The organism is Pseudomonas idahonensis (assembly GCF_037903935.1).
Lineage (GTDB): Bacteria > Pseudomonadota > Gammaproteobacteria > Pseudomonadales > Pseudomonadaceae > Aquipseudomonas > Aquipseudomonas danubii.
The window spans coordinates 3553096-3608081 of record NZ_CP149586.1 but is presented as its reverse complement, the minus strand read 5'-3'; the positions used below and the strand labels follow the sequence as shown (position 1 = coordinate 3608081).

General features: G+C 62.9%; 55 protein-coding genes (2 of these 55 only partly in view). 20 read left to right on the top strand and 35 right to left on the bottom strand.

The features are described 5' to 3' along the window. Positions 1 to 322, top strand: partial view of a LysR family transcriptional regulator gene (locus WIN67_RS16285; protein ID WP_339069271.1) — the end only. The gene continues 593 nt to the left of window position 1, outside the view; only the last 322 of its 915 coding nucleotides appear in the window; its start codon lies beyond the left edge, outside the window; the stop codon is at positions 320 to 322. Between the two features lie 93 nt (positions 323 to 415). Here WIN67_RS16285 and WIN67_RS16280 read toward each other — a convergent pair whose 3' ends face one another. Beyond that, the gene (locus WIN67_RS16280) at positions 416 to 544 is read right to left on the bottom strand and encodes a hypothetical protein (RefSeq protein WP_256596732.1); all 129 of its coding nucleotides are present in this window, start codon (positions 542 to 544) and stop codon (positions 416 to 418) included. 171 nt (positions 545 to 715) lie between these two features. Between WIN67_RS16280 and WIN67_RS16275 the strand changes: the two genes are divergently transcribed. After that, positions 716 to 904 (top strand): hypothetical protein, encoded by a 189-nt coding sequence (locus tag WIN67_RS16275; protein ID WP_042941707.1) that lies wholly within the window; start codon positions 716 to 718, stop codon positions 902 to 904. A 17-nt stretch (positions 905 to 921) separates the two neighbouring features. Here WIN67_RS16275 and WIN67_RS16270 read toward each other — a convergent pair whose 3' ends face one another. Then, entirely contained in the window at positions 922 to 1302 is a 381-nt protein-coding gene (locus tag WIN67_RS16270) for a fe2+ zn2+ uptake regulation protein (protein WP_102863463.1), read from the bottom strand. 300 nt (positions 1303 to 1602) lie between these two features. On the opposite strand from WIN67_RS16270, the gene WIN67_RS16265 reads away from it, so the two are divergent. Beyond that, on the top strand, positions 1603 to 3936 hold the full coding sequence (locus WIN67_RS16265) for an acylase (RefSeq protein ID WP_339069267.1): 2334 nt from the start codon (positions 1603 to 1605) through the stop codon (positions 3934 to 3936). A 52-nt stretch (positions 3937 to 3988) separates the two neighbouring features. Here WIN67_RS16265 and WIN67_RS16260 read toward each other — a convergent pair whose 3' ends face one another. Further along, positions 3989 to 4990, bottom strand: coding sequence for a FecR family protein (locus WIN67_RS16260; RefSeq protein WP_102863465.1), 1002 nt, complete (start codon positions 4988 to 4990; stop codon positions 3989 to 3991). Between the two features lie 290 nt (positions 4991 to 5280). On the opposite strand from WIN67_RS16260, the gene WIN67_RS16255 reads away from it, so the two are divergent. Continuing rightward, positions 5281 to 6318, top strand: a complete 1038-nt coding sequence (locus tag WIN67_RS16255) for an Ldh family oxidoreductase (RefSeq protein WP_123390681.1) — start codon at positions 5281 to 5283, stop codon at positions 6316 to 6318. A 56-nt stretch (positions 6319 to 6374) separates the two neighbouring features. Here the strand turns inward: WIN67_RS16255 and WIN67_RS16250 are convergent, their stop codons facing one another. Further along, positions 6375 to 6695 carry a DUF883 family protein gene (locus WIN67_RS16250; protein ID WP_102863467.1) on the bottom strand — a complete coding sequence of 107 codons (321 nt, stop codon included), beginning with the start codon at positions 6693 to 6695 and terminating at the stop codon, positions 6375 to 6377. Between the two features lie 234 nt (positions 6696 to 6929). On the opposite strand from WIN67_RS16250, the gene WIN67_RS16245 reads away from it, so the two are divergent. Continuing rightward, positions 6930 to 7184: a hypothetical protein gene (locus tag WIN67_RS16245; RefSeq protein ID WP_011061196.1), complete on the top strand. Its 255-nt coding sequence runs from the start codon at positions 6930 to 6932 to the stop codon at positions 7182 to 7184. On the opposite strand, the gene WIN67_RS16240 is transcribed toward WIN67_RS16245, so the two are convergent. After that, the gene (locus WIN67_RS16240) at positions 7156 to 8091 is read right to left on the bottom strand and encodes a LysR family transcriptional regulator (protein WP_339069263.1); all 936 of its coding nucleotides are present in this window, start codon (positions 8089 to 8091) and stop codon (positions 7156 to 7158) included. The two genes, WIN67_RS16245 and WIN67_RS16240, sit on opposite strands and share 29 nt — an antisense overlap. Positions 8092 to 8175: 84 nt before the next feature. Here WIN67_RS16240 and WIN67_RS16235 point away from each other — a divergent pair, with 84 nt between their 5' ends. Next, positions 8176 to 9096 (top strand): carbon-nitrogen hydrolase family protein, encoded by a 921-nt coding sequence (locus WIN67_RS16235; RefSeq protein WP_339069261.1) that lies wholly within the window; start codon positions 8176 to 8178, stop codon positions 9094 to 9096. A gap of 14 nt (positions 9097 to 9110) precedes the next feature. On the opposite strand, the gene WIN67_RS16230 is transcribed toward WIN67_RS16235, so the two are convergent. The 3 genes from WIN67_RS16230 to WIN67_RS16220 form a co-directional block, all read right to left on the bottom strand. Further along, a complete protein-coding gene (locus WIN67_RS16230) occupies positions 9111 to 9659 on the bottom strand; it encodes a GNAT family N-acetyltransferase (protein ID WP_422394616.1) in 549 nt (182 codons plus the stop codon). Next, the gene (locus WIN67_RS16225) at positions 9656 to 9916 is read right to left on the bottom strand and encodes a LysR substrate-binding domain-containing protein (protein ID WP_339069259.1); all 261 of its coding nucleotides are present in this window, start codon (positions 9914 to 9916) and stop codon (positions 9656 to 9658) included. Before WIN67_RS16225 ends, WIN67_RS16230 begins: the two co-directional genes overlap by 4 nt. A 68-nt stretch (positions 9917 to 9984) precedes the next feature. Further along, entirely contained in the window at positions 9985 to 11238 is a 1254-nt protein-coding gene (locus tag WIN67_RS16220) for a ferredoxin reductase family protein (RefSeq protein ID WP_339069257.1), read from the bottom strand. 503 nt (positions 11239 to 11741) lie between these two features. On the opposite strand from WIN67_RS16220, the gene glsB reads away from it, so the two are divergent. After that, positions 11742 to 12650: a glutaminase B gene (gene glsB, locus WIN67_RS16215; RefSeq protein ID WP_102863474.1), complete on the top strand. Its 909-nt coding sequence runs from the start codon at positions 11742 to 11744 to the stop codon at positions 12648 to 12650. A 3-nt stretch (positions 12651 to 12653) separates the two neighbouring features. Here the strand turns inward: glsB and WIN67_RS16210 are convergent, their stop codons facing one another. The 3 genes from WIN67_RS16210 to WIN67_RS16200 all read right to left on the bottom strand — a co-directional run bounded on the left by WIN67_RS16210 (position 12654) and on the right by WIN67_RS16200 (position 15867). Further along, the gene (locus WIN67_RS16210) at positions 12654 to 13115 is read right to left on the bottom strand and encodes an LEA type 2 family protein (RefSeq protein ID WP_102879221.1); all 462 of its coding nucleotides are present in this window, start codon (positions 13113 to 13115) and stop codon (positions 12654 to 12656) included. 167 nt (positions 13116 to 13282) lie between these two features. Then, positions 13283 to 14722, bottom strand: a complete 1440-nt coding sequence (locus WIN67_RS16205) for a nucleobase:cation symporter-2 family protein (RefSeq protein WP_102879222.1) — start codon at positions 14720 to 14722, stop codon at positions 13283 to 13285. 251 nt (positions 14723 to 14973) lie between these two features. Then, the gene (locus tag WIN67_RS16200) at positions 14974 to 15867 is read right to left on the bottom strand and encodes a LysR family transcriptional regulator (RefSeq protein WP_339069254.1); all 894 of its coding nucleotides are present in this window, start codon (positions 15865 to 15867) and stop codon (positions 14974 to 14976) included. A gap of 100 nt (positions 15868 to 15967) precedes the next feature. On the opposite strand from WIN67_RS16200, the gene WIN67_RS16195 reads away from it, so the two are divergent. From WIN67_RS16195 to WIN67_RS16170, 6 genes are all read left to right on the top strand, one after another. Next, positions 15968 to 17068 carry a polyamine ABC transporter substrate-binding protein gene (locus WIN67_RS16195; protein ID WP_339069252.1) on the top strand — a complete coding sequence of 367 codons (1101 nt, stop codon included), beginning with the start codon at positions 15968 to 15970 and terminating at the stop codon, positions 17066 to 17068. A 10-nt stretch (positions 17069 to 17078) separates the two neighbouring features. Beyond that, complete coding sequence (speB, locus tag WIN67_RS16190; RefSeq protein ID WP_306399598.1) at positions 17079 to 18038, top strand: agmatinase; 960 nt, start codon at positions 17079 to 17081, stop codon at positions 18036 to 18038. Between the two features lie 95 nt (positions 18039 to 18133). Next, complete coding sequence (locus WIN67_RS16185; protein WP_102863480.1) at positions 18134 to 18853, top strand: helix-turn-helix transcriptional regulator; 720 nt, start codon at positions 18134 to 18136, stop codon at positions 18851 to 18853. A 52-nt stretch (positions 18854 to 18905) separates the two neighbouring features. Then, positions 18906 to 19244: a nuclear transport factor 2 family protein gene (locus tag WIN67_RS16180; RefSeq protein WP_273905948.1), complete on the top strand. Its 339-nt coding sequence runs from the start codon at positions 18906 to 18908 to the stop codon at positions 19242 to 19244. 104 nt (positions 19245 to 19348) lie between these two features. Then, positions 19349 to 20476, top strand: coding sequence for a cell division protein ZapE (gene zapE / locus WIN67_RS16175; protein WP_102879227.1), 1128 nt, complete (start codon positions 19349 to 19351; stop codon positions 20474 to 20476). A gap of 158 nt (positions 20477 to 20634) precedes the next feature. Further along, a complete protein-coding gene (locus WIN67_RS16170; protein ID WP_102863585.1) occupies positions 20635 to 21126 on the top strand; it encodes a GNAT family N-acetyltransferase in 492 nt (163 codons plus the stop codon). A gap of 65 nt (positions 21127 to 21191) precedes the next feature. Here the strand turns inward: WIN67_RS16170 and WIN67_RS16165 are convergent, their stop codons facing one another. The 5 genes from WIN67_RS16165 to WIN67_RS16145 all read right to left on the bottom strand — a co-directional run bounded on the left by WIN67_RS16165 (position 21192) and on the right by WIN67_RS16145 (position 26286). Then, positions 21192 to 22619 (bottom strand): heavy metal sensor histidine kinase, encoded by a 1428-nt coding sequence (locus WIN67_RS16165; RefSeq protein WP_267268251.1) that lies wholly within the window; start codon positions 22617 to 22619, stop codon positions 21192 to 21194. After that, complete coding sequence (locus tag WIN67_RS16160) at positions 22616 to 23290, bottom strand: heavy metal response regulator transcription factor (RefSeq protein ID WP_339069242.1); 675 nt, start codon at positions 23288 to 23290, stop codon at positions 22616 to 22618. The genes WIN67_RS16165 and WIN67_RS16160 overlap by 4 nt, the downstream gene beginning before the upstream one ends. A gap of 321 nt (positions 23291 to 23611) precedes the next feature. Then, positions 23612 to 23836, bottom strand: a complete 225-nt coding sequence (locus tag WIN67_RS16155; protein ID WP_102879229.1) for a hypothetical protein — start codon at positions 23834 to 23836, stop codon at positions 23612 to 23614. Between the two features lie 275 nt (positions 23837 to 24111). Continuing rightward, a complete protein-coding gene (locus WIN67_RS16150) occupies positions 24112 to 25854 on the bottom strand; it encodes a phosphoethanolamine transferase CptA (protein WP_339069240.1) in 1743 nt (580 codons plus the stop codon). Positions 25855 to 26112: 258 nt separating this feature from the next. After that, positions 26113 to 26286, bottom strand: a complete 174-nt coding sequence (locus tag WIN67_RS16145) for a DUF6026 family protein (protein WP_162884050.1) — start codon at positions 26284 to 26286, stop codon at positions 26113 to 26115. Between the two features lie 481 nt (positions 26287 to 26767). On the opposite strand from WIN67_RS16145, the gene gnd reads away from it, so the two are divergent. Continuing rightward, the gene (gene gnd, locus WIN67_RS16140; protein ID WP_102879231.1) at positions 26768 to 27748 is read left to right on the top strand and encodes a phosphogluconate dehydrogenase (NAD(+)-dependent, decarboxylating); all 981 of its coding nucleotides are present in this window, start codon (positions 26768 to 26770) and stop codon (positions 27746 to 27748) included. Then, on the top strand, positions 27745 to 29262 hold the full coding sequence (zwf, locus tag WIN67_RS16135) for a glucose-6-phosphate dehydrogenase (protein ID WP_102879232.1): 1518 nt from the start codon (positions 27745 to 27747) through the stop codon (positions 29260 to 29262). The genes gnd and zwf overlap by 4 nt, the downstream gene beginning before the upstream one ends. Positions 29263 to 29362: 100 nt before the next feature. On the opposite strand, the gene nhaB is transcribed toward zwf, so the two are convergent. From nhaB to paaG, 11 genes are all read right to left on the bottom strand, one after another. Next, positions 29363 to 30865: a sodium/proton antiporter NhaB gene (nhaB, locus tag WIN67_RS16130; RefSeq protein WP_102863489.1), complete on the bottom strand. Its 1503-nt coding sequence runs from the start codon at positions 30863 to 30865 to the stop codon at positions 29363 to 29365. Positions 30866 to 31177: 312 nt separating this feature from the next. Continuing rightward, complete coding sequence (gene paaZ / locus WIN67_RS16125; RefSeq protein ID WP_339069234.1) at positions 31178 to 33232, bottom strand: phenylacetic acid degradation bifunctional protein PaaZ; 2055 nt, start codon at positions 33230 to 33232, stop codon at positions 31178 to 31180. A gap of 63 nt (positions 33233 to 33295) precedes the next feature. Next, positions 33296 to 34948 (bottom strand): cation acetate symporter, encoded by a 1653-nt coding sequence (locus tag WIN67_RS16120; RefSeq protein ID WP_339069232.1) that lies wholly within the window; start codon positions 34946 to 34948, stop codon positions 33296 to 33298. Next, the gene (locus WIN67_RS16115; RefSeq protein ID WP_102879236.1) at positions 34945 to 35253 is read right to left on the bottom strand and encodes a DUF485 domain-containing protein; all 309 of its coding nucleotides are present in this window, start codon (positions 35251 to 35253) and stop codon (positions 34945 to 34947) included. Before WIN67_RS16115 ends, WIN67_RS16120 begins: the two co-directional genes overlap by 4 nt. Positions 35254 to 35302: 49 nt before the next feature. Beyond that, positions 35303 to 36379 carry a 1,2-phenylacetyl-CoA epoxidase subunit PaaE gene (gene paaE, locus WIN67_RS16110; protein ID WP_339069230.1) on the bottom strand — a complete coding sequence of 359 codons (1077 nt, stop codon included), beginning with the start codon at positions 36377 to 36379 and terminating at the stop codon, positions 35303 to 35305. Positions 36380 to 36408: 29 nt separating this feature from the next. Continuing rightward, positions 36409 to 36939, bottom strand: coding sequence for a 1,2-phenylacetyl-CoA epoxidase subunit PaaD (gene paaD, locus WIN67_RS16105; protein ID WP_102879238.1), 531 nt, complete (start codon positions 36937 to 36939; stop codon positions 36409 to 36411). Continuing rightward, complete coding sequence (paaC, locus tag WIN67_RS16100; RefSeq protein ID WP_110653204.1) at positions 36926 to 37687, bottom strand: 1,2-phenylacetyl-CoA epoxidase subunit PaaC; 762 nt, start codon at positions 37685 to 37687, stop codon at positions 36926 to 36928. The genes paaD and paaC overlap by 14 nt, the downstream gene beginning before the upstream one ends. 8 nt (positions 37688 to 37695) lie before the next feature. Beyond that, on the bottom strand, positions 37696 to 37977 hold the full coding sequence (gene paaB / locus WIN67_RS16095; RefSeq protein ID WP_110597045.1) for a 1,2-phenylacetyl-CoA epoxidase subunit PaaB: 282 nt from the start codon (positions 37975 to 37977) through the stop codon (positions 37696 to 37698). A gap of 30 nt (positions 37978 to 38007) precedes the next feature. Beyond that, positions 38008 to 39009, bottom strand: coding sequence for a 1,2-phenylacetyl-CoA epoxidase subunit PaaA (paaA, locus tag WIN67_RS16090; RefSeq protein WP_102879241.1), 1002 nt, complete (start codon positions 39007 to 39009; stop codon positions 38008 to 38010). A gap of 178 nt (positions 39010 to 39187) precedes the next feature. Next, a complete protein-coding gene (gene paaK / locus WIN67_RS16085) occupies positions 39188 to 40507 on the bottom strand; it encodes a phenylacetate--CoA ligase PaaK (protein WP_102879242.1) in 1320 nt (439 codons plus the stop codon). 188 nt (positions 40508 to 40695) lie between these two features. Then, a complete protein-coding gene (gene paaG / locus WIN67_RS16080) occupies positions 40696 to 41487 on the bottom strand; it encodes a 2-(1,2-epoxy-1,2-dihydrophenyl)acetyl-CoA isomerase PaaG (protein WP_102863586.1) in 792 nt (263 codons plus the stop codon). Between the two features lie 448 nt (positions 41488 to 41935). Between paaG and paaY the strand changes: the two genes are divergently transcribed. The 4 genes from paaY to WIN67_RS16060 all read left to right on the top strand — a co-directional run bounded on the left by paaY (position 41936) and on the right by WIN67_RS16060 (position 47103). Continuing rightward, positions 41936 to 42529, top strand: coding sequence for a phenylacetic acid degradation protein PaaY (paaY, locus tag WIN67_RS16075; RefSeq protein WP_102879244.1), 594 nt, complete (start codon positions 41936 to 41938; stop codon positions 42527 to 42529). Between the two features lie 64 nt (positions 42530 to 42593). Continuing rightward, positions 42594 to 43517, top strand: a complete 924-nt coding sequence (paaX, locus tag WIN67_RS16070; RefSeq protein ID WP_102863499.1) for a phenylacetic acid degradation operon negative regulatory protein PaaX — start codon at positions 42594 to 42596, stop codon at positions 43515 to 43517. A 186-nt stretch (positions 43518 to 43703) separates the two neighbouring features. Next, entirely contained in the window at positions 43704 to 44714 is a 1011-nt protein-coding gene (locus WIN67_RS16065) for an adenylate cyclase (RefSeq protein WP_339069223.1), read from the top strand. A gap of 241 nt (positions 44715 to 44955) precedes the next feature. Continuing rightward, positions 44956 to 47103, top strand: coding sequence for a phosphocholine-specific phospholipase C (locus tag WIN67_RS16060; RefSeq protein WP_339069221.1), 2148 nt, complete (start codon positions 44956 to 44958; stop codon positions 47101 to 47103). Positions 47104 to 47286: 183 nt separating this feature from the next. Here WIN67_RS16060 and WIN67_RS16055 read toward each other — a convergent pair whose 3' ends face one another. Continuing rightward, complete coding sequence (locus tag WIN67_RS16055; protein ID WP_102863502.1) at positions 47287 to 47553, bottom strand: hypothetical protein; 267 nt, start codon at positions 47551 to 47553, stop codon at positions 47287 to 47289. A gap of 353 nt (positions 47554 to 47906) precedes the next feature. Here WIN67_RS16055 and WIN67_RS16050 point away from each other — a divergent pair, with 353 nt between their 5' ends. Then, on the top strand, positions 47907 to 49232 hold the full coding sequence (locus tag WIN67_RS16050) for a sigma-54 dependent transcriptional regulator (RefSeq protein WP_170002816.1): 1326 nt from the start codon (positions 47907 to 47909) through the stop codon (positions 49230 to 49232). A 69-nt stretch (positions 49233 to 49301) separates the two neighbouring features. On the opposite strand, the gene WIN67_RS16045 is transcribed toward WIN67_RS16050, so the two are convergent. The 7 genes from WIN67_RS16045 to WIN67_RS16015 form a co-directional block, all read right to left on the bottom strand. After that, entirely contained in the window at positions 49302 to 50597 is a 1296-nt protein-coding gene (locus tag WIN67_RS16045) for a hypothetical protein (protein ID WP_123390718.1), read from the bottom strand. Between the two features lie 54 nt (positions 50598 to 50651). Continuing rightward, positions 50652 to 51386: a hypothetical protein gene (locus tag WIN67_RS16040; RefSeq protein WP_102879249.1), complete on the bottom strand. Its 735-nt coding sequence runs from the start codon at positions 51384 to 51386 to the stop codon at positions 50652 to 50654. Positions 51387 to 51435: 49 nt separating this feature from the next. Continuing rightward, positions 51436 to 52116, bottom strand: coding sequence for a C39 family peptidase (locus WIN67_RS16035; RefSeq protein WP_213666421.1), 681 nt, complete (start codon positions 52114 to 52116; stop codon positions 51436 to 51438). A 64-nt stretch (positions 52117 to 52180) separates the two neighbouring features. Beyond that, entirely contained in the window at positions 52181 to 53176 is a 996-nt protein-coding gene (locus WIN67_RS16030) for a heme utilization protein (protein WP_339069215.1), read from the bottom strand. 63 nt (positions 53177 to 53239) lie between these two features. After that, positions 53240 to 53818 (bottom strand): adhesin, encoded by a 579-nt coding sequence (locus WIN67_RS16025; protein WP_110597041.1) that lies wholly within the window; start codon positions 53816 to 53818, stop codon positions 53240 to 53242. Position 53819: 1 nt separating this feature from the next. Continuing rightward, positions 53820 to 54272: a hypothetical protein gene (locus WIN67_RS16020; protein WP_102879253.1), complete on the bottom strand. Its 453-nt coding sequence runs from the start codon at positions 54270 to 54272 to the stop codon at positions 53820 to 53822. A gap of 332 nt (positions 54273 to 54604) precedes the next feature. Continuing rightward, on the bottom strand, positions 54605 to 54986 hold the 3' portion of the coding sequence (locus WIN67_RS16015; RefSeq protein WP_339069212.1) for an AAA family ATPase. It continues 143 nt past the right edge of the window; 382 of the gene's 525 nt are visible here — the last part of the coding sequence; its start codon lies beyond the right edge, outside the window; it ends in the stop codon at positions 54605 to 54607.

Below are 54986 nucleotides of genomic sequence, written 5' to 3'. Positions count from 1 at the left end.
CAAGCGTTATGGCCTGGAGTTCTACATCGATGGCCAGTTGCGCCCGATGGAGTTGCCCAAGCAGGTGGCGGTCAACAGCGCCGACGGCTACCTGGCGGCCTGCGAAGCCGGTTACGGACTGGTGCAGACGCCGTATTACAACGTTGCCCGACAGTTGCGGGCCGGGGTCTTGCGCGAGGTCCTGGAGGATTTTCCGGTGCCGTCGCTGCCGCTGACCGCGATGTATCCGCCTCAGCGTCATCTGTCCACCCGGGTGCGGGTCTTCGTCGACTGGTTGCTGGAACTGTTCGCCCGCCCTGGCAATGGCACCTCGCGACCCTGAAGGTTTGTCACAAAGAGCAGAACGCCCGCAGCGGGGCGGGCGTTGGTTGGGGGAGTGGCAGATTCAGCGGGGCCGATGGACTGGCCGAATGACTCAGCGGTGGTAGTAGCCCGGGCCGCCGTCGTAGTAACGGTGATGCCCGCCATCGCGGGGCATGATGATGCAGCCTGACAGGGTCAGGATCGCCAGCAGGGGAATCAGCAGTGTGATTCGACGGAACATTTCTCAATCCTCAAAGGGCACAGGGAACTCGACAGGACGATGAAGGAGAAAAATCTCTTTCGCGCCTGTACCATGTGACCCCGATTTCCCCGGCGCATCCCCGAATCCGGGTAGGTGCTTGGCATCGTTCTTGATACACGGCGGATACATTTTCAGCTTCAGGACCCCGCAATGACCCAGTCACAACGCTTGAAATACTCGATCCTGATTTCCCTGGTGGTACTGGGGATCATGCTTGGCCTTTCCTACCTGCAGAACCACGGCGTCATCAGTGAAAAACTGTTCCAGTACATCGCCATTGGCGTGGCGGTGGTCGTGGTGGTGATCAATGGCGTGATGCGCCGCAAGGTCAAGCCCTGAGCCGTGGCTCGACCGTCTCAGGAGAGACCGTCGAGCACTGCCGCAGCCTGCTGATGCAGGCTGTAGCTCTTGTCGGCGTTGAGGGTCAGCACGCCCTCGCTGCACAGGCGCTTCAAGACTTCCCGCACGCTTAAGAACGACAGTGGAATATCCAGCTCCAGCAGTTGACTGTGGACCCCCCGCACACCCAGGGAGCGCTCGCTCTGGGCTGCCGTGAGCAGGGCGTCGATGACTTTCAGGCGAATCAGGCTGGTGCGCAGGCCAAAGCTTTTCAGCAGCTGCTTGATCCGTTCGTTACTGTTGCGCTCGGCGTTCTTGCCGAAGACACCGGCGCCGGCATTCAGGGAAGGCGTGTTGTTCACGGTGATGCCGTCCATTGGCAGTTGCGGGTTGTACATGCAAAAACTCCTTAGCAGAGCCTTATCAGGAAAAGAATGATGGGTGCTCTAGTAACTAGACGAACGAGCACGGCAAATCATGAAGCCCGGGATGTAGAAAAATTGTCGGTATCAAGTCGCTGACCTGTCAGCGCCAGGTCGGTGTTGACCTCCGGGGGGTAATTTTTTCGGCGGCCATTCGTCCATAGGGGCAGGCAGGCGTCGGTTGATCCGTGCGCGGCCGGATTCCCAGACTGGCGGCGTTGCCCAACCCTTCCTGCACACCAGTCCTGGTTCTGTATTTTTGCATCAGGAGTCGGCGTGATCATTTCCAGGCAGTTACCGCATTTTTGCCTTGCAGCCCTGTTTCTAAGTCTCAGTTGCGGTGCCCATGCACAGGCGCAGCCCGAACCGACCCGCGCCGAGATTCGCCGCACCAGCTTTGGTGTCCCGCATATCCGTGCCAGCGACGAGCGCGGCCTGGGTTATGGCATCGGTTACGCCTATGCCCAGGACAATCTGTGCCTGATGGCCAATGAAGTGCTGACGGTGAACGCCGAGCGGGCCCGGTACTTCGGTGCCGAAGGTCAGACTCTGGAGCAACGGGACAACCTGAGCAGCGACGTGTTTTTCAGTTGGCTGAATACGCCCCAGGCGGTGGCCGGCTTTTGGCAGGCGCAGCCGCCGGCGGTGCGTGAGCGCATGCAGGGTTATGTCGAGGGCTACAACCGCCAGTTGGCGGAGCGCCGGGTTCGGGGGCTGCCCGAGCAGTGCCAGGGCGACTGGGTACGGCCGCTGGCCACCTCGGACCTGGTGAAGCTGACCCGGCGCCTGCTGGTGGAAGGCGGCGCAGGGCAGTTCGCCGAGGCCCTGGCGGGAGCCACGCCGCCGGGCGTCACGGCCCAGGCGGCACTGAGCGAGGGGCACTGGCAACTGGCGGCAGCCCGCCAGCAAGGCTTCGCCCTGGACCGTGGCAGCAATGCGGTGGCCATCGGCCGCGAGCGTTCGTTCAACGGTCGCGGCCTGCTGCTGGCCAACCCGCATTTCCCCTGGATCGGCGCCATGCGTTTCTATCAGATGCACCTGACCATTCCCGGCCAGCTGGATGTGATGGGGGCCGCCTTGCCCGGCCTGCCGCTGATCAATATAGGTTTCAACCAGCACCTGGCCTGGACCCACACGGTGGATGCATCCAAGCATTTCACCCTGTACCGCCTGCAATTGGACCCCAAGGACCCGACCCGCTATTTGCTGGACGGCCGCTCGCAACCCCTGGAGCGCCAGAGTGTGACGGTGCAGGTCAAAGGCGCGGATGGTCAGTTGCATAGCGAGTCGCGGACCCTCTACAGCTCGGTCTTCGGCCCGGTGGTGCAGTGGCCGGGGGAGCTGGACTGGGACCGCGAACATGCCTACAGCCTGCGTGATGCCAACCTCGACAACACCCGGGTGCTGGCCCAGTGGTACGCGATGAACCAGGCCGACAGCGTGACGGGCCTGCAAGACAGCGTGCATCAGTTGCAGGGCATTCCCTGGGTCAACACCCTGGCGGCAGATGACCAGGGCCGTGCGCTGTACATGAACCAGTCGGTGGTGCCCAACGTCACCCAGGCCAAGCTCGCCCAATGCAGCGATCCACGGGTCGGCACCCAGGTCATCGTCCTTGATGGTTCCCGCAGCACCTGCGCCTGGGACATCGACCCGGCGGCGGCTCAGCCGGGGATCTTCGCCGCTGGCCAATTGCCGCAACTGGCGCGCAACGATTACCTGCAGCACTCCAACGACTCGGCCTGGATGGTCAATCCGGCGGCGCCGCTGCAGGGCTTTTCGCCGGTGATCAGCCAGCAGGACGTGCCGCTGAAGATGCGTGCGCGTTTCGCCCTGGATCGCTTGAGCCGGATGCCCAAGGCCCAGGTCAGCGATCTGCAGCATATGGTCACCGATGATCAGGTGTACCTGGCCGGTCAGGTGATGCCGGACCTGCTGCAATTCTGCGCGCAGGACCTGGGGCCCGACGCTCAGCGACTGGCCGCGCTGTGCGCCAGCCTCAAGTCCTGGGACCGCAGCGCCGGGTTGCAGACGGGCCTGGGCTTCGTGCATTTCCAGGGCATCATGCAGCCGCTGTTGCAGCGTCCGGATATCTGGCGTGTCGCCTTCGACCCCAAGGACCCGCAGCACACGCCACGGGGCCTGGCCATGAGCCGTCCAGCAGTGGCCCAGGCCCTGCGTGAGGCGATGCTGGCCTCGGCGCAGCAAGTGGCGCAGGCCGGGCTGGGCGCCGATGTGCGCTGGGGCGATATCCAGCAGGTGAGCCAGGGCGGGCGGCCGACCCCGGTGCCTGGCGGCCCGGAAAGCCTGGGGGTGTACAACGCTATCCAGAGCGTGCCGGGTGCCGACGGCAAGCGCGAGGTGGTGAGCGGCACCAGCTACCTGAATGTGGTCAGTTTCGATGAGCAGGGGCCGCGGGCCCTGGGCCTGCTGGCGTTTTCCCTGTCCAGCGATCCGGCGTCGCCGCACTTTCGCGACCAGACCGAGGCCTTTGCCCGGAATCAGTGGAGTGTGCTGCCCTTTACCGAGGCGCAGATCCGCGCCGATGGCCAGTATCAGTCGCAACTGATCCAGGAGCCGCGCCAGGATTCGCAGCCATTGGCCAAGTAGTGGGTGTCAGAGGTTGACAGGAATCGAGGCCGCCCCCGTAACGGGGCGGCCTTCAGCTTTTTGGCGGGGACTGGGGCAACGAATTGATCACCGGGTTGCCGTCGCGATTGCGCGTCAGGTAGACCGGCAGCACCTTGGGCAACGAAGTCAGCAGGCTCCTGATTTCCCGGGTGTTGTAGATGCCGCCCACGCGGATCTTGCCGGTCGAGCTGTCAGCCAGCTGCACCGGGGTGTCCAGGTAGCGATTGATCAGTGGCAGGGCATCGCTGAGGGCCAGGTTGTCCAGCACCAGTTTGCCGTTGCGCCAGGCCAGGGAACTGTCGTTGCTGTAGGTCTGGCTGATCTGCGGCGCGTAGTCGCCATCCTTGTAGTGGGCCTGCATGCCCGGTTCCAGGCGGAAACCTTCGCCGGGCAGCGCGGTATTGCTGGTGACCAGCACCGAGCCCTGAAGCAGGGTGACCCGTACCTGATCCTCATACATCCACACGTTGAACTGGGTGCCGGTGACCTTGATCTGGCCTTGGGCGGCCTTGACCACGAACGGATGGCTGCTGTCGTGGCTGACCTTGAAGAACGCCTCGCCCTTCTTCAGGGTGACCCGGCGCTGATCCTTGTAGTTGCTGTAGGTCAGGCTGCTGCCCAGGTTCAGTTCCACCTGGCTGCCGTCGGCCAGGGTCACGTTGCGCAGGCTGTCGCCGGCTTCGAAATGTTCGTAGGACGATGGCAGCCAGCCCAGTTCCCAACCGCTGTAGGCGGCCAGGGGCAGGGCGCACAGGGCGACGGCCGCGGCCGCACCGTAGTGCTGCCAGGTGCGCCGGGGGGCAGGCTTGACCGGAGCCGGCGCCAGAGTGGAGGGCGGCAGTTGATCGGCCACTTCCCATATCTCCCGCATCGCCTCGTATTCGAAAGCGTGCAGGGGGTCGGCATCATGCCATTGCTGAAAGGCCAGACGCTCCGCATCGCTGCAGTCGGCTTCATGCAAACGCATGCACCATTGCGCGGCAGCTTGGGTAATGGCGTCGTATTCGGCTTCTGAGAGGATCTGTTCGCTCATTGACTCTTCCTGATTTCCCGCATTCTACCCTCCGGCGCAAGGCTTGTAGAACAGCCGTCATGGCTAATGCGCATCAAAGTGAACTTATTTTCATCGGCCACGCCCTGAAAACCCGCTGTGTATCGAAAGTGTCTACAAATGGGCACGCCTTGCGGCCGTGTCTGTTGGCCTGCAACTCTGGCACCTTCCTTGCGAGCCATGGGATCGGGTTGACAGGGCCAACAGTCAGCGTTGTTTAATCGCCGGGTCACACGCTGTCGCCCCCTCCAATAATTACTCTGGAGCTTCAGATGTCTGCATCGTCCCTGGTTGTTGAAACGCCTTGCGAATACCTCTCTCTGCCGGCCCTGGTGCAGTTGCTGGAGACGATTTTCCTGCGTCATGGCTGCCGCGCCGAAGTGGCCCGTTGCCTGGCCGAGAACTGCGCCGCCGCTGAGCGCGACGGTGCCCAGAGTCATGGTGTGTTTCGTATCCCCGGCTATGTCTCGACCCTGGCCAGTGGCTGGGTCGATGGTCGGGCGGTGCCTGTGGTGGAAGACGTTGCGGCGGCCTTTGTCCGGGTCGACGCTGGCAACGGCTTTGCCCAACCGGCCCTGGCGGCCGCTCGCGAGCTGCTGGTCAGCAAGGCCCGCAACGCCGGGATCGCGGTGCTGGCGATCCGTAACTCGCACCATTTCGCCGCACTCTGGCCTGATGTCGAGCCCTTTGCCGAAGAGGGGCTGGTGGCCCTGAGCGTGGTCAACAGCATGACCTGTGTCGTGCCTCATGGCGCCGACCGGCCGTTGTTCGGCACCAATCCGATTGCCTTCGCCGCGCCCCAGGCCCAGGGCCAGCCGATTGTCTTCGACCTGGCCACCAGTGCCATCGCCCACGGCGATGTGCAGATCGCCGCGCGCAAGGGCGAGCGCTTGCCCCTTGGCATCGGCGTCGACAGCCTGGGGCAGCCGACCCAGGACCCCAAGGCGATTCTCGAAGGCGGCGCCTTGCTGCCGTTTGGCGGCCACAAAGGTTCGGCCCTGTCGATGATGGTGGAGTTGCTGGCCGCGGCCCTGACCGGAGGTCACTTCTCCTTCGAGTTCGACTGGTCCAACCATCCTGGGGCCAAGACGCCCTGGACCGGGCAGTTGCTGATCGTCATCGACCCGAGCAAGGCCGCCGGACAGAGCTTCGCCGAGCGCAGCCAGGAATTGGTGCGGCAGATGCACGCGGTGGGACTCAAGCGCCTACCGGGGGATCGTCGGCATCAGCAGCGCGAACGTTCGCTGCAAAAGGGAATCGCCATTGGCGTGGAGCAACTGCAGCAGCTGCGGGCGCTGGCGCAGGCCTGAAACGAAAAAAGGCCAGGCCGCCACTGGCGCACCTGGCCCTGGAGCGAGCGGGGCGGTTACGAGCGCCGGCCCAGCAGCAGGCCGACCACCAGGCCAACGCCGGCGGAGATGGCCACGGTCTGCCACGGGTGGCCACCGATGTATTGCTCGGTGGCATCCACCACCGGCTTGCTGCGCTCGCGCACGTTGTTCACCGAGTCCAGCGCCTGCTTGAGTTTGAGGCTCACTTGCTGGCGCAAGCTTTCACCTTCTTCGCCCACCAGGCTGGCGCTGCCCTTGAGCAGCTTTTCCGATTCTTCGATCAGCGCCTGCAGTTCGCTGAAGGCCTGGTCCTTGATTTGATCGTTTTCCGCTTGCGCGGCAGATTTGCGAGCCATGAAGTTTTTCCTTGGAAATGTGGTCGGTGGTGCAAGGGCACGCCTGCGGTATCAGGCGTATTGCCCAAGTCGCTAGCAGCCTGCGGCAGCGGCTGCAGTCATCGGGTACAAGCAATGGAGTCCGGCGCTGGGGCAAAAGTTGCAGCCATTTTGCACCTTGCTCGCCACCCTTGAGTAAAACCGTCAGCCCCTACAGTGTAAGATGGCGCCTATTTTACGCAGCAGGAATTTCCCATGAGTTTCAATCTGGCTAACAAGACCCTGGCCGAACGCGCCGCTATCGAGGACGAGAAGTCCCGTCTGTTCGACTTGTGGCAGAGCAACCTGGGCAAGGCCAAGGGCGAGGCGGCACGGTTGTTCGGCGAGCGCGGCAAGCGCAAGGGCAAGTGGGCCGAGTGGGTGCGCGCGGAACTGGACGGCATGTCGCCGCCGGAGTACTCCAACATGGTGCGCAGTGAAGTCAATCGGCTGATGGCGGCGAACAAGTAACCGCGAAACACTCGACAATCGCTTCACGTACCTTCACCAGCAGCGGGTCGATCTGCGGGCTGGTGCGCCAGCCCAGTTCGATCGGATAGCGCGGCAGCGCCAGGGGGCAGGGCAGCAGCTGCAGGCCGGTGAACTCGGCGATGCGCCGCGCGGCATGGGCAGGAATGGTCGCCACCGCCTGGCTGCCCTTGAGCAGAAAGGGCAGCGCGGCAAAATGCGTGGTCGAGGCGCAGACCTGGCGACTGAGTCCCAGATTCGCCAATCCTTCATCGGTGATGCCGATAAACCCTTGTGACGACACCAGCAGGTGTTCGCGCCGAACGAACTCCTCAAGGTCGATCTGTCGTTGCCCGGGCTCCAGGCTGGCCGGGTCCGCCAAACACAGGTAGTGGCCTTCCCCCAGCACCTGCCGACTGAGCAGGCGCTCGGCAAAGCCACCGGCACTGATCGCGAGGTCGACGCTGCGCTGCAACAGCGCCTCGGCGACGATCTGGCTGTGGGTCTGGCGGAAGATCAGCCGCAACTTGGGCGCACGGCGGGCCACGGCCTCGATCAGGAGCCGGCCGTAGGCAATCTCGAAATCATCCGACAGGCCGACCGTCACTGAGCGTCCCTGATAATCGGCGCTGTCCGGGGCAACCATGGCCAGGCTCTGGCGACATTTGTTCAGGGCCTCAGTGACCACCGGCTTCAATTGATTGGCCTTGAGGGTCGGCGCCAGGCCGCGGCCGGTGCGAACGAACAATTGATCGCCATACAACTCGCGCAAGCGGCGCAAGGCTGCACTCATGGCCGACTGGGTCACTCCCAGGCGCAGGGCTGCGCGGCTGGCGCTGGACTCGTCATGCAGGGCTTCAAAAGCCTTGAGCAGGTTGAGGTCGACGCTGGCGATATTCATCTGGTTCATATCATTAAGCACTGGGTTGGGGTTTATCGATGATCAGCGGCGGCAGGACAATGCGCAACACCTGATCGTTCGAGGAGTCATGTCATGCCCAAGTCCATCGTCGCCGCGCTGCAAATCGGTGCCTTGCCAGAAGGCAAGGCCGCCACCCTGGAGCAGATCCTCTCCTATGAGGGCGCCATCATCGAAGCGGGTGCGCAGTTGGTGGTGATGCCCGAAGCGCTGCTGGGGGGCTATCCCAAGGGCGAAGGCTTCGGTACCCAACTGGGTTACCGCCTGCCGGAGGGGCGCGAAGCCTTTGCCCGTTACTTTGCCAATGCCATCGATGCGCCGGGTGCGGAGACCGAGGCGCTGGCTGGGCTGTCGGCCCGTACCGGAGCCCATCTGGTGCTGGGGGTGATCGAGCGCAGTGGCAGCACCCTGTATTGCACGGCGCTGTTTTTCGATCCGCAGCAGGGGCTGGTGGCCAAGCATCGCAAGTTGATGCCCACCGGCACCGAGCGCCTGATCTGGGGCCAGGGCGACGGCTCGACCCTGCCGGTGCTGGACACCCAGGTGGGCCGGGTCGGCGCGGTGATCTGCTGGGAAAACATGATGCCGTTGCTGCGCACCGCGATGTACGCCCAGGGCATCGAAGTCTGGTGCGCGCCCACGGTGGACGAGCGCGAGATGTGGCAGGTGAGCATGCGTCACATCGCCCATGAAGGTCGTTGTTTCGTGGTCAGCGCCTGTCAGGTCCAGGCCTCGCCCCAGGAGCTGGGGCTGAAGATTGCCAATTGGCCGGCAGAGCGCCCGCTGATTGCCGGTGGCAGCGTCATCGTGGGGCCCATGGGCGATGTATTGGCCGGGCCGCTGGTGGGCAGCGCCGGGCTGATCAGCGCCGAGATCGACACGGCTGACCTGGTGAAGGCCCGCTATGACTACGACGTGGTCGGCCACTATGCGCGTCCGGATGTGTTTGAACTGAGCGTGGACCAGCGCCCCCGATCCGGGGTGCGTTTTATCTGAGTCGCTGGTGTTGCTCAGCGTCGGCGGCGCCACTGCTCGCGGGTGATTTCCCAGATGTCCAGGGGGAAATGCCCGCCGACGAAGTCGCCGCTCTCGGAGCGCACCAGGCGCATGCCGCCACGCTCGGAGATGCGCCGCGAGCCCTGGTTCGGCGCAGCCTTGGGCACCCGCATCAGCGGTCGTTGCAGCACTTCGAACCAGAACTCGTCGACCACGGTGCAGGCTTCGCTCATGTAACCCTGGCCTTGCCAGGGCGGGGCCAGCCAGAAACCGCGGTTGTTGTCGGCTTCGTCCATCAGGCTGATGCTGCCGATCATTTGCTTAGGCTCGCTGCGCAAACGGATTGTCCAGTGCCATTCTGTGCCCCGGGCCATGGCCGGCAGGGCCATGTCCCGCAGGTAGCTCAGGGCGCCGTCAGCCGGGTAGGGCCAGGGCACCACGGCATTGAGGTAGCGCACCACTTCCCACTGCGGAAAAAGCTGCTGGATGGCCTCGGCGTCCGCCAGTTCCAGGGGGCGCAGCAGCAGGCGTTCGGTGTGCAGGGTGGGAACAGGGTCGATCATGAGCGGGACTCCTTGTGGGCGTTGCCTAGCCTCAGTCGCTGGCTGAGAAAGTCGACGAAGACCCGCAATTTTGGCAGCAAGTGCCGGCTGCTGGGCCAGAGAATGGAGAACTTGCCGCGCTCTTGCTGATAGTCATCCAGCACCGAGATCAGGCTGCCGTCGGCCAGGGCGCCGCAAACCACGAATTCGGGCATGTAGGCGATGCCTAGGCCCTGGCTTGCGGCGTGGATCAAGTACTTTAGTTTATTGCTGGTCATCAGCCCGCTGGCAGTCCGGGAGGGTGGCGTGGCATAAGCCGCGCCACCCGTGTCGGGCCCGTGACTGATCAGCGGAACTCGAAGAACTCGTAGTGCAGGTTGCCTTCGGGAATCTGGTACTCGTTCATCAACTCCCGCACCTGAGCCAGCAGGCCCTTGGGTCCGCAGAAGCTGATCTGGATCTGCTGCGGGTCGGTTTCCGTGGCTGTGCGCTTGAGGGTCTGGGCCAGGGACTCGGTGCCGCCGCTGTTGGCGACGAAGTCCACGCCACGGGCCTGGGCCATGCCTTGCAGGGTGTCGACGCTGGGAAAGGCCCGGGACGGGTTGTAGCAGTACACCAGGGTCGCCTTGTCGAACTGCCCGGCGGCCGAATCCTGCAGCCAGGAAATGAACGGCGAGATGCCCACGCCGCCGCCGATCCAGATTTCCCGAGCTGCTTCCAGAGGCCGCTTGAAGCGACCATAAGGCGCGTAGAGGTCAGCACGCATGCCGGGTTGCACCTGCTTGCGCAGCCGTTGGGTGTAGTCGCCGAGGGCGCGGATCACGAATTCGATACGCCCGTCTTCGCTCTGGGCGCTGGCGATGGTGAAGGGGTGCGGCTCGCGCAGGCCCTTTTCCTGCATCGACAAAAAGGCGAACTGTCCGGCCTTGAACGGAAAGCCCCGGCCCAGGGGCGTCAGTTCCAGGTGCAGGGAGTTCTTCTCCACCTTGACCGCGCTCACCTGGTATTCGCCGACCTTGGCCACGAAAGGGTAGAGCAGCAGCTTGTACAGGGCCCCGAGCACCCCGAGGATGCACAGCGCGCCGAGCCAGATACCCGAGGGCGAGTCCAGGGTGATGGGCGACTTGAAGCTCAGCCCGTGCAGGATGACGATCAAAAATAGCGGGCCGGACAGCTTGTGCCACCAGCGCCACTGGCTGTAGGGAATGTTGCGGTTCAGCGCCAGGAGCACGATCAGGCCCAGGGCCACGTAGCTCAGCTGGCGCACCAGGCGTGTCCAGTACTTCGACAGTTCGAGGATCGGCACGCTGTTCCATTCTTCCAGGTTGGCCTTGAACACCAGGTGATAGCTGGCGAACGCCAGGGCCCAGATGCCCAGCCATTTATGCACCTCATAGACCCGGTCGAGGCCGCCGAACAGGCGCTCGACAAAACCCCAGCGGGCGGCCAGCAAGCAGGACAGGGCCATGTAGGCCAAGGCCGTGCTGCCCAGGATCATGCTCAGGGTGGCGGAGGTCAGCCAGGTGGAGGAAGGAATCTCCAGCAGGAGGGTGAAGGTGGTGATCAGCAGGACACCGACGATCGTGTGCCAGGTTTTCAAGGGTGCATGACTCCGCTCAGGAAATGCCGTCATGGCATGAACATCGACTGCCGCAAAGGGCCCCTTTGCAACGGGTGGGCGCTGCCAAAGGGAGCGATGCATGGAATGGTGTGGCGCTGGGGCAAAGCTGGATATGACAGGTTTTTGTGCGCGTGACCGAGTGCCATTCTAGCGCTTGAACCTTAATTCAAGCTGACGTTGGTCATCGATCCGGTGTTTTATGACTGCTGAAAATGATCGAATCTCAATTGCATTTCGATTTCATGTGCTGGGCATTGCTGCAACTGGCGAGTAGCAGCCGGCTTGCCGGCGAAGGGCCCCTCAAGACCTGTGCAGGGCTAGGGAGTGTTTGGGCTGACAAACCGGCTCCGCGTTGGCGTTGGCCCGGCTAGCGCCTGCGAGGTGCGGAGGATTTGCACGCGGGTGTGCTGCGCAGGCTCTGGCGCGCGTCTAGCAGCCATAGCCCCGCAGCCGTATCGGGGCCCGTGACGATGAGCCCGACCATGCAAGCCCTGTTGAACCAGATCCTCGATGAAGTCCGCCCCCTGATCGGCCAAGGCCAGGTCGCCAACTACATTCCCGCCCTGGCCGATGTGCCAGCCAACCAGCTGGGGATTGCCGTGTATGGCAACGACGGCCAGGTGTTCAGCGCCGGTGACGCCGACACGCCGTTCTCGGTGCAGAGTATTTCCAAGGTCTTCAGTCTGGTGCAGGCCATCGGTCATTCCGGCGAGGCGATCTGGGAGCGCCTGGGTCACGAGCCTTCGGGGCAGCCGTTCAACTCCCTGGTGCAACTGGAGTTCGAGCGGGGTCGGCCGCGCAACCCCTTTATCAATGCCGGGGCGCTGGTGATCTGCGACATCAACCAGTCGCGCTTCGCCGCGCCGGCCTTGTCCATGCGCGACTTTGTCCGGCGCCTGTCGGGTAACAGTCAGGTGATGGTGGATGGTCGGGTGGCCGATTCGGAATACCAGCATCGCGCCCGCAACGCCGCCATGGCCTACCTGATGCAGTCCTTCGGCAACTTCCATAACGATGTGGAGGCGGTGCTGCGCAGTTATTTTAGCCACTGCGCCTTGCGCATGAGCTGCGTCGATCTGGCCCGGGCGTTCTGCTTTCTGGCCAACGACGGTTTCTGCAAGCACAGCGGCGAGCAGATCCTCACCCGGCGCCAGACCCAGCAGGTCAACTCGATCATGGCCACCAGCGGGCTGTATGACGAAGCCGGCAACTTTGCCTATCGGGTCGGCTTGCCGGGCAAGAGCGGGGTGGGTGGAGGGATCGTCGCGGTGGTGCCTGGGCAGTTCACGGTGTGCGTGTGGTCACCGGAACTCAACAGCGCCGGCAACTCCCTGGTGGGCATGGCGGCCTTGGAGCTGCTCAGCCAACGCATCGGCTGGTCGGTGTTCTAGGACTTACCAGGCGCCCGGGTTGCTCAGGCTGATTTGCCCGCGATCGATGAAACGCTGGGTGCCGAACAGGCCGCCGGCCAGCTTGCCTCGCAGTACGTAGGGCAGGTTGTCCAAGGTCTGGGTCTGGCTCAGGCCCAGGGTCTGGCGCAGGACGGAAAACGCCGAGACGCTCACCGGAATCACCAGGATGTCCTCCGAGTAACGGCCGATATGCCCGCGCTGGTCGCTGACCCCGGACGCCAGCGGGCGGCCGTTGACTTCCAGGTCCAGGGCGACGCCGTTGTAGTCGATGGCATTTTCGTTGGGGTTCTGCAGGCGCAGCTTCACCGCGAAGCGCATTTCCAGCTCCTGGCTGGGCAGTGGCTCGATACCCACCACGTTGATCGCCAGCGGGTCGCGGTTGGGCAACAGCGCACAGGCGCTGAGACTGAGCAGTACCAGGGTCAAGGCGATCAATCTACGCATGGCATACCTGTCGGCAATGGAAATGAATGGCGGACCGGCACCTTGTAGCCGCTGCCGAGCCTGCGAGGCTGCGACAAGGCCCGCAGGGCCTTGTCTGGAAAACCCCCGACCAACCTCCAAGGCCGAGAGCCCATCACCCGCGCACGCAGCATAGACGCCCGCCAGCCTCAGGAGTTCGCTTTAGCGCTCATGTCCGGGTCTTGCATCACCTTGAGGGTCGCCGCTTCGGGGTCGAACTCATCCTCTTCCAGCTCAAGGAATTCCTCCGGCAGGAAAATGTTGAGGAAGATCGCGCAGAAAGCGCCCACGGTAATCGGCGACTCGAAGATATTGTGCAGCGCCTTGGGCAGCTCACGCAGCACTTCCGGCACCGCCGCCACCCCCAGGCCCATGCCTAAGGAAATGGCCACGATCAGCACGTTGCGCCGATGCAGGCCGGCTTCGGCGAGGATCTTGATCCCGGCCACGGCCACGGTGCCGAACATGATCAGGGTGGCGCCGCCCAGCACCGGTTTGGGCATCAGTTGCAGCACCGCGCCGATCACCGGGAACAGCCCCAGCAACACCAGGAGCCCGGCAATGAAGTAGGCCACGTAGCGGCTGGCCACGCCGGTCAGCTGGATCACCCCGTTGTTCTGGGCAAAGGTCACCATCGGCAAGCTGTTGAACACCGCCGCCACCGCCGAGTTGAAACCGTCCGCCAGCAGCCCGGACTTGATGCGCTTGATGTACAGCGGGCCTTTCACCGGCTGCTGGGAAATCATCGAGTTGGCGGTCAGGTCGCCGGCCGCTTCCAGGGGCGAAATCAGGAAGATCACCGCCAGCGGAATAAAGGCAATCAGGTCGAAGGAAAAACCGTACTTGAACGGCACCGGCACGCTCACCAGTGGCACCTCGGGCATGGCCGCCATGTCCACCCGGCCCAGCATCCAGGCCACCACGAAGCCCAGGGTCAGGCCGATGACGATCGAGCCCAGGCGCAGCATCGGGTGGTTGAAACGGTTGAGCACGACAATGGTCAGCAGCACCAGGGCCGCCAGCCCCAGGTTGCTCGCCGCACCCAGGTCGCTGGCGCCGTAGCCGCCGGCCATGTCGGTGACCGCCACCTTGATCAGCGACAGGCCCATCAGGGTGATGATGGTACCGGTGACCACCGGGGTGATCAGCTTGCGCAGCTTGCCGATGAACTGGCTGAGGAACATCTCGATAAAGGCCGCGACAAAGCAGATGCCGAAGATGGTGGAGAGGATCTCATTGGTGTCGCCGCCACGGCCCTTGACCATGAAGCCGGCGCTGAGCAGCACGCTGATAAACGAGAAGCTGGTGCCCTGCACGCACAGCAGGCCCGAGCCGATGGGCCCCAGGCGCCGGGCCTGGACGAAGGTGCCCAGGCCGGAGACGAACAGCGCCATGCTGATCAGGTAGGGCAGTTCGCTCTCAAGGCCCAGCACGCCGCCGAAGATCAGGGTTGGGCTGATGATGCCGACAAAACTGGCCAGCACATGTTGCAGGGCGGCGAAGATCGCCGCGCTGAAATGCGGACGGTCATTGAGGCCGTAGATCAGGTCGGACTTGTAGCGGGGAGGGGAACGATCAGGTGCGGTCATGGGAGAAGGCCTGCCAGTGGCGTGCGAAAACGCCAGGGCGCACGCCGGAAAGTGGACGGGACTTGGGCCGCAACGTCATGTCATCGGACGAGACTTGCGCACCCGGTCAGAAAAAGGAGGCGCAGGATGCCAGAAAGGCGTCGCTGTCAGAAGGGCAAAGCGCTGGAAAAAACTAACTTCGCCGGTGGCGCGTGATTGCCAGTCGGCCTTCCTCTGCTCCGGGCCCTGAGGCGTTTGTACCGGCTTCACGCTCAGCCAAAGGCCCGCAGCAGGTCGTCTTCAAAGGCTTGCTGGGCCTCGCCCGGCACCTGGGCGCGGTGCCGGGCGAGGTAGAAGTCCACCTCGAAACTCAATTGTGGCGCGCCCAGTGGCTTGAGTTGGCCGGCTTGCTCCCAACTGCGGGCGAAATGACTGGGCAGGTAGCCGACATGCTGCCCGGACAGAATAAAGGCCAGGGTGCCTTCCACCTGTTCGGCCCGGGCCGAGCAGCGCTGGCCCTGGAACGGCTCGTCCGGCCCGAGGAAACGATAGGGGTGGTCGACCCGGTCGGCCTCGGACAGGGCGCCCAGGTCCGGCTCGCTGGCTTCGAACAGCGGGTGGCCAACGGCGCAGTACAGGTGTTGGGTTTCGCTGAACAGCCGGCGGTAGTCGAAGGCGCGCTGGACCTGGGAGAAATAGCCGATGGCCAGGTCCAGGCGCTGTTGCAACAGCAGGCGTTCCATATCCCCGGGCATGGCGCTCAACAACTCGATGCGCACGGACTCATCACGCTGACGAAAGTCGTGGATGGCCTGGGCGACCTTTTCCAGCACCGAGCGATCCAGGGCCTCGGACAGCCCCAGGCGCACCTCGCCGATCAAGCGCCCGGCCACGCCGTTGGACTGGTGGCGGAACAGCTCGATGGAGTCGAACAGCGGGCGGGTGGCGCTCAGCAGCTGTTCGCCCTTGGGCGTCAGTTTGAAGCCGGCCTTGCCACGGCTGCACAGGCGATAGCCGAGACGGGTTTCCAGGCGGGCCATCTGCTGACTGATGCTCGATTGGCTCAGGCCCAGCTCGCCCTGGGCGGCGCTGAAGCCGCCGCATTCCACCACAGTGACGAACAGCCGCAACAGCTGCAGGTCCAGATCGTGCAATTGACCCAACATCAAACATTACCTCGGGCGCATGTCAGCGTAACAAACGTGGAATTTTTCTAATGTAGCGATCCGGGCAAGCTGCCGCTACTTCCTTGAGCAGGTGCCTGTCATGCGTTCATTGTTTGGCTTGTGCGTTCCTTTGGTGTTACCGGCCCTGGTCCTGGCCCCGCAGGCGTCGGCCGAAGAGCCGGTGCTCAACCTCTACAGCTGGGCGGACTACGTGGCGCCGCAGACCTTGCAGCGCTTTACCGAGCAGACCGGCATCCAGGTGCGTTACGACATCTTTGATACCTCGGAGGTGCTGGAAACCAAGCTGCTGACCGGCCGCAGTGGCTATGACCTGGTGGTGCCGTCCTCCAGTGTCCTGGCCCGCGGGCTGGCGTCGGGCGCGCTGCAGGAAATAGACCCTGCCGGCCTCAAGGGTTACGCCAACCTTGACCCGGACCTGCTGGCCAAGCTGGCCGTGGTGGACCCGGGCAATCGTTACGGCGTGCCCTACACCTGGGGCACCCTGGGGCTGGCGGTGAACGTCCAGGCGCTGCGCCAGCGGCTGCCCGATGCACCGCTGGACAGCCTGGACCTGCTGTTCAAACCCGAATATGCCGAGCGCCTGAAAGACTGCGGGATCGCCCTGCTCGACTCGCCCCAGGAGGTCGTCGGCCTGGCCTTGCACTACCTCGGCAAGGACCCCTACAGCAGCGCCCCGGCTGACCTGGCCGCAGTCGAGACGCTGCTGCGCCAGTTGCAGCCTTCGGTGCGCTATGTGGCCAGTGGCCGACAGCTCAATGACCTGGCCAACGGCAGCCTGTGCCTGGCACTGACCTACAACGGCGACGCCAGCATGGCCGCGGACCAGGCGCGCAAGGCCGGCAAGGCGTTTGAGGTGGCCTATCGCATCCCTCGGGAAGGCACCCTGATCTGGCAAGACAACCTGGCGATCCCCAAGGATGCGCCGCACCCCAAGGCGGCCCGGGCCTTCATCGAGTTCATGCTGCGCCCTGAATCGGTGGCGGCCTTGAGCAACACCCTGTTTTTTGCCAATGCCAACCAGGCGGCCACGCCCCTGGTGGACGCGGCGATTCGCAACGACCCCAACCTGTACCCGGGGCCCGACATGCGTGCCCGGCTGTATGCCGACCGCAGCATGAGCCTCAAGGATATGCGTCAACGCACGCGTATCTGGACCACTTTCCGTAGCCGCCAACCCTGAGGAGACACCCATGGATATCGCTGACCACAACGACCAGGCGCTGACCCGCGACAGCCTTTACGGCACCGCGGCCGAAGCCACTTACGCTGGTATCACCAGTTTCATGCGCCGGCGCTACAGCCGTGACTTGCGCGGCGTCGACCTGGTGGTCAGTGGCGTGCCGTTTGACACCGCCACCAGCAACCGGCCCGGCGCGCGCTTTGGTCCGCGGGGCATTCGCGCGGCCTCTACCGGGATCGCCTGGGAACGCCACTGGCCCTGGACCTTCGATCCGTTCGATCATCTGGCGGTGGTCGATTACGGCGACTGTGCATTTGATCCAGGCCTCCCGCAATCGGTGCCTGAGCGCATCGAAGCCCATGCCCGACGCATTCTTGATGCCGGTTGCGCGATGCTGACCCTGGGCGGCGACCACTTCATCAGTTACCCGCTGCTCAAGGCCCACCACCGGCAACACGGGCCGCTGGCGCTGATCCACTTCGACGCCCACAGCGACACCTGGCCCGACGAAGAGGGGCAACGCATCGACCACGGCACCATGTTCTGGCATGCCGCCCGGGAAGGGCTGGTGGACCCGGCGCGTTCGGTACAGATCGGCCTGCGCACCACCAATGACGATCACCAGGGCTTCAAGGTGCTGGACGCACGCCAGGTGCACCAGCTTGGCTGCGAGGCGATCGTCGCGGCAATTCGACAGCGGGTTGGTGATCACCCGGTGTACCTGACCTTTGACATCGACTGCCTGGACCCGGCGTTCGCCCCGGGCACCGGCACACCGGTCTGTGGTGGCTTGAGCACCGCCCAGGCCCTGGAGATCCTTGGCGGGCTGCGGGGAATCAATCTGGTGGGCATGGACCTGGTGGAAGTGGCCCCGGCCTATGACCATGCCGAGATCACTTCCCTGGCGGGGGCGACCCTGGCCATGGAGATGCTCTGTTTGTATGCCGCCCGGCACAAGGTCGATCTCTGATTCTTTGCCTGCCTCGCCCCGCAAGCCTCCTGACACTGACTGTCAGGAGGCTCTGATATTCTGCGCCGGTGTTTTTTCTCCGGAGTCCACCCAAGGTGTCGCGAGCCAGCCGTTTACTCACCCTGTTGCAGATGCTGCGGGGCAAGAGCCGTCCCGTTACCGCAGCCACCCTGGCGGCGGAGCTGGAGGTGTCCGAGCGCACCCTGTACCGCGATATCGCCGAGCTCACTTCACTGGGCGCGCCGATCTACGGTGAGGCGGGCATCGGCTATGTATTGCGCAGCGGGCTGTTCCTGCCGCCCTTGATGCTCAATGCCGACGAGACCGAGGCCGTGGTCCTGGGCTTGCGTTATGTCGATCAGCGTGGCGACGAGGTGCTGAGCAAGGCCGCGGCCGATGCCATGGCCAAGATCGCCGCCGTGCTGGCCCCGGCGGCCCAGGATGCGCTGCGCAATCCGACCTTGCTGCCGGGCCCCGCGGGCTGGGGCTTTCCCGACAACAGCGTGTCGTTGAACGTGTTCCGCCAGGCGATCCGGCACCAGGCCAAGCTGTTGATCGACTATGCCGACGTCAATCGCAACCCCAGCCAGCGGCTGATCTGGCCCTTGGCTCTGGGGTTTCTCAACGAGGCCCGGGTGATCGTTGCCTGGTGTGAGCTGCGGGGCGATTACCGGACCTTTCGCACCGACCGCATTGCCGCGGCCCAGGAGCAGGGACAGGCCTATCCGGGGCGGCGCAGCGATTGGCTGCGAGCCTGGCGCCAGTGCCTGCAAAAGGACGAGCAGGGCGGTCAATTCACTCCTGACAGGAAATGACACGCGGGGCTTTTAACATGGCGCGATCATCGACTCATCAGGAGCTTTTCTCATGTCAGGTATCGACGTTTCACTGGCCCCGGCGATCCGCGCCTACGTGATGGCGGCCAACACTGGCGACAGCTCGGTGGCGGCGGCGATCTTTGCCGCCGAGGCCCAGGTGTTCGACGAGCGAGAACACCGGGTCGGGCCGCAGGAGATTGCCCGCTGGATGGACGCCAGCCATCGCGTGCGTCCGCGGCTGCAGATCCTCGGGGTCCAGCAGCGCACCGGCAAGGTGTTGCTGGACAGCCTGGTCTGCGGGGATTTTTCCGCCAGCCCCCAGACGCTGCGCTACACCTTTCGCCTGGACTCGCAGGGACGGATTGCACGGCTGGATGTCTCCCGCTGAGACTTGTCGACCGGTGTGTCGAGCGGTTCGCCGGCAAGCCGGTTCCTCCATGGAATGGGGCGCGGTGGCATACTGCGGCTTTTTTGCCGGGAGGCCAGCGGCCCATGCCATTCGATTCCCCCTTGAGCGCCTATCGGCATGCCCTGGAGCAGGACGGCTTCGTCGCCGACGAGGCACAGGCGCGGGCCGTGCAAGCCTTGCAGAACTGCCACGAGGCCCTGCATCAGGGGCGTACAGCGGTGCAAGGGGTCTATCTGTGGGGGGCGGTCGGGCGGGGCAAGACCTGGCTCATGGATCAGTTCTACCAGAGCCTGCGGGTGCCGGCGCGGCGTCAGCACTTTCATCACTTCATGGGCTGGGTGCACCAACGTTCGTTCCAGCTCACCGGCACCGCCGATCCCTTGCAAGCCCTGGCCCGAGAGCTCGCCGAAGAGGTGCGGGTGCTGTGCTTCGATGAGTTGTTCGTCAACGATATCGGTGATGCGATCATTCTCGGGCGCCTGTTCCAGGTGATGTTCGAGCAGGGCGTGGTCATGGTCTGCACCTCCAACCAGCCTCCCGAGCAGCTGTATGCCGAGGGCTTCAATCGTGAACGTTTCCTGCCGGCCATCAGCGCCATCAGCCAGCATATGCAAGTGGTGGCGGTGGACGGCGAGCAGGATCACCGTCTGCACCCGGGGGCCGCGGCGCAGCGCTACTGGCTCAGTGCCGAGGGCCAGCCCAGCGCCCTGGAACCCTTGTTCCAGCAGTTGAGCGGCGGCCAGGCGGTCTCCACTGAGCCGCTGCTGATCGGCTATCGGCCGGTGCAGGTGGTCAAGGCCGCCGGCAGCGTGATCTGGTGCCGTTTTGCCGATCTGTGCGAACAGCCGTTTTCCGCCATGGACTTCATGGCGCTGTGTGACAGGTTCAGCGCAATCCTCCTCAGCCAGGTCCCCAACCTCAGTGCCCAGCAACGCCCGGGACGCATTGCCCGAGGCACCGAGGATGGCGCCCAGCGGGTGGTGGCAGGGGATCGCGAATTGCCGCAACTGTCGATCCATGACGACAGCGTGCGCCGCTTCATTGCCCTGGTGGATGAATGTTACGACCGCAAGGTGCCGCTCTATCTGGAGGCCCAGGTACCGATGGAGCAGCTGTACACCGAGGGTTACCTGGAGTTTCCCTTCCGCCGCACCTTGAGCCGCCTGCAGGAAATGCAGTTGCAACGGTTTGCCAGCCAGCCTCGCGCTTGAGGGGAAGGGCTTCCGGCTGTGGTTCATCCTGGCCAATCATTAGGATTTTTCTGCAGAAGGAGGGAGAAAAAATCTTCGTTTGGTCAAATCCCCCAGCCTACAATCGAGGCTGCCTGAGCCCTGAACGCTCACTTTCACTGCATTGATCGAGGATGAACATGGACGTTGCCGATGTCGTGGTGCTGCAAGCCAGTTACAGCAACCCGGTGCATGCCGAAGCCATAGGCGTGCTGCTCAATCATTACGCCCAGGACCCCATGGGCGGCGGCCAGGCCCTGGCGCCGGACCAGCTTCAGCAACTGCCGGCAGAGCTGGCCAAGCGACCTCAGGCGTTCAGCGTGCTGGCCTTTGCCGGGGGGCAGCCGGTGGGGCTGGTGAACTGCTTCGAGGGCTTTTCCACCTTTGCCTGCCGGCCCCTGGTGAATGTCCACGACGTGGTGGTGCTGGACAGCTTTCGCGGCCAGGGCCTGAGCAAGCGGATGCTGCAGAAGGTCGAGGACATTGCCCGGCAACGGGGTTGCTGCAAGATCACCCTGGAAGTGCTGGAAGGCAACGCCCAGGCCCAGGCCGCCTACCAGGCCTGCGGTTTCGCCAATGCCATGCTCGATCCCGCCCATGGCCGCATGCTGTTCTGGAGCAAAGCTTTGTAATGTCCGATGTCAGCCCCCCCGGCTGATTGGCGCCCTGGTGCTGTAGGGGAGCGGGGCTGACTGCTTTAAGCGTCGTGCAATGCCGGGTCGAGCTTGGGGAACACCAGGCGGAACTCGGTGAGGCTGTCCGGTACGCTGTCGACCTCGGTGCGGCCCTGATGCAGGTTCATGATCGAGCGCACGATTGCCAGGCCCAGCCCGGTGCCGCCTTCGGCTCGGGCGCGACTGCTGTCGACCCGATAGAAACGCTCGAACAGATGGGGCAGGTGGCAGGCGGCGATGCCCGGCCCGGGATTGCCCACGGCGAGGCTCACGCTCTGCAGTTGGCGCTCGATCCGCAGCTCGATCCGGCCCTGATCCGGGCAATGGCGGATGGCGTTGGACAACAGGTTGGAAATGGCCCGCTGGATCATCAGGCGATCCCCCAGCACCCAGGCGTCACCGCGCAGTTCCAGCTGCAGTTGCCTGTCCTCCGCGCTGAGGGCAAACAGGTCCATGACCCGCCGTGCTTCCTCGCCCAGAGACACCCGGGCAAAGCGGGCCTGGGAAGCCGGCTGGCTGACCTGGGCCAGGAACAGCATGTCGGCGACGATTCGTGTGACCCGCTCCAGCTCCTCGATGCTGGCCTCCAGCACGGCCTTGTATTCCTCCGGGGGGCGCTCGCGGGACAGGGTCACTTGGGCCTTGCCCATCAGGTTGCTGATGGGCGAGCGCAGTTCGTGGGCCAGGTCGTCGGAGAACTGCGACAGGCGCTGCACGCCGCCATCCAGGCGCTGCAGCATGACGTTGATGCCCTGGCCCAGTTCCGCCAGTTCCCGGGGCAGCTTGTCCAGGTTCAGGCGATGGGTCAGGTCCTGGGTGGTGACCTTGGCGGCGACCCGGGTGAACTGCTGCAGGGGCAGCAGGCCCCTTTGTACCAGCCACCAGGCACCCATGCCGATCAGCAGCAGCAACAGGGGCAGGGCAATCACCGTGGAGCGCAGGTAGGCGCTGAGCAGTGCCTGGTCATTGCCACGGTCCAGGCTCAACACCACTCGCACCGGCTCGCCATTGCGCAGGTTCATTTGCCGGGTGGCGCTGAGCAGGGGATTGCCGCGGCTGTCACGCCAGTCGAGGTAACCCTCGGCGCTGCTCTCCCTCAGGGCCCGGGGCAGCGGTTGCTCAGCGATGCCGCCAACATTGAGCAAGGGTTCGGCCAGAGGGGCGCTGCTCAGGATGTTCAATTGCAGATTGTCGTGGCCCATCACCAGGTCCAGCAGGGAGTGGGGGCGGGCGGCCAGGTCGCTGCTCTTGAGGTCGCTGGTGAGGCTGTGCTGGATCTGTTCCAGCTTGCTCTCCAGGCCCTTGCGCGCCAGGTTGTCCAACTCGTGGTTCAGGGCCAGATAGGCCAGGGTCGCCAGCAGCAGGACCAGGGCCGCCCCCATCAGGCTGACGGTCAGCCCCAGGCGCATGGACAGGCTGCTGTTGGTCGGCGCCGCTGGCTGGGGCGTCATTGGCGCACTTCCAGGACATAACCGACACCGCGCAGGGTGTGGATCAGCTTGACTTCACTGGCGTCATCGATCTTGGCCCGCAGGCGGCTGATGGAGACTTCCACCACATTGGTGTCGCAGTCGAAGTTCATGTCCCAGACCAGGGAAATGATTTGCGTGCGAGTCAGCACTTCCCCCGAGTGGCGCATCAATACATGCAACAGGGTGAATTCCTTGGTCGTGAGATCTATCCGGCGGTCACCGCGATAAGCTCGATGCCGGCGAGGGTCAAGTTGCAAGTCGGCCACTTGCAATACTTGCGGCTGGGACACGGGTTCGCTGCGGCGAATCAAGGTCCGGACCCGGGCCAGCAACTCGGGAAATTGAAAAGGTTTGACCACATAATCATCGGCGCCCATATCCAGCCCTTTGACTTTGTCTTCCAGGCGCCCGCGAGCGGTCAACATCATGACCCGGGCCGGAGAATGTCCGCGCATATGTTCCAACACTTGCCAGCCATCTTGGCCCGGCAGGTTTATATCCAGGATCACCAACTCGTAAGGTTGTTGCTGTATCAGGTGCAGACCGTCCACGCCATTGTTGGCGCGATCCACGACATAACCACTTTCACTCAGGCCTTGATGCAGGTAGTCCGCTGTTTTGGGTTCGTCTTCAACCACCAGAATACGCATTGCCAGATCCTCTCCAAACCGCTTGGGCATTATCGAATGAGTGCAGGGTGAAGCCTGAAGTAGCTACAGGGTCAAGAAAATTAATCAGCTAATTCATAGGATTAGCCAGGTCACCCGATAGCGGGTGAGTGCTTGGGCGCAGGCATGCTAGTTGATTGCACGCAGGGAAAGTGGCGGATGACAGAGTTGTAATATTCCTGTCATTGGCGTGACAGTGAGGGTCTGCCAGCGGATAAAAAAAGGCGCCCTATAGAGGGCGCCAAACGTCCATCTCTGCCAAAGGAGCACATTGTCCAGAGTGGGTACTGCGTTGAAGATGTATCAGGCGCCGGGCTGTTGTTGCTTGGCGTCCGGTGCGGAATAGTGGGTACCGGCCTTGTCTTGCTCGGTCTTGGCGAGGTTCTGGTTTTTATCGCCGTGAATCTGTTGCTGATTGACCCGGAAGTTCTCGTAAAAGCGTTGCATATGCTCGGCTCCGCCTTCGGCAAAGGCTGCACTGGAAGTGGCGAGAATCAAACCGCTAAATACCAAAGTTGAAAGTTTCATACTGCGTTTCCTACTTAAGAGTGTTCGGTAACTTGTTTCGTCCCTGCACAAGAAGTGATGGGGCAAGTTTCAGCGAAGTGTATTAAGTGAGGGTTAACGTCAGCCTGAGCGGGATATTACATTCTTGACATTATGTGTCTGCAGACAATCAAAGCCTGTAGCAGCTGGTTGGCCAGCGAGGGCGTCGCAGAGCTCGCTGCAAGGCAGGATGGTGCCTTTGCCGGCATGCCGGGCCCCGCAGGGATGGGGGCCGTTGCGGCCCCCGAGTCGGGTTCTTACTTCTGGACCACGGTCGCTTCCGTCGGCGCTTTGGGTTTCATCAGGCTGAAGTCGATCAGCGCCTTGCTCTGGCGTGAGTAGGGGTCGCCAATCAGCAGCGGGCGTGGCTTGAAGCTGTCGCTGACCAGGCTGCGGCTGTGGTCCAGCTGGTCGAAACTCAAGCCCGCCAGGTCGGCCCAGGTATGAATCAGCTGGGAGCTGCTGTAAGGGCGGCTGAGGTCGGAAGCAAAGTTCCAGTCGTGGGTTTGCCGCCACTTCGGCGAGGCCCAGGCCATGAACGGGATGGTGTACATCGGCGCCGTGGGCTTGCCTTCGTTGCGTCCCAGGGTGTCGTGGCCGGCGGAGTCGAAGACGTCTTCGCCGTGGTCCGACAGGTACAGCAGGAAACCGTTGGGGTCGGTCTTGGCGTAATCCTTGATCAGGCTGGAGACCACGAAGTCGTTGTACAGCACCGCGTTGTCGTAGCTGTTGTAGGTCGGCAGTTGATCGTCACGCACACCGGCCGGCACGCCCTGGCGATCGGTGAATTTGTCGTAGCTTGGCGGGTAGCGGTACTGGTAGCTCATGTGGGTGCCCAGCAGGTGGACCACGATGAACTTGCGCGGGGCGCTGTCGGCCAGGGCCTTGGAGAAGGGCTCGAGCACGTCGCCGTCGTACTGGCGGGCGTTCTGGTTGCGGTTGTTGTTCAGGTACACCTGCTCGTCCGCCTGCTCGGAGAAGGTGGTGAGCATGGTGTTGCGCTTGGTCATGGTCTGCTGGTTGGTGATCCAGTAGGTCTTGTAGCCGGCCTGCTTCATCACGCTGACCAGGGACGGCGTCTTGAGGTAGAGATCGGGGTTTTCTTCGTCGGCAAAGGTCAGCACCTGTTGCAACGCCTCGATGGTGTAGGGGCGCGGGGTGATGACGTTGTCGAACACCGCCAGCTGGTCCTTGAGCTTGTCCAGCTCCGGGGTGGTCTGGCGCGGGTAGCCGTAGAGGCTCATGCGCTGGCGGTTGGTGGACTCGCCGATCACCAGCACCAGGCTGGCCGGCTGGTTGGCCATGCTGTCCTTGAGGTTGGTCAGCGGCGGGATCTTGCTGACGCTGTCGAGCATGCCCTGCATGCCGTTCAGTTGCTCACGGTAGCGGCGATAAGCGACCACCATCTGCCACGGCACGGCGGGTTCGATACGGGTTTCGAATTTCTCCAGGCCGTCGGCCAGGGTGTCGGTGCGAGCGATTTGCTTGATCAGCGGGTAGCCGACAATCGCCACCAGGATTGCCACGGCAGCCGCCAGGGCCTGGCCCCGGGGCAGGTAAACCGGGCGCAGGCGGGTCCAGAGGAAGAGGGCGAAGGCGGTGTGGGCCAGGAACGCCAGGAGCATCCACCAGGCAAAGTACTGCGTCAGGTATTCACCGGCCTCCGAGGGGTTGGACTCGAACATGATGAAGATGACGCTTTGCGAGAACTCCTGCTGATAGACGAAGAAATAGCCCAGGCTGGCCATGGAGCAGGCCCAGAGCACCACGCCGATCACTGCCGCCATGACTCTGGTGCGTGCCGGGAACAGCAGCATCGGTGCCAGCCAGATGGCGCTCATGAAGAACGCCTGGCGGAAACCGGCGAAGCCGGACGTGTCCGTCAGTTGAATCAGCAGTTGGGTGATGCCGGAGAAATACCAGAAGAACAGGAACAGCCAGAGCAGCCCCATCCAGTCAAAACCTGTCGCAGACGTGTTACTGCGTTTGAACAATGCCATTCAGCGCTCCCCGCCGTTCCGTGATCATTGCGCGCCGGTTCAGCGCTGCGAATGAAGGCCGCCGTCTGTAACAAGACGGCCACAATGGCCGGGAGTATCGATAGGCAAGTGTGAAAAGTTCGTTAGCGCAGCGTTGGATTTTTGTCCGGCGTAGCAGGCGGCGGGATCAGGTGTGGCGGGAGATAGGTGACAGGAAAGGGAGCGGGTAGAGCGGTGAACGCAGGCCGGGCCTGCGTTCCGGGGCACAGCTGAGGTTGCTCAGGGGCGCTGCAGCGCTACGGCAGGGGCTTGTCCCTGGTTCTGCAACATCAGGCGCAATTGGGCGAGTTCCCGTTGCAGTTGATCGCGCTCGTCTTTGAGTTGGCGCAATTCGTCACGACGAATGGTCACGTAGAGAGTCTGTGCTGGTCGTGCCGGTAGTACTGTGCCCATTGCTTCACCTCGCAAATGGAGTGCCTCAACTATGCTTCGCTGGTCGCATCCCTTGCGCAAAGCACTATCGTCGGCAGCGCGAAAATGACGGTGTCAGGCAACCGTCTTGCCTTCACTCGTGACGTTTTCACGCAGCCTGAAGGCGGCAATTTTATTTCTTTTTAGCGCAATTGGAACTTTTTTATTTTTCGTGGTCGTTGTGCCTTCCTGGTGTTTTGCGTCGTTATCCCCCCAGTTTCTGAGAAACTTCGCCCCCAGTGCCGGGACTAATCTGCACGCGGTTCGCGCCGGCCGAGGGGCAAGAGATCGGGCTTGGGCGCGCTGCGTTGCGCGCAGGTGGCCGCAAAAACTGGCGTTATGTCTGAAGATTGCGCTGTCTTGGAGCGTCTCGCCTTGTATAGTTGCGCCCCTCGACGTTTGCACCCAGCCCTTTGGGCTATACATTTTTGATCTGAATTTTTTGCAGTAGGAGCATCAGCACATGCAACTGGGGATTATTGGACTGGGCCGCATGGGCGGCAACATTGCACGGCGCCTGATGCTCAATGGGCACGAGACCGTAGTCTTTGACCGCAACACCGATTTCGTCAGCACCCTGGCCGCCGAAGGCGCCAAGGGCGTCGCCGACCTGCCGGCCCTGGTGGCCGGCCTGGAAAAACCCCGCGCGGTCTGGGTCATGCTGCCCGCCGGCGCACCCACCGAAGAGACCATCGACACCCTGAGCCAGTTGCTGGAACCGGGTGATGTGATCATCGACGGTGGCAACACCTACTATAAGGACGACATCCGCCGTGCCCGGGACCTGGCGCAAAAGGGCCTGAAGTACATCGATGTCGGCACCTCCGGCGGCGTCTGGGGCCTGGAGCGCGGCTACTGCATGATGATCGGCGGCGATGCCGATGAAGTGCTGCGCCTGGACCCGCTGTTCGCCGCCCTGGCCCCCGGCCTGGGTTCGATTCCACGGACCAAGGACCGTGTTTCTGATGACGACCGTGCCGAGCGTGGCTATATCCATGCCGGTCCTGCCGGTGCCGGGCATTTCGTCAAGATGATCCACAACGGCATCGAGTACGGGATGATGCAGGCCTTCGCCGAGGGCTTTGACATTCTCAAGACCAAGTCTTCGGACATCCTGCCGGAGGATCAGCGCTTCGACCTCAATGTGGCGGACATCGCCGAAGTCTGGCGGCGCGGCAGCGTAGTGTCCTCCTGGCTGCTGGACCTGACCGCCGATGCCCTGGCCGGCGATCCGAAGCTCGACGGTTTTTCCGGTGCCGTGGCCGACAGTGGCGAAGGGCGCTGGACCATTGAAGCGGCCATGGAGCAGGCGGTGCCGGTTCCGGTGCTGTCCAACTCGTTGTTCTCCCGCTACCGCTCCCGCGGCCAGGGCACCTACGGCGACAAGCTGCTGTCGGCCATGCGCTTTGGCTTTGGCGGCCACGTGGAGACCGGTAAGAAATGACCTCTACGCGAAAGAAGTCCAAGGCGTTGCCCGCGCCGCCGACCACGCTGTTCCTGTTCGGCGCCCGCGGTGATCTGGTCAAGCGCCTGTTGACGCCGGCGCTGTACAACCTGAGCCGCGACGGTCTGCTGGATGAGGGGCTGCGGATTGTCGGCGTCGACCACAACGCGGTGAGCGACGCTGAGTTCGCCACCTTGCTGGAAGACTTCCTTCGCGATGAAGTGCTGAGCAAACAAGGCCAGGGGGCGTCCGTGGACGCCGCCGTCTGGGCCCGCCTGACCCGTGGCATCAGCTACGTCCAGGGCGACTTCCTCGACGACTCCACCTATGCCGAACTGGCGGCGCGAATTGCCGCCAGCGGCACCGGCAACGCGGTGTTCTACCTGGCCACCGCGCCGCGCTTCTTCAGTGAAGTGGTGCAGCGCCTGGGGGCTTCGGGGTTGCTTGCGGAGGGGCCGGAGGCCTTTCGCCGGGTGGTCATCGAGAAGCCCTTCGGCTCCGATCTGCAGAGCGCCGAGGCCCTCAATGCCTGCTTGCTCAAGGTCATGAGCGAGAAGCAGATCTATCGCATCGACCATTACCTGGGCAAGGAAACGGTCCAGAACATCCTGGTCAGCCGTTTTTCCAACAGCCTGTTCGAGGCGTTCTGGAACAACCATTACATCGACCACGTGCAGATCACCGCGGCGGAAACCGTCGGGGTCCAAACCCGTGGCAGCTTTTATGAACACACCGGCGCCCTGCGAGACATGGTGCCCAACCACCTGTTCCAACTCCTGGCGATGGTGGCCATGGAGCCTCCAGCGGCCTTTGGCGCCGATGCAGTGCGCGGCGAGAAGGCCAAGGTGGTGGGGGCGATCCGCCCCTGGTCCCTGGAGGAGGCGCGGGCCAACTCGGTGCGCGGCCAGTACCGCGCCGCCGAAGTGGCGGGCAAGGCCCTGGCGGGTTACCGCGAAGAAGCTAATGTCGCGCCGGACAGCAACACCGAAACCTATGTCGCGCTGAAGGTGATGATCGACAACTGGCGCTGGGTCGGGGTGCCGTTCTACCTGCGCACCGGCAAGCGCATGAGCGTGCGCGACACCGAAATCGTCATCTGCTTCAAGCCGGCACCCTACGCGCAGTTTCGCGATACCGAAGTCGATCAGCTGTCGCCGACTTACCTGCGGATTCAGATCCAGCCCAATGAAGGCATGTGGTTCGACCTGCTGGCGAAAAAGCCCGGGCCGAGCCTGGACATGGCCAATATCGAACTGGGCTTCGCCTATCGGGATTTCTTCGAAATGCAGCCGTCCACCGGCTACGAGACGCTGATCTACGACTGCCTGGTCGGTGACCAGACGCTGTTTCAGCGGGCGGACAATATCGAGAACGGTTGGCGCGCCGTGCAGCCTTTCCTCGATGCCTGGAAGCAGGACGCGAGCGTGCAGACTTACCCTGCGGGTGAGGATGGCCCGGATGCCGCTGATGAGTTGCTGGCCCGGGATGGCCGCGTCTGGCACGCCCTCGGGTGAAGGGGGGCAAGGTGCGGTCCATCGCGTTCCTGCTCAGCGATATGGACGGCACCCCGTTGCACCCGGATCAGCGCCTCAGCCCTTAAAACATCCTCCAGCGCTACAACCAGTAACTCACCGCATACCAGCCCAGCAGGCCCATCACCACGGTGTAGGGCAGGGCCATCCACACCATCCGTCCGTAGGACAGGCGCACCAGCGGCGCAATCGCCGAGGTCAGCAGAAACAGGAAGGCGGCCTGGCCATTGGGCGTGGCGACGCTGGGCAGGTTGGTGCCGGTGTTGATGGCGATCGCCAGGGTCTCGAAGTGTTCGCGACTCATCTGCCCGGAAACAAAGGCCTGTTTCACCTCGGTGATGTAGATGGTGGCGACGAACACGTTGTCGCTGATGGCCGACAGCAGGCCATTGGCAATGAACAGCATGCCTGGCTGCTGGTCCGCCGGTAGCGCCAGCACCCACTGGATCAGCGGCACGAACAGCTGTTGCTGGTGAATCACCGCCACCACGGCAAAAAACACCACCAGCAGGGCGGTGAAGGGCATGGCGTCCTTGAAGGCGTTGCCCAGGCGGTGCTCGTCGGTAATCCCGGTGAAGGCGGTGATCAGCACAATCACCAGCAGGCCGATCAGCCCGACTTCCGCGACGTGCAGGGCCAGGCCGACAATCAGGATCAGCGCCGCCAGCCCCTGGACCAGCAACGCCGCCCGCTGCCGTGCGGTGCGCTGGGCGTCGTCTTCGGCCGCGTAGTTGGCCAGTACCTTGCGCACGTTGTCCGGCAGCAGCGTGCCGTAGCCGAACCAGCGCAGTTTTTCCAGGAGTACGCAGGTCACCAGTCCGGCGGCCAGCACCGGCAGTGAAACCGGCGCCACCTTGAGGAAGAACTCGGCGAAGTGCCAGCCCATCTCATGGCCGATCAGCAGGTTCTGTGGTTCGCCCACCAGGGTGCATACGCCTCCCAGCGCCGTGCCCACGGCACCGTGCATCAACAGGCTGCGCAGAAAGGCGCGGAACTGCTCCAGGTCGTCGTGGTGCAGGGTTGGCAGATGCTGATCGTCGCCATAGCCGCTGTCCTGGCGCGGGTCATTGCCGGAGGCCACCCGGTGGTACACCGAGTAGAAGCCCACCGCGGCGCTGATGATCACCGCGGTCACGGTCAGGGCGTCGAGAAAGGCCGAGAGGAAGGCCGACAGAAAGCAGAACAGCAGCCCCAAAAGCGCCTTGGAGCGCACCCCCAGCAGCAGCCGGGAGAACAGGAACAGCAGCAGTTCTTTCATGAAGTAGATGCCGGCCACCATGAACATCAGCAGCAGGATCACCGGGAAATTGTGCACCAGCTCGTCGTACAGCGCCTGGGGCGTGGCCATGCCCAGCAATAGCGCTTGCACCAACAGCAGGCCACCGGGCATCAAGGGGTAGCACTTGAGGGCCATGGCCAGGGTGAAGATGAACTCGATCACCAGGCACCAGCCCGCTGCGGCCGGGCTGACCGCGAAGAACAGCAGCGGATTGAGCAGCAGGAACGCGACAATGCTTGCCTTGTACCAGCGGGGTGAGTGGCCGAGAAAATTGTGCGCGAACGCCTGGGCCATTGAGCCGGACATGGGCTGCTCCTAATAGTGAGAAGCGCGCAACTTGCCGCAAGCCGGATTGAGAATCAAGAACCCATGAAATCTTTTGCCACAATCTGCCCCACCCAAGCATCCGCACAAGCGCCGGCACCCACTTGCAGGAGCCAGCTGGCTGGCGAAGGCGTTCTCAAGGACGACAGCGTCGTGAGTGCCATTCGCCGGCAAGCCAGCTCCTGCAGCGGGTGGTGTTGCGGCCAGTTCTTGTAGGAGCCAGCTTGCTGGCGAAGGCGTTCTCAAGGGCGACAGCGTCGTGAGGGCCATTTGCTCGCAAGCCGGCTCCTACGCTCAGGGGGTGCGCTTGGCAACCAGGGTCAGGATGTCGTAGCTGGCCACCAGCTCACCCAGTTGATTGGTCACTTCCACGTCCCAGGCCACCACCCCCTGCGGCGTGCCCTGGGGGCTCTGTTTACCCTGGTCGATCTTGCGCTTGCAGGTCAGCCGCGCCTGCAGGGTGTCGCCAATGCCCACCGGGCTGATGAAGCGCAGGCTGTCCAGGCCATAGTTGGCCAGCACCGGGCCCGGCGCCGGGGACACGAACAGCCCGGCCGCCGCCGAGAGCACGAAGTAGCCGTGGGCAATACGCTTGCCGAATTGGGAGTCCTTGGCGGCGATCTCGTCGAAGTGCATATAGAAGTGGTCCCCGGACAGGCAGCCGAAGTTCACCAGATCGGCCTCGGTCACGGTGCGGCGGTGGGTCAGCAGGGACTCGCCGATCTGCAGGTCCTGGAAGTGCCGGCGGAACGGGTGGACCTCGGTTTCGATGACCTTGGCGCCGCGCACGTATTCACCGGTCACTGCCGCCAGCATGCTCGGCGAGCCCTGGACAGCCGCCCGCTGCAGGTAGTGCTTGACCGCCCGCAGGCCGCCCAGCTCTTCACCGCCACCGGCGCGACCGGGGCCTCCGTGCTTGAGTTGCGGCAGTGGCGAGCCGTGGCCGGTGGATTCGCCGGCGCACTCGCGGTCCAGCACCAGCAGCCGGCCATGCCAGGCCGCGGCCCGAGGAATGACCTGGGCGGCGATGCCCGGGTCCTTGGTCACCAGGCTGGCCACCAGGCTGCCCTTGCCGCGAGCGGCCAGTTCCAGGGCCTGGTCCAGGTCGTCGTAGGCCATCAAGGTGCTGACCGGGCCAAAGGCCTCGATGTCGTGGGCGCCTCCCTGGGCCAGGGGATCACGGGACAGCAGCAGGGTCGGGGCAAAGAATGCGCCCTGGCTGACGTTGTCGCCCCGGGGCTCGAAGCCGTCCCGGGCGCCGAACAACAGATCGCTGCTGTGCAGCAGGCTTTCCAGGCGTTCGGCCACGTCCCGCTGTTGCTCATGGGAGGCCAGAGGGCCCATGCGTACGCCTTCCACCGACGGATCGCCGACCACCACCTTCGACAGGCGCTCGCGCAAGCCCGTGGCCACGGCGTCCAGCTGTTTGGCCGGAACGATGGCGCGGCGGATAGCGGTGCATTTCTGACCGGCCTTGACCGTCATTTCCCGCACCACTTCCTTGATGAACAGCTCGAATTCCGGGTCGTCCGGGGTCACGTCCGGCGCCAGGATCGCGCAGTTCAGCGAGTCGGCTTCGGCATTGAAGGGCACCGAGTGGCCGATCAGGTTGGGGTTGGATCGCAGTTTGCCGGCGGTGACGGCGGAACCGGTGAACGTCACCAGGTCCTGGCCTTGCAGGCGATCCAGCAGGTCGCCGGTGCCGCCGATCACCAGTTGCAGGCTGCCTTCGGGCAGCAAGCCGGATTCATGCATCAGGCGCACGGCGGCCTCGGTCAGGTAGCTGGTAGCGCTGGCGGGCTTGACGATGCACGGCATGCCGGCGAGGAAGCAGGGGGCGAACTTCTCCAGCATGCCCCAGATGGGAAAGTTGAACGCATTGATGTGCACCGCCACGCCGCCGCGGGGCACCAGGATATGGGTGCCGGCAAAGCTGCCGAGCTTGCTCAGGGATTGCGCCGGGCCTTCGTGCAGCAGGTTGCCCGAGGGCAGCTCGCGGGCGCCGAGTCCGGCGTAGCTGAACAAGGTGCTGTTGCCGCCTTCGATGTCGATCCAGCTGTCGGCCCGGGTCGCGCCGCTGTGGTGGGACAGGGCGTACAGCTGTTCCTTGCGTTCGCCAAGGTACAGCGCCAGGGCCTTGAGGCGCTGGGCCCGCTGCTGGAAATCCAGGGCCAGCAGGGCCCGGGCGCCGTTCACGCGTCCATGTTGCAGGGCCTCGGCAAAGTCCAGGGGCTCTTCATGGGTGCGCGCCACTTCATGGCCGTCGATGGCGCTGCGCAGGGCCTGGGCCGGGTGCTGGCCGATCCAGCGGCCGCCGATAAAGCTTTGCAGGGTAGGAGACTGTGGCATGGGAGAAAGGCTCCGAAGGGTCAATTGAGGGCCGGCGCAGCGTGCTGGGCGCCGGGAGGCAACTCAGGGATGGCTGGCGCCGGAGGCGCCGATGCCGGTCATGGAACGGATGAACTGCGCCAGGTAGCGGCCGCGCTCCAGCTCGGCCCGGGGCGAGCGGTCGCTGACGGACAAGGCCCAGGCGGTGAAGAACGCCAGGCTCATGGAGAACAGCGCCGGGTTGGCGTAGGGAAACAACGCCTGGGGGTGGTGCAGCACATTGACCCAGACCGCCGGGCTGAGGATCAGCAGGACAATCGCCGAGATCAGCCCGGCCAGGCTGCCGCCCACCGCGCCCCGGGTGGTCAGGCCTTTCCAGAACATGGAAAGAAACAGCACCGGGAAATTCACCGACGCGGCAATCGCCAGTACCAGTCCCGAGAGAAAGGCGATGTTCTGCGATTCGAACAACAGCCCCAGGAGCACCGCCAGGACGCCGATGCACAGGGTGGCGATCTTCGAGACGCGCATTTCCTGCTGGGTGCTGGCCTGGCCTTTGCGCATCACGCAGGCATACAGGTCGTGGGACACCGCCGAGGCGCCGGACAGCGCCAGCCCGGCGACCACCGCGAGAATGGTGGCGAAGGCCACGGCCGAGATGAAACCCAGGAACAGGTTGCCGCCCACCGCCTGGGCCAGATGCACCGCGATCATGTTGGCGCCGCCGATGATGGCGCCGCTGGCGTCGCGATACTCGGGCTCGGTGCCGACCATGACGATCGCGCCGAAGCCGACCACGATCAGCAACAGATAGAAGTAGCCGATGAAACCAGTGGCATAGAGCACGCTCTTGCGCGCTTCCCGCGCGTCGCTGACGGTGAAGAAACGCATGAGGATATGGGGCAGCCCGGCGGTGCCGAACATCATTCCCAGGCCCAGGGAAATGGCATCGATGGGGTTCGACAGCAGCCCGCCGGGGGCCATGATCGCGCTGCCTTTGGCGTGTACCGCACTGGCTCGGGCGAACAGCGCCTCGGTGCTGAAGCCAAAATGCTTGAGCACCATGAAGGCCATGAAACTGGTGCCCGACAGCAGCATCACCGCCTTGATGATCTGCACCCAGGTGGTGGCCAGCATGCCGCCGAAGGTCACGTAGCAGACCATCAGCAGGCCCACCAGCATCACCGCGTGGAGGTAGCTGAGGCCGAACAGCAGTTCGATCAGCTTGCCGGCGCCGACCATCTGCGCCACCAGGTACATCAGGGCCACGGTCAGGGTGCCGAACGCCGAGGTCAGGCGCACCGGGGTCTGGGCCAGGCGATAGGAGACCACGTCGGCGAAGGTGTAGGTGCCCAGGTTGCGCAAGCGTTCGGCGATCAGAAACAGGATGATCGGCCAGCCGGCCAGAACCCCCAGGGCGTACAGCAGGCCGTCGTAGCCATTGAGGAACATCATCGCCGAGATGCCGAGGAAGGACGCCGCGGAGATCATGTCACCGGCAATCGCCAGGCCGTTCTGCAGGCCGCTCATGCCGCCGCCGGCGGTGTAGAAGTCCTTGGCCGAGCGGGTACGCAGGGCGGCCCAGCGGGTGATCCCCAGGGTCAGTAGGACGAACACCAGGAACATGCCGATGGCGTTCCAGTTCAGCGCGCGGGCGCTGTCGTCGGCGGCCAGGGCCAGGGCCAGGTCCGAGGCCAGCAGGCAGGGCAGCAGGATGACTCCTGCACCGCGCTTCATGACCGGTACTCGCGCTTGAGTTTGTCGTTCAGCGGGTCCAGCAGTTGGTTGGCTCGGTAAACGTAGAAGCCGGTCAGGGCGAAGGCCAGGACGATCATCGCCACCCCCACTGGCATGCCGACGCTGGTGGCCCCGCCGGACAGCGACTGGCCCAGCAGGCCGGGGTGAAAGGCCACCAGCAGGACGAAGCCGTAGTAGGCCAGGAGCATGATCAGGGTCAGTGACCAGTAGAGTCGCTGTTTGCGCCGCACCAGCTGGATAAAGTCCGGGTGGCAGGTGATGCGGTCTATCTCTTGTGGGCTCATGAGGTTTTCTCTGTTGTTCTTGTTATGGGCACGCGCACTACCGGTTCGCTCAGAGCTGGTCGAAGTCCAGCACCACCTTGTCGCTGACCGGGAACGACTGGCAGGCAAGGACGTAACCGGCCGCCACTTCGTAATCTTCCAGGGCGTGGTTGCTGTCCATTTCCACCTCACCTTCGACGACCTTGCATTTGCAGGTGGAGCAGACCCCGGCCTTGCACGAATAGGGCAGTTCGGCGCCTTGGGCGTTGCCGGCATCTAGCAGGCTCAGGCTGTTGCGCGGCAGGTCGAAGGCCAGGGCCCGGCCATCGCTGATCACAGTGATCTGGCTGACCTGCGGGTCCTGGGCGCGGGCGGCTTCCCGGGCCTGGCGCTTCTGGCTGTCACCGGCGGCGTGGAACAGTTCGAAGTGGATGCGCTCGGCGCCCATGCCGGCGGCCTTGAGGCTGTCGCGCACGGTTTCGGTCATGGCCTGGGGGCCGCAGATGAAGGCCGCGTCCAGTTTCTGGACGTCGAGCCAGCGGGAAAACAGTTGCTGGCATTTGTCCTGGGTGATGCGGCCGTTATAGAGGTCGATGTCCTGCTGTTCACGACTGAACACGAACACCAGGTTCAGGCGCTGCAGATAAAGGTTCTTCAGGTCCTCCAGCTGTTCGCGAAACAGTGCCGAGGCACTGGAACGGTTGCCGTAGAGCAGGGTGAAGCGGCTGAGCGGCTCGCCTTCCAGGGTGCTCTTGATGATCGACAGGATCGGCGTGATGCCGCTGCCTGCGGCCACCGCCAGGTAGTGGCCGTGACGCGCCGGATCAAGCTCGACATGGAAGCGGCCTGCGGGGGGCATGACGTCCAGCGACTGGCCGGGTTTGAGCTGTTCGTTGGCAAACGCCGAAAAGCGCCCGCCGACGACGCGCTTCACCGCGATGCGCAGTTCGCCGTCATTGACGCCGCTGCAGATGGAATAGGAGCGCCGCACTTGCTCGCCCTCAAGCTCGGTGCGCAGCACCAGGTGCTGGCCCTGGGTGAAGTGAAACTGCGCCTGCAGGTGCCGGGGAATCTCGAAGGCGATGGACACCGCGTCGCGGGTTTCGCTGCGCACGTCCTTGATGGTCAAGCGGTGGAACTGGCTCATGATGGTTCTCCTCTGAGGCGGCGAGCGGCTCAGATGCACTTGAAATAGTCGAAGGGTTCCAGGCAGTCGCGGCAGCGGTACAGGGCCTTGCAAGCGGTGGAGCCGAACTCGCTGAGGCGTTCGCTGTGGGCGCTGCCGCATTGCGGGCAGAGCACCTGGGGCGCGTCCCCCAGCAGGCTGCGCTTGCTGCTGCCCGAGGGCGGCGCGATGCCATAGGCCCGCAGGCGCTGGCGACCGCGCTCGGTGATCCAGTCGGTGGTCCAGGCCGGGGTCAGCTGGCGTATCAGCCGCGGGGCCTGGAAACCGGCCTGTTCCAGGGCCTGGCGGATATCGCTCTCGATCACTTCGGTGGCCGGGCAGCCGGAGTAGGTCGGCGTGACCGCCACCTGCAGATGGCCGGCCTGCCAGCCCAGGTCGCGCACGATACCCAGGTCGAGCACGCTGACCACTGGCACCTCTGGGTCCATGACCTGATCCAGGGTGCTCCAGGCCAGCTCCAGATCGCCTTGTTGCAGCGCGCGCGCACCCTGGTCGCTGCCGATCAATTCACCAGACCGCATCGGGATAGGCCCTCGGCAGGAATTGCATCTGGGCCAGCAGCGGGCCCAGGTGCTCGGTGTGCAGGCCCTGGCGCGCATCCAGGTAGAAGTGGCTCGGGGCTTCGGGCACGGGCAGGGTGGCCCGGGCGAACAGGGTTTCGACGCAGGCGCGCCAGGCGTCGGCCACCTGGGCCGGATCGGCCCACAGGCCGGCCCGGTGCAGTTCGATTTCAGCGGCGTGTTGGTCGATCAGCTCGCCAGTGAAGCGCCACAGCCGCGGGATCGCCTGGAGCATGCGCTGGTGGCTTTCCTCGGTGCCGTCTCCCAGGCGCTCGACCCATTCGCTGGAGCGGCGCAGGTGGTAGGTGACTTCCTTGAGCGCTTTGGCGGCGATGCCGGCCATCCGTTCATCCGTTGATTGGCTCAGGCCCTTGAGGGTTTCCAGGTGCCAGGCGTCGTAGAAAAACTGCTTGAGCAGGGTCACCGCGAAATCGCCATTGGGCTGCTCCACCAGCAACAGGTTGCGGTAAGCCCGCTCGTCCCGGCGGAAGGCCAGGTGATCGGCGTCGCGCCCATCGGCCAGCAGTTCGGCGGCATAGTCCAGCCAGTTGCGGGCCTGGCCCACCAGATCGAGGCCGACATTCATCAGCGCCAGTTCTTCTTCCAGGGCCGGGGCCCGGCCGCACCATTCGCACAGGCGCTGGCCCTGGATCAGGGCGCTGTCGCCGAGGCGCAACAGGTGGTTGATCAGATCGTTTGCAGGGTTCATGGCCGGCCTCACATGTGTCCGACTTCAGGGGGCAGCTGGTAGAAGCTGGCGTGGCGGTAGACCTTGTCGTCAGCAGGATCGAACAGCGGGTCCTTGTCATCCGGGGAGGAGGCGACAATCTGCGCCGAGGGCACCACCCACAGGCTGACGCCTTCGCTGCGTCGGGTGTACAGGTCCCGGGCGTTGTTCATGGCCATGGCGTCGTCGGCGGCATGCACGCTGCCCACATGTTTGTGATTGAGGCCGTGCTTGCTGCGCACGAAGACTTCGTAAAGGGTCCATTCAGACATGGCATTGACTCCGGATCAGGCTGGGCGCGCTCAGGCGGCGTTCTTGTTGGCTTTCTTCTGGGCTTTCTTCTGGGCGTGGGCCACGGCGGCGGCCCGGACCCAGGCACCGTCGTCGATGGCTTGGCGGCGAGTCTCCAGGCGCTCCTGGTTGCACGGGCCGTTGCCCTTGAGCACCTCGTAGAATTCCTGCCACTGGATTTCGCCGAAGTCGTAATGACCGCGCTCGGCGTTCCACTTCAGCTCCGGGTCGGGGCAGGTGCAGCCCAGCAGTTCCAGCTGCGGGATGGTCTGGTCGATGAAGCGCTGGCGCAGTTCGTCGTTGCTCTGGCGCTTGATCTTCCAGGCCATGGACTGGGCACTGTTGGGGGAGTGTTCGTCGCTGGGGCCGAACATCATCAGCGCTGGCCACCAGAGGCGGTTGATGGCGTCCTGGACCATTTCCCGCTGTGCCGGGTTGCCCTCGCGCATCATGGTCAGGAGGATTTCGTAGCCCTGGCGCTGGTGGAAGCTCTCTTCCTTGCAGATGCGCACCATGGCCCGGGAGTAGGGGCCATAGGAGGTGCGTTGCAGCACTACCTGATTGACGATGGCGGCACCGTCCACCAGCCAGCCCACGGCGCCCATGTCGGCCCAGTTCAGGGTCGGGTAGTTGAAGATGCTCGAATACTTGGCTCGGCCGCTGTGGAGCTTGGCGATTTCCTCGTCGCGATCGGCGCCGAGGGTTTCCATGGCGCTGTACAGGTACAGGCCGTGGCCGGCTTCGTCCTGGATCTTGGCCATCAGTTGCAGCTTGCGCTTGAGGGTCGGGGCGCGGGTGACCCAGTTGCCTTCGGGCAACATGCCGACGATTTCCGAATGGGCGTGCTGGGAAATCTGCCGGATCAGGGTCTGGCGGTAGGCATCGGGCATCCAGTTCTTGGCCTCGATCTTGATTTCCCCGTCGATTTTTTCCTGGAAGGTGCGCTCCTGCTCGGACATTTCTGCCAGCGGCTTGATGCGCTTGATCCCCGTCTCTACCAGCTGTGCGTACATGAGTGTCTCCCGGGTTGCAGGTGTGGGTGAGGCTGTGAATGTTTATATGTGATACACAAATAAATATCAAACATAAAATAACGTGTCATGTTTTGTTTCTGTATCGCTTTGCCTCGCGGCTTGAATGGCGGGCGAAAAAAAGCCCCGTCATGGCGGGGCTCCAGTGCTTGCGTCAACGCTATTTGCGGCGGTCGACCACTCGGCAGGCCTTGCCTTCCGAACGCTTGATGCTGAAGGGGGGCTGTAAAACGATACGTGAGCTGATGCCGATATGGGTCTTTATGTGGCGACTGAGCTCGCTGCAGATGGCCCTTTGCTGTTCATCCCCCAGTTGCTGATGCTCGCTCTTGAGCTCGACGTGAATGTCGACGCTGTCGAGGTTGCCGTGGCGATACAGATGGATCTCGTAACAGGGGGCCAGGTGCACGGCTTTGAGCACTTGCTCCTCCACCTGGGTGGGAAACACATTGACCCCGCGAATGATCAGCATGTCGTCGCTGCGCCCGGTGATCTTGTCGATGCGCCGCATGGGCCGCGCAGTCCCCGGCAGCAGGCGGGTCAGATCGCGGGTGCGGTAACGGATCATCGGCAGTGCCTCCTTGCTCAGGGAGGTGAGCACCAGCTCGCCCATTTCGCCATCGGGCAGCACCTGAGCGGTCAGCGGGTCGATGATTTCGGGGTAGAAATGATCCTCCCAGAGGGTCGGGCCGTCGCGGGTCTCGGCGCATTCCATGGCCACTCCCGGACCGATGATCTCCGACAGCCCGTAGATATCCAGGGCGCGGATGCCCAGGCGCTGCTCGATGGCGCTGCGCAGTTCGTCGGTCCAGGGTTCGGCGCCGAAGATTCCCAGGCGCAGGGCCAGCTTGTGGGGATCGAGGCCCTGGCGTTCGATCTCGTCGGCGATATTGAGCATGTAGGACGGCGTGACCATGATGATGTCCGGCTGGAAATCCTTGATCAGTTGCACCTGCTTCTCGGTCTGGCCGCCGGACATGGGAATCACGGTGCACCCCAGGCGTTCGGCACCGTAGTGTGCCCCCAGGCCGCCGGTGAACAGGCCGTAGCCATAGGAAACATGCACCTTGTCGCCGGGCCGGCCGCCGGCCGCGCGGATCGACCGGGCCACCACCTGGGCCCAGGTATCGATGTCGTTGCGGGTATAGCCCACCACCGTGGGCTTGCCGGTGGTGCCGCTGGAGGCATGCAGGCGCACCACCTCCTGCATGGGTACCGCGAACATGCCGTAGGGGTAGTTGTCCCGCAGGTCGGACTTGGTGGTGAAGGGCAGTTGGGCAAGGTCCTCCAGGCGCTGGATGTCCTGGGGGTGCACGCCCAGGGCGTCGAAGCGCTGGCGATACAGGGGGACATTGGCGTAGGCGTGGTTCAGGCTCCAGCGCAGGCGCTCCAGCTGATGCTGGCGCAAGTGGTCGATGCTGGCGGTTTCCATCGGGTCCAGCGGCGCTTCGGGCACGGTTCTGGCTATCGGCATATTCATGGTGTCACTCGTATTGTTGTTGTCGTTCAACCCGTCACTGCGGGTTCTGAGTGCATGACCCGCAAGAGGCACGAAGGGCTTGCGGGGAGTTCTGCAGGCGCGGGTTGGCGCCTCTGGAGGATCAGGGTGGTGCCCATGCCCCGGCACCCACTGCGGCAGTCTCTGCGCTACGACGCAGCGGGGCCATGTCAGCGCCCCTTGAACACAGGAGGGCGCTTGTCCATGAAGGCGCTGACGCCTTCTCGATAGTCTTCGCTGCGTCCCGCCAGGCGTTGCAGGTCGCGCTCCAGCTCCAGTTGCTGGTCGAAGCTGTTGTGCAGGCTGGCATTCAGGCTGCGCTTGATCAGCGCCAGGCCATAGGTGGGTTGAGTCGCCAGGTGTCGGGCCAGGCTCAGGGCTTCATCGCGCAGCAAGGCGTCGTCCACGCACTGGTAGATCAGTCCCCATTGCTCGGCCTGTTCGGCGCTCAGGCGGTTGCCGAGCAGGGCCAGGGCCTTGGCCCGGGCCATGCCCACCAGCCGTGGCAGCAGCCAGGTGCCGCCGGAATCGGGAATCAGCCCGAGTTTGCAGAAGGCCTGGATAAAGCTCGCGGAGCGCGCTGCCAGTACCAGGTCGCAGGCCAGGGGCAGGTTGGCGCCGGCGCCGGCGGCCACGCCATTGACCGCACAGATCACCGGCAATGGCAGGTCGCGCAGTTCGCGCACCAGCGGGTTGTAGAACTGTTCGATGGATTCCCCCAGGTCAGGCGCTGCATCGCCGGGGGCGACGTCGCGCTCGCCAAGGTCCTGCCCCGCGCAGAAGCCGCGGCCTTCGCCGGTCAGGAGCAGGACCCGCACCTCGGGGTTGTTGCGCACGTGCTTGAGGGCCGCCTGCACCTCGCCATGCATCTGTGGGTTGAAACTGTTGAGTTGTTCAGGACGGTTGAGGCTGAGGAGGGCGACGCCCTCGCTGATGGAGAACAGGATGGTGGCAAAGTTCATGGTCGGGTGTTGAGGCATGGCGGATGTCCTCGGAGTGATGCGGCCGGTTGCCGGCTCGATTGTCGGGTCGGCCCGGGAGCCGGTTTTCGCCGAGTATATCGCTAATGTGATACATAAAATCAAGATCAATAGATTGTTAATGTGTCCTATCTTTCGGCTTCAGCTGCGTTCTATTCGGGGCGGCAGGTCGATGGGATGCTGCCTTGGGCCGGTAATTGAGGCCGTATCCTTTATGCTTTGCGGGTTGTGGCGCCTGTGGCGAGCCAGGCCTGTGTCTTGGAGAACGGTTGTGTACCGAGAATGACCTGATACAAAATGCCGTCCGCGTTGTATCGGTATCCTGGATTGGGTGGCGTCGTGCATTCTCGGCGTTGTATTCGCGGGCAAGTGCAGCGCCCCCCAGCCGCTCCAACAACAGCAGTTTCTGCTGATCAGAGAGGGAAGCAGCATGACGTGCTACAGCCTTGATGGCTTGATTCCGGTGGTCGATCCCAGTGCCTATGTGCACCCTTCGGCGGTGCTGATCGGCGATGTGATAGTCGGCCCCCATTGCTATGTCGGCCCCCTGGCCAGCCTGCGGGGGGATTTTGGCCGGATTGTCCTCGAAGAGGGGGCCAATCTGCAGGACACCTGTGTGATGCATGGTTTCCCCGATAGCGACACGGTGGTGGAGCGCAATGGCCATGTCGGCCATGGCGCAGTGTTGCACGGTTGCCGGATTGGCGCCGACGCGCTGGTGGGCATGAATGCGGTGGTGATGGACAACGCCTTCATTGCGCCGCGTTCCTTCGTTTCGGCGGCGGCGCTGGTCAAGGCCGGTTTCGAATGCGCGCCGCAATCGCTGGTGATGGGCGCGCCGGCGCGGGTCACGCGTCAGTTGAGCGACGAGGAAGTGGCCTGGAAGCTGGCCGGCACTCGGGAGTACCAGCACTTGACCCGTCGCTGCCTGGAGCAGATGCAAGTCTGTGAGCCGCTGTCTCGGGTCGAGGACGACCGGCCGCGAATCGCCGACGGCGGCTTTCGTCCCAAGGCCGGCCAATGAACACCCCGGGCCGCTGCGACGGCCTGAAACCGGCTATATTCCTTCCTTTTTTTCCGGTACGCCCATGTCGTCCCTAGCGCCACTGAACCATCTGATCAAACGCTTTCAGGAGCAGACCCCGATCCGCGCCAGTTCGCTGATCATCACCCTGTACGGCGATGCCATCGAACCCCATGGCGGCACCGTCTGGCTGGGCAGCCTGATTCAACTGCTGGAGCCCATGGGGATCAACGAGCGGCTGATCCGCACTTCGATCTTCCGCCTGAGCAAGGAGGGGTGGCTGACTGCCGAAAAGGTCGGGCGCCGCAGTTACTACAGCCTGACCCTGGCCGGTCGCCGGCGATTCGACAAGGCGTTCAAGCGGGTCTACAGCGCCGGTGTGCCGGCCTGGGATGGTTCCTGGAGCCTGGTAATGCTCGGACAACTGCAACCGGAGTTGCGCAAGCAAGTGCGTGAAGAGTTGGAGTGGCAAGGGTTTGCCGCGATGTCGCCGCTGATGCTGGCGTGCCCGCGCAGCGATCGCGCCGATATCAATGCCACCTTGCTGGAGCTTGGCGCCCAGGACGACACCATTGTCTTTGCCACTGCACCCGAGGACGTGCTCGGCTCCAGAGCCCTGCGCCAGCAGGTGCGCGAGAGCTGGAACATTGACGAACTGGCAGCCCATTACAGTGAATTCATCCAACTGTTTCGCCCCCTTTGGCAGGCCCTGCGCGAGCAGGAGCAGTTGCAACCATCCGACTGTTTCCTGGCTCGCCTGCTGCTGATTCATGAGTACCGCAAGCTGTTGCTGCGCGACCCGCAGTTGCCGGACGAACTGCTTCCCGGCGATTGGGAGGGTCGTGCTGCGCGCCAGCTGTGTCGCAACATCTATCGCTTGATCCAGGCCAAGGCCGAGGAGTGGCTGGCCACGGCTCTGGAGAGCGCTGATGGTCCGCTACCGGATGTGGGGGAAAGCTTTTATCGGCGCTTCGGTGGGCTGCTCTAGTTTGAATAAGGATTGACCTTGGAATTTGTCTTGTTCTAGGGTCGCCAGAGTCCGCTGGGCAACTAAGGTTGAGTGTTTCAGGCTTGTTGCAGTGAGATGAAGTTCAGGTGATTGGCAGTAGTGAGTGCACGGCCAGGAGGGAGTATCCGGTCTTGCAGGGAAAGCAGGCAGATAAAGGAACTATCAATGAGATCGATACGCAAGGTGGCAGTGCAACTATGTTTGGCTGGAGTCTTAGTTGCTTTTGGGAGTCTGGCCGGTGCCTCGCAACTTGTTCCGGCGCTGGGGCTGGCCAATGATCAATATGCCAAGTCTCCAGGGCCCTACAAGGTCACTACCAATGCGGTCTTGAGTGACTGTCGCGGTCTGTTGGGTGTATTGGCGAGGATCATGCTGCTGGACAACAGCGTTCAATGCAATTCGTCCTTTCCCTATGGGTTTGCCAGTCCGGTTTCCACCAGTGTTTATTATCCGAGCAATATAAGGAATCTGGACAAGTTGCCGGTGGTCAACTTTGTTGGCGGCATCCTTTCCAATCAGGGGCAATACACCGATTTGATGAGGCTGTGGGCGAGTTACGGCTTTATCGTGATCATCTCCTTCGACTTCATCAACACCGCGCCCACCATGCATGTCCTGGGTGCCCTTGAGCTGAGCAAGCTCAACCAGGACCCAACCTCACCGTTGTTCGGCAAGGTCGATCTGTCTCGCACGATAGTGGCGGGGCATTCCGCTGGCGGCGGGGCGTCGATCCTCTCGTCGAGCCTGCTGCCTGGCACCTTGCAGGGCATCGATCCACAGCTGCGCTACATCGGCTCGCTGCCCATCGAACCCGGGCCCATAGGCCTGGGCTCCACCGTCAAGACCCCGACCCTGGTGCTTACCGGGGCCGCGGATGTGGTGGTGCCGGCCTGGGCCTGGCCGCGGCTCTGGCAGGGCGGGTTGATCAAGGCGGTGCCGGGATGGAGTGCCACGGCCCATAACGCCACCCATTTCAGTCCGGTGCGCAGTGTCCGGGAAAACGAGTTCGCCGGTATTACAACGGCCTGGATTCTATATCTGGGCAAGAATGATCCGGGGGCCAAGGAGTACTTTGTCGGTCCGAACTACAAACTCGCGCGGGACCCGCAGTTTATCCGGCTGGCGTTCAATCCGTTGCGGGTTCAACGCAATGAAGTGGCGGACAATCTTCAGTAAGGCGACGGGTCGATATTGTTTCTGGACCTGGCGATTGATGAAAAGTTTGCAGGCTCGGGTGTTTTCTTCATAAAACATTCTTTTGCAAACTTGAAAACATGGTCAATTTGCGAAGTCGCAGGTCTGGGCAATATCGGCTTGATGCAATTGCAATGGCAATGTCACTGCCTTGTTATTTGAAATGAATACTTTTGCTTGCAGCGTCATATATCGCGCTGCAACCACAAGGATTCAAAGACCCATGCCCAGTCTTTCACGCAGGAAGCTATTGCAAGCGGCCGCTATCGGTTCATTCTTTTCATCCTTGCCCCTGGCTATTCGCCAAGCCCTGGCCATACCGGCGAATAACCGTACGGGGACGATCAAGGATGTCGAACACGTAGTGATCCTGATGCAGGAAAATCGCTCTTTCGATCATTACTTCGGTACTTTTCCCGGGGTACGGGGCTTCAGCGACCGCTTTACCATTCCATTGCCCGGTCAGCGCACGGTCTGGGAGCAACAGGGTAAGGGCCGGCTGGTGATGCCCTATCACCTGGACAGCAGCAAAGGCAACGCCCAGCGCGTCAGTGGCACGCCTCATTCATGGGTGGATGCCCATTTGGCCTGGGACAACGGCCGCATGAGCGCCTGGCCGACCCACAAGACAGCGACGTCCATGGGCTATTACCGTGAGCAGGAGCTGCCATTCCAGTTCGCCCTGGCCAACACCTTCACCCTGTGCGACGCCTATCACTGTTCGGTACACGCCGGGACCAACCCCAATCGGTTGTTTCTCTGGACCGGCAGCAACGGCCCGAGCGCGGCAAAGGTCGCTGCGGTGGTCAACGAATGGGATGGCCCGGGTGCGGTAAACGTCGGCTACAGCTGGAAGACCTATCCCGAACGCCTGGAAGAGCAGGGTGTCAGTTGGAAGGTCTACCAGCACCTGCCGGACAATTTCGGCGACAACCCCCTGGCCGGCTTCCGTCAGTACCGCGCCGCCAGCGTACAGGTGGGCAATCCGGCCCAACCGCCCAAGGACTTCAATGCCTTTGTGCCTTACAGCGATGCCTTGAACGCCGTCGCTGCGCTGTACAAGGGCAATGGCAATACCTTGCCGGCCAGCAGCGGCAGCAATCTGGAGGCGATCATTGGTGGATTTCGCAATGACGTGCAGGCCGGCAAGTTGCCCCAGGTCAGCTGGATTGTGGCGCCGGCCGCCTATTCCGAGCATCCCGGCCCATCGAGTCCGGTCCAGGGCGGCTGGTTCACCCAGGAGATTCTCCTGGCGTTGACTCGCAATCCCGAGGTCTGGAGCAAGACCGTGCTGTTGCTGACCTACGATGAAAACGATGGCTTCTTCGATCATATGCCGTCGCCGTCGGCACCTTCCCAGCGTCAGGATGGCAGCTTTGCCGGCAAGTCCACGCTGGGTTTCGACAGCGAACTGTTCAAGCATCCGGCGCCACCCGGTTCGACCCAGCAACCGCTGCCCGATGGCGGCGTGTATGGCCCCGGGCCGCGGGTGCCGATGCTGGTGCTGTCTCCCTGGAGCCGGGGAGGCTGGGTCAATTCCCAGGTGTTCGATCACACCTCGGTGCTGCAATTTCTCGAAAAACGCTTTGGCGTGCGCGAGCCCAATATCAGTGCATGGCGGCGGGCGGTATGTGGCGACCTGACGTCGGCGTTGAATTTCGTCGACCCCAACCATGAGCCATTGCCGGCGCTGCAGACCACCACCCGGCAGGCCGCCGACGCTTTGCGCCAGCGCCAGGAGAAGCTGCTCCAGGTGCCGCTACCCTTGGCCAGCCAGCAGTTGCCACCGCACCAGCCGCGGCTGGCCCGACCTTCACGGGCACTGCCTTATCGTCTGCATGTCGACAGCCAGGTGGACCCCAAGGCCAAGACCCTGTCCCTGAGCCTGCAGAACACAGGCGAGCAGGGCGCGGTGTTCCATGTCTACGACGGCCTGCACCTGAGCGATATCCCGCGGCGCTACACGGTGGAGGCCGGTAAGGCGCTGCAGGACAGCTGGCCAGTGGTGGAGCGCTACCAGCTGTGGGTATTGGGACCCAATGGCTTCCACCGCAGCTTTAGCGGCCAACTGCAACAGCTCCAGCCTGAGCTGTTGGTGACGTCCAGCAATAACCAACTGCAGTTCACCCTGAGCAATCCGGGGACGCGTGGGGTATCGGTCACTATCGATCGCTGCCCTTATACCCAACAGGGGCCATGGACCCTGGTCGTGCCTGGGGGGGCAGAGGTGCGCCAGGTTTTCGCCTGTGAGTCCAGCGGTGGCTGGTATGACTTGACCCTGCGCAGTGACGCAGGCTGGTTGCGCAGGGTAGCCGGACGACTGGAAACCGGGGCACACAGTATCAGTGACCCGCTGATGGGGCGGCCCTGAGAGGGCATTGATGAAGCAAAAGGGACACTGGTTGGAAATAGCGAGGAGGTGCAGCTTCTGCACTAGCGAAAACAACCACTACGCTGAAGATAAAAGTTGCAGCGAGGGAAAAATAGATAGCGTGCTTAGTTGTTTTGCCTAAGTAGCGGATCACCTGTTCGGGTGATCCGCTAACAGCATCACTTACTTGGGCATGGCCCAGGACTGCAAGATATAACCTTCCTGGCTCAGTTCAGCGCGGGCTTGTTTGAGCAGGTCTTCCAGTTGGGCTGGATCGGAGTAGGCGCTGCTGGGAATCTGGGTGTGACCGATACGGGTACTGGTACGGTCGATGACGCTCAGGCTGAGCTCGCCGTTCCCGTCCTGTGGGGCCCAGGCCACGCATTGAAAAGGCTTGAATGCGCGGTCGGCGATCAAAAGTGCTTCGTTTCTACGGAGCGGGGCGTTCATGGGGTCTTCTCTCTATGTGCCCAATCAGATGATGTGCCGTCGGTTGGGCTTACCGTTCGGCTGGTCACTTGTACTGATGCACTGAGGTAGTGATCGGGTCACACTGAAAAACAAGTTTTTACAACTTTCGTACGTGGGCCCTGTGACAACACCATTAGTTACGGGGTTCTTAAAAAAAGACTGCGACAATCAGTCGCTCGGGGCGAAGTTCTGGCAGCGCGTTAGTTCCTTTGGTAAGCAGCGCTATAAGCAATTGATACATTCAAGCGTCAAGTTCTTGCTAACGTTACAGCCAGGTTTGCCAAACCACTGTTTCTAATAACTTTTCCCTCTTTTGGCGCCAAGGACCAGTCATGCTCGAAGCTCCCGTGCAGCGCCGCTTGCTGGTGGTCGACCCCTGTGATGACTGCCATCGTCTTCTGCCCGCGCTGCGCGCTATTGGCTGGGATGTGGACAGCTGTGACCTGGAGTCTGCCCGCGAGCGCTCCTGCGATGTCGGCTTGCTGCGCCTGCAACCCTTTCACCTGGAGCGTCCGGAAGCGGTCAAGGACCTGATCAGCCACAGCGGCACCGAGTGGATCGCGGTGCTGAGTCCGGAAGTCCTGCGCCTGCAAAAGGTCGGTGACTTTGTCTGCGAATGGTTTTTCGACTTCCATACCCTGCCGTTCGACGTCTCCCGGGTCCAGGTGACCCTGGGACGGGCCTTCGGCATGGCCCGCCTCAGGGGCCAGGGCGCGGTCCATGTGGACCAGCCCGAGCACGAGTTGTTGGGGAGCAGCCGGCCCATCCGCGACCTGCGCAAGCTGCTGAGCAAGCTGGCGCCCACCGAGTCGCCGGTACTGATCCGCGGCGAGAGCGGCACCGGCAAGGAGCTGGTGGCGCGTACCCTGCATCGCCAATCCCAGCGTCACGACAAGCCTTTTGTGGCGATCAACTGCGGGGCGATTCCCGAACACCTGATCCAGTCCGAACTCTTCGGCCATGAAAAGGGCGCTTTTACCGGGGCGCACCAGCGCAAGGTCGGGCGCATCGAGGCGGCCCACGGCGGCACCTTGTTCCTCGATGAGATCGGCGATTTGCCGCTGGAGCTGCAAGCCAATCTGCTGCGTTTCCTGCAGGAAAAGCACATCGAGCGTGTGGGCGGCAGCCAGCCGATACCGGTGGATGTCAGGGTCCTGGCCGCGACCCACGTGGACCTTGAGGCGGCCATCACCAGCGGTCGTTTTCGTGAGGACCTGTATTACCGGTTGAACGTGCTGCAGGTGATTACCGCGCCACTGCGTGAGCGTCATGGCGATTTGGGGATGCTGGCCAGCCACTTTGCCCACTTCTACAGCCAGGAAACCGGACGCCGGCCACGCAGTTTCAGTGAGGACGCCCTGGTGGCCATGGGCAAGCACGACTGGCCGGGCAATGTCCGCGAACTGGCCAACCGGGTGCGCCGGGGCCTGGTACTGGCCGAGGGCCGGCAGATTCAGGCCAGTGATCTGGGCTTGCAAGGCCTGCAAGCCCAGGATCTGCCCATGGGCACCCTGGAGGACTACAAGCACCGCGCCGAGCGTCAGGCCCTGTGCGACGTGCTCAACCGGCACAGTGACAACCTCAGCGTTGCCGCCCGGGTCCTGGGCATCTCGCGTCCGACTTTCTACCGTTTGCTGCACAAACACCGGATCCGCTAGGGCGGCAAGAACGCCAAGGCCCGCTGCGATTGGGGAATCGCCGCGGGCCTTGGCGTTTTTGCCGGTGGATCAGAAGTAGTAAGGGAATTTCAGGCTGAAGGTGAAGGCCGGGGCGTCCTCGGTCATGCCGATGGACAGGTTGGGCACAATGGTCAGGTTGTCGGTGGCCGCAATGGTCATGCCGACGTTGAAGTAACCGGCGTTGGCGTCGCTGGAAACCACCGACTGCCAATCGCCGCCATCCTGCTTGAGTTTGCTCTTGCGCTGTATCAGGTCGGACACCGAGAAGGACATGCTCATCTTCTCGTTGAGGGCGAAAGCCACACCGGCGCCGATCTGGAAGCTGTCGCCCAGGCGGACTTTGCCAGGGGTCTTGCTGCCAACCGTGGAACTGATGTCGTCAAACGACTCTTCCAGGTTGTGGGTGTAGGCCAAGGTGCCGAACAGCACCGCCGGATCGAAAGTCTTGACCAGGGAGATCCCGGGGGTGATCGACCAGACACCGTTACCGGTCGGCAGGCTTTCAGGCACGTACAGGTTGTTGTTGCCCGCAGATTGCACCAGCTTGATCCCGAACGGTTCCTTGCCGGTGGGGGCCTTGACTCGCAGGGTCGCCACGGCGTCGGGCCAGAACTCCGATTCGTCGAGGAATTTGTAAGCCACGCCGAAGTTCACGTCCCCCAATGTCGGGTCACGGGTCACCGATTCTTCGGTGGTCTGGGTGCCGGCACCGCCGCCGCCACCGGACTGGAAGGTGGACTCGCGATACAGCACGGGGGCGTTGATGTCGAATTGCCAGCGGTTGTTGAGGTTATAGCGAGCGGTCAGGTCCAGGGTCCAGGTATCGGACTTGATCCGGTCCAGGTTGATGTTGCCGAGAAAGATCGAGTCCAGCGCAAGGAAGCCGTTGACCGTGAGTTGCCGAGCGTCGTAGCGGGCGTAGGTCAAGCCGGTCTCGACGCTGAACTTGCCGCCACCGAAGAAGCCACTGGCCTCGTCGTACAGGTTGCTGACGCTTTGGGCCGGAGCCGAATCATCCTTGAGCGACTGACCGTAGGAAGCGCCCCCGGCTGCTCCTCCGGACGCCGCTGCGGCGCCAGTGCCGGCAACCTGTTGATTGCCTCTGAGATCAGCTGGCGATTTGGCCAGGCGCTTGGGCGGTGGTGCCGCGGGTTGATCTTCTACCTGCCGGACTCGCTGCTCCAGTACCGCCAGGGCCTTCTGCTGCACTTCGTAACGTTGCTTGAGCTCCAGAAGTTCGCGTTTCAGGGTCTCTACATCGGCATCCGGCGCGGCTTGAACCAGCGCCGCTGGAAATAGAGTGCTTAAACACATGACTGCGCGCAGTGAAACCGATCGATACATGAAATAAACCGTCCCTTTTGAACCCCAATGGTCGAGAATCAGCGTAGTTCAAGATCAGAATTTGCGTAGAGCGTCTAGCGTTGTCAGGTTGCAGTCCAAAACACCGTTGCTGGGCCCGTTGTTTCTGAGCACCACATTGAGTTGAGTCAGGTTGTTGACCAGGTTGCTGTTACCCATCAACTGGGTGTTCTGCAACAGATTGCCCTGGGCCACTTGCTGCAGGGCGCTGCCCTGATTGCCGTTGGCCTGTATCGCCATCTGGATACCGCCATTGAGGGCCGATACTGCCACGCTACCGGCGGCGTTGCTGCCGGTGATGGTCTGGCCGCTCATCAAGGCCTGGCCGGCCCCAGCGGCCAAGGCGGGCGCCTGGTTAGCCTCTGTGACATTGATGCTGATGTTGTTGTAGGCAGAGTTGCCATCACCGGCGGCTCTCACGCTCTGGGTCACGCCCTGGCCATTGGCCAGGCCTGCGCCGCCGATCACATTGCCGGTGCCTGGGGGCGGCGTGGTGCCGTCACCGGTCTGGGTGATGGTGGAGACGTAGAATTCCGGTTTGATGGTGGCTTGCTGGATCTGCAGCGAGGTGGTCGCACCGATCAGGTCACCGCTGGCGTTGCGCCAGGTACTGCTCATGACAATGCCGAAGCTGATAATCCGCCCCGGCATCACGTAACGGCCCCGTAACTGCGATAATTCCTGATCCTGGATAAGTTCGGGCTTGAAACCAGCATGGGCTGGAAGAGCTGCTGCCAGGCAGGCGGCTGCCAGCCAGTATGAAGTCTTCATCTGCTTGCTGCTCCCGGAGCGTCCTGCCCCTTTATGATTGTTCGGGCTTCTAGAAGAAGTCGCTCTGGATAAAACCGAAGTCCATCAGGTCCGTGTCTTTGACCGGGTAGAAACCATCGAGCTTGTTTTTCGCGGTCAGCGGGGCAGGCGGGTCGAGCAAGGCATTGGTCTTGTCGTAGCCGGGACCGATGATGGCGAACACGATTCCATTCCAGCCTTTGACGAAGTCTTCATGGGAGTAACGCTTGTGACCCAATACCGGGTCACCGATGTAGACCCAGCCTTTCTGGGCCCGCTGCATCACCACGAAGTGCTTGTAGCCGCGAATTTCCATCAGTACCACCACCGGAATGGTCACCGCTTCGAGCTTGTCGGGCGGAATCCGGTAGCCTCGGGCGCGCATGCCGATGCTTTCCACGTAGCGCTTCATATCGAGCATGGAAAAACCCTGGGTGCGGACCAGATTCTGATCTGAATTGACCAGCATGCCCTTGATGACGTGCTCCTCATCGACGTCAAGCCAGTAGGCCTGGCGCAGAACGGTCGCCAGCGCGGCGGCGGCGCAACTGAAGTCGGTCTTCTGCTCGACGATGTCGCTGAACTTGCGTTCACGTACGCTCTGCACCTGTTTGAAGATCAGGTTGCCACCGGGCAGGCCGGCGACGGCCATCTGCGCAGCCTCAACGGGAACACAGAGGCACAGCAGGAGGGAGAGGATCGCAGTACGCATGATCGTTACGCCTGAGTCGGACTGTGGAAAAGCCCCGTTTCCGGGGCTTTCGTTACGATCGCGATTACATGCAGGCTTTGCAGCCAGCGGCGATGGACAGCGAGTTGCTTTGTTGGTTGCCCACACCAGCCGAGACGTTGGCGCCGCCGTTGCCGGAGAAGCCGTTCATCGAGTTGGTCATGCTGGCGTTGTTGACCACTGGGTTTTTCCAGCCGTCTTTGGTCAGCACTTGCTGGGTCCAGTAGCCAGCCAGTTCGATGGTGCCTTGTTCCTTGAAGGTGAATTTTTGATCGTCGTTGTCGTGGCCACCACCGCGGTTGTTGTTGCCATGGCCGCCGCCGTGACCATCGTCGCCTTCGATCTTGCCGCTGCCGGTGCCTTTGTAGCTGCCGTAGGCCACGAAGCCGCCCGAGAGGGTGTCTTTTTTGTAGGCCTGGACGCCTTTGTTCTCTACGACCAGATTGGTCGTAGACTGGTTGGCCGCCGCTGCTGCGGTTGCCACGCGGCCGCCGGACACGGCGATGGCCAGGTTGTTTTTCTGTTGGTTGAAGTTGCCGGCGGTGACGTTGATGCCGATGTTGCCGGAACCGTTGTTGCCGGAGTTGTTCAACACAGCGTTGTTCTGTGTCGAAGAGTTTTTCACATGGTTGTTGCTATTGATCTGGGTGGCGCTGGAGGCGGCCACGGCGCTGCCGAAGATGAAGCTTTCGTCAGCGGTTGCCAGGGCAGCGGCGTTGTCTTGTTGGTTGCCGTCGCCGGCGGCGACGTTGGCGCCCATGTTGCCGTTGGAGTTGTTGAGGGAGTTGTCCATCTTGGCGTTGTTGTTGGTGCCCTGGTTTTTCACCACGTTGGAGGTGCTGGTCTGCACGTCGATCACTGCAGCACCGGCCCCGGCGGTGATTTGCAGCAGAGTGCCGAGGTCTGGACCTTGATCATGATCGCCATGGCCATTGCCATGACCGCCGTTGTGACCGTTGTTATTTCCACCTGCCTGGGCGGCCATTGCCATGACTGCGGCCAGTGCGAAAACCAGTGGTTTGAGAGCCATTGTAGGTTTCATGGTGTTTCTCCGGTGCTTATTAGTTGGTTAAGTGTTGGTACTTTCTAATTGCACTACGAGGGGTCAATCTGCGACCCGTATGCTCAGGGTGTTAGCCATTCGGTTCCCCACCCCGGCACTCTGGTTCACCTGAATCACTCCACGGCTGCCGGTGAAGGCCTGGTCGCTGGTAACGACCTGGCGGCTGCCTTGTTGAGTGCCAGTTGCTCCCGAGTTTGGTAACAGCGCCACGTTCTGTTGGGACAGGGCGCTGTCGTCAATGCTTTGCGGATTGGCGCTGATGCTGATCCGCAGGGCATTGGCCATCTGGTTGTTGGCCCCGGCCGACTGGTTCACGCCCAGTGCGCCGCTGCCGTTGCTGAAAGAGTTGCCGCCGATGGTGCTGCTGGTATTGACCGAGCGGTCGGCTGGCGTGGTGATGCGTTGGTTGACGCTGGTGGTGGCCGTGGCGTTGGTGCCGATGGCAATGGCTCGCACGTTGGTCTGTTGTTGCTGGTCGCCGGCGGCCTGGTTGACGTTGAAGTTGCCTGTGTAGCCGGTGCCGGAGTTCTGGATGCTGGAGGTGGCGGCGGCTTGATTGGCGGAGTCGGCCATGGCCCCGGAGCAGGCGAGCAAGGCAAGGAACAGGACTGAGCGATTCATCTTATTGGCCCCCGATATTTTTCAAGGGAGCCATGCCGGTGTTGATGCTCCGATTGATCGAGCCGGAAATACTGGCCCCGGCACCGCCACCATGACCCACTGCCATGCCTGGCAGGCCATGGCTATTGCTGTTGCTCAGGACATTCATCCCCGGTACACCGCTGTTGCCGGACAGCACGGTGCCGCGGATCAGCGCGCCAGTCCTGATGCCGGCGAAATCGCCATCGGTCATTTCATTGCCGGTCATCTGATTGACCAACGTTGAAGGGTTGGTATTGACCGAAACAGGATTGGGATCTTTCTGCAGAGGCGCACGGCCAAGGGGCTGTGCCTGTAAGGTGCGCTGGATGATGATCTCGCCATTGCCCGCCGCCAGAACCGGAAGACTGGACACCGCGCTGACGGCACAGCCGATCAGCAGTAAGCGGGTGAAACTTTTGTTCAGAGTCCCCACGGCGGTATTCCTTCTTCTCAGTGCTGGCCCTAGTCAGCGTTGAGAGGGAGAGAGCAGAAGCCGTGCCGCTTTTGATTTCTTGCGAAGAATCAATGGGTTGGGAAAATGCTGGGAAAAAGGGCGCAGCAGGTGTTTCAGGATTGAGACAGACACCACCGACGGCCATTGGCCATAACCGGGACAATGCTCTGGAACAAGGGTTGCTGCGGGGGTGTATCAGTGGCGCAACAGTTTCGCCGACAGTGGGCGCCGCCCCCGAAAATGGCGGCCTGATCGCCAGGGGAGTGTTTCAGGAATGGACACTCTGGGGGGGGCGCGCGCCTGCGGCGGGATCAGTCCAGCAGCAGTTGTCGAACCAGGGCGAAGGCCTGCTGCCGGCGCTCCTGCCAATCGCCGCGAATGACCCGATAAGGCTGCGCGTGCAGGTCCAGCCACTGCTGCGTGGCGTCGAAGAAAGCCTGACGCTGCGCCAGTTGCGGCTGGCAGCGCTGACCGTCGTCGCTCCAGGCCACATCCTCCGGGGACAGCAGCAGGTGCAGGTGGTAATGCCGGGCCAGCAACTGGGTTTCCAGCCACGGCGGGCAGTCGCCGAACAGGGCCCGGCTCCACAGCAGGTTGCTCAGCAGGTGGGTGTCGAGAATCAGCAGGGCGGGTTGCCGGGCCCGGGCCTGGTCCTCCCAGGCCAACTGGCCACGGGCGATCTCGGGGATGTCC

Coding starts and splice junctions, on each gene's coding strand:
- WIN67_RS16280 (WP_256596732.1), bottom strand. CDS start 544: ATGTTCCGTCGAATCACACTGCTGATTCCCCTGCTGGCGATCCTGACC.
- WIN67_RS16275 (WP_042941707.1), top strand. CDS start 716: ATGACCCAGTCACAACGCTTGAAATACTCGATCCTGATTTCCCTGGTG.
- WIN67_RS16270 (WP_102863463.1), bottom strand. CDS start 1,302: ATGTACAACCCGCAACTGCCAATGGACGGCATCACCGTGAACAACACG.
- WIN67_RS16260 (WP_102863465.1), bottom strand. CDS start 4,990: ATGAGCGAACAGATCCTCTCAGAAGCCGAATACGACGCCATTACCCAA.
- WIN67_RS16255 (WP_123390681.1), top strand. CDS start 5,281: ATGTCTGCATCGTCCCTGGTTGTTGAAACGCCTTGCGAATACCTCTCT.
- WIN67_RS16250 (WP_102863467.1), bottom strand. CDS start 6,695: ATGGCTCGCAAATCTGCCGCGCAAGCGGAAAACGATCAAATCAAGGAC.
- WIN67_RS16245 (WP_011061196.1), top strand. CDS start 6,930: ATGAGTTTCAATCTGGCTAACAAGACCCTGGCCGAACGCGCCGCTATC.
- WIN67_RS16240 (WP_339069263.1), bottom strand. CDS start 8,091: ATGAACCAGATGAATATCGCCAGCGTCGACCTCAACCTGCTCAAGGCT.
- WIN67_RS16235 (WP_339069261.1), top strand. CDS start 8,176: ATGCCCAAGTCCATCGTCGCCGCGCTGCAAATCGGTGCCTTGCCAGAA.
- WIN67_RS16230 (WP_422394616.1), bottom strand. CDS start 9,659: ATGATCGACCCTGTTCCCACCCTGCACACCGAACGCCTGCTGCTGCGC.
- WIN67_RS16225 (WP_339069259.1), bottom strand. CDS start 9,916: ATGACCAGCAATAAACTAAAGTACTTGATCCACGCCGCAAGCCAGGGC.
- glsB (WP_102863474.1), top strand. CDS start 11,742: ATGCAAGCCCTGTTGAACCAGATCCTCGATGAAGTCCGCCCCCTGATC.
- WIN67_RS16210 (WP_102879221.1), bottom strand. CDS start 13,115: ATGCGTAGATTGATCGCCTTGACCCTGGTACTGCTCAGTCTCAGCGCC.
- WIN67_RS16205 (WP_102879222.1), bottom strand. CDS start 14,722: ATGACCGCACCTGATCGTTCCCCTCCCCGCTACAAGTCCGACCTGATC.
- WIN67_RS16200 (WP_339069254.1), bottom strand. CDS start 15,867: ATGTTGGGTCAATTGCACGATCTGGACCTGCAGCTGTTGCGGCTGTTC.
- WIN67_RS16195 (WP_339069252.1), top strand. CDS start 15,968: ATGCGTTCATTGTTTGGCTTGTGCGTTCCTTTGGTGTTACCGGCCCTG.
- speB (WP_306399598.1), top strand. CDS start 17,079: ATGGATATCGCTGACCACAACGACCAGGCGCTGACCCGCGACAGCCTT.
- WIN67_RS16180 (WP_273905948.1), top strand. CDS start 18,906: ATGTCAGGTATCGACGTTTCACTGGCCCCGGCGATCCGCGCCTACGTG.
- zapE (WP_102879227.1), top strand. CDS start 19,349: ATGCCATTCGATTCCCCCTTGAGCGCCTATCGGCATGCCCTGGAGCAG.
- WIN67_RS16170 (WP_102863585.1), top strand. CDS start 20,635: ATGGACGTTGCCGATGTCGTGGTGCTGCAAGCCAGTTACAGCAACCCG.
- WIN67_RS16165 (WP_267268251.1), bottom strand. CDS start 22,619: ATGACGCCCCAGCCAGCGGCGCCGACCAACAGCAGCCTGTCCATGCGC.
- WIN67_RS16160 (WP_339069242.1), bottom strand. CDS start 23,290: ATGCGTATTCTGGTGGTTGAAGACGAACCCAAAACAGCGGACTACCTG.
- WIN67_RS16155 (WP_102879229.1), bottom strand. CDS start 23,836: ATGAAACTTTCAACTTTGGTATTTAGCGGTTTGATTCTCGCCACTTCC.
- WIN67_RS16150 (WP_339069240.1), bottom strand. CDS start 25,854: ATGGCATTGTTCAAACGCAGTAACACGTCTGCGACAGGTTTTGACTGG.
- WIN67_RS16145 (WP_162884050.1), bottom strand. CDS start 26,286: ATGGGCACAGTACTACCGGCACGACCAGCACAGACTCTCTACGTGACC.
- gnd (WP_102879231.1), top strand. CDS start 26,768: ATGCAACTGGGGATTATTGGACTGGGCCGCATGGGCGGCAACATTGCA.
- zwf (WP_102879232.1), top strand. CDS start 27,745: ATGACCTCTACGCGAAAGAAGTCCAAGGCGTTGCCCGCGCCGCCGACC.
- nhaB (WP_102863489.1), bottom strand. CDS start 30,865: ATGTCCGGCTCAATGGCCCAGGCGTTCGCGCACAATTTTCTCGGCCAC.
- paaZ (WP_339069234.1), bottom strand. CDS start 33,232: ATGCCACAGTCTCCTACCCTGCAAAGCTTTATCGGCGGCCGCTGGATC.
- WIN67_RS16120 (WP_339069232.1), bottom strand. CDS start 34,948: ATGAAGCGCGGTGCAGGAGTCATCCTGCTGCCCTGCCTGCTGGCCTCG.
- WIN67_RS16115 (WP_102879236.1), bottom strand. CDS start 35,253: ATGAGCCCACAAGAGATAGACCGCATCACCTGCCACCCGGACTTTATC.
- paaE (WP_339069230.1), bottom strand. CDS start 36,379: ATGAGCCAGTTCCACCGCTTGACCATCAAGGACGTGCGCAGCGAAACC.
- paaD (WP_102879238.1), bottom strand. CDS start 36,939: ATGCGGTCTGGTGAATTGATCGGCAGCGACCAGGGTGCGCGCGCGCTG.
- paaC (WP_110653204.1), bottom strand. CDS start 37,687: ATGAACCCTGCAAACGATCTGATCAACCACCTGTTGCGCCTCGGCGAC.
- paaB (WP_110597045.1), bottom strand. CDS start 37,977: ATGTCTGAATGGACCCTTTACGAAGTCTTCGTGCGCAGCAAGCACGGC.
- paaA (WP_102879241.1), bottom strand. CDS start 39,009: ATGTACGCACAGCTGGTAGAGACGGGGATCAAGCGCATCAAGCCGCTG.
- paaK (WP_102879242.1), bottom strand. CDS start 40,507: ATGAATATGCCGATAGCCAGAACCGTGCCCGAAGCGCCGCTGGACCCG.
- paaG (WP_102863586.1), bottom strand. CDS start 41,487: ATGAACTTTGCCACCATCCTGTTCTCCATCAGCGAGGGCGTCGCCCTC.
- paaY (WP_102879244.1), top strand. CDS start 41,936: ATGACGTGCTACAGCCTTGATGGCTTGATTCCGGTGGTCGATCCCAGT.
- paaX (WP_102863499.1), top strand. CDS start 42,594: ATGTCGTCCCTAGCGCCACTGAACCATCTGATCAAACGCTTTCAGGAG.
- WIN67_RS16065 (WP_339069223.1), top strand. CDS start 43,704: ATGAGATCGATACGCAAGGTGGCAGTGCAACTATGTTTGGCTGGAGTC.
- WIN67_RS16060 (WP_339069221.1), top strand. CDS start 44,956: ATGCCCAGTCTTTCACGCAGGAAGCTATTGCAAGCGGCCGCTATCGGT.
- WIN67_RS16055 (WP_102863502.1), bottom strand. CDS start 47,553: ATGAACGCCCCGCTCCGTAGAAACGAAGCACTTTTGATCGCCGACCGC.
- WIN67_RS16050 (WP_170002816.1), top strand. CDS start 47,907: ATGCTCGAAGCTCCCGTGCAGCGCCGCTTGCTGGTGGTCGACCCCTGT.
- WIN67_RS16045 (WP_123390718.1), bottom strand. CDS start 50,597: ATGTATCGATCGGTTTCACTGCGCGCAGTCATGTGTTTAAGCACTCTA.
- WIN67_RS16040 (WP_102879249.1), bottom strand. CDS start 51,386: ATGAAGACTTCATACTGGCTGGCAGCCGCCTGCCTGGCAGCAGCTCTT.
- WIN67_RS16035 (WP_213666421.1), bottom strand. CDS start 52,116: ATGCGTACTGCGATCCTCTCCCTCCTGCTGTGCCTCTGTGTTCCCGTT.
- WIN67_RS16030 (WP_339069215.1), bottom strand. CDS start 53,176: ATGAAACCTACAATGGCTCTCAAACCACTGGTTTTCGCACTGGCCGCA.
- WIN67_RS16025 (WP_110597041.1), bottom strand. CDS start 53,818: ATGAATCGCTCAGTCCTGTTCCTTGCCTTGCTCGCCTGCTCCGGGGCC.